55 protein-coding genes and 1 tRNA gene (2 of these 56 running past the window's edge) are annotated in these 55993 nt (G+C 52.9%); 29 read left to right on the forward strand and 27 right to left on the reverse strand.

From position 1 onward, the window contains the following. Both AC3B6F_RS09430 and AC3B6F_RS09435 read left to right on the forward strand, forming a co-directional pair. Nucleotides 1–169, forward strand: partial view of a cupin domain-containing protein gene (locus tag AC3B6F_RS09430; protein WP_426066521.1) — the final stretch only. It extends 275 nt beyond the left edge of the window; 169 of the gene's 444 nt are visible here — the last part of the coding sequence; its start codon lies off the left edge, out of view; it ends in the stop codon at nucleotides 167–169. Nucleotides 170–251: 82 nt separating this feature from the next. Then, complete coding sequence (locus AC3B6F_RS09435) at nucleotides 252–1427, forward strand: pyridoxal phosphate-dependent aminotransferase (protein WP_489824151.1); 1176 nt, start codon at nucleotides 252–254, stop codon at nucleotides 1425–1427. 41 nt (nucleotides 1428–1468) lie between these two features. On the opposite strand, the gene hpnC is transcribed toward AC3B6F_RS09435, so the two are convergent. From hpnC to hpnA, 3 genes are read right to left on the reverse strand one after another with little or no spacing between them, the layout of a single operon-like run. Further along, nucleotides 1469–2329, reverse strand: a complete 861-nt coding sequence (hpnC, locus tag AC3B6F_RS09440; protein ID WP_489824152.1) for a squalene synthase HpnC — start codon at nucleotides 2327–2329, stop codon at nucleotides 1469–1471. Further along, nucleotides 2326–3468, reverse strand: coding sequence for a glycosyltransferase (locus AC3B6F_RS09445; protein ID WP_489824503.1), 1143 nt, complete (start codon nucleotides 3466–3468; stop codon nucleotides 2326–2328). The genes hpnC and AC3B6F_RS09445 overlap by 4 nt, the downstream gene beginning before the upstream one ends. Continuing rightward, a complete protein-coding gene (gene hpnA / locus AC3B6F_RS09450; protein WP_489824153.1) occupies nucleotides 3468–4463 on the reverse strand; it encodes a hopanoid-associated sugar epimerase in 996 nt (331 codons plus the stop codon). Before hpnA ends, AC3B6F_RS09445 begins: the two co-directional genes overlap by 1 nt. 138 nt (nucleotides 4464–4601) lie before the next feature. Here hpnA and AC3B6F_RS09455 point away from each other — a divergent pair, with 138 nt between their 5' ends. Together AC3B6F_RS09455 and AC3B6F_RS09460 are read left to right on the forward strand one after the other, a co-directional pair. Beyond that, entirely contained in the window at nucleotides 4602–5768 is a 1167-nt protein-coding gene (locus AC3B6F_RS09455) for a lysylphosphatidylglycerol synthase domain-containing protein (protein ID WP_489824154.1), read from the forward strand. Next, a complete protein-coding gene (locus tag AC3B6F_RS09460) occupies nucleotides 5768–6646 on the forward strand; it encodes a prephenate dehydrogenase/arogenate dehydrogenase family protein (protein ID WP_489824155.1) in 879 nt (292 codons plus the stop codon). The genes AC3B6F_RS09455 and AC3B6F_RS09460 overlap by 1 nt, the downstream gene beginning before the upstream one ends. A gap of 53 nt (nucleotides 6647–6699) precedes the next feature. Here AC3B6F_RS09460 and pyk read toward each other — a convergent pair whose 3' ends face one another. The 4 genes from pyk to AC3B6F_RS09480 all read right to left on the reverse strand — a co-directional run bounded on the left by pyk (nucleotide 6700) and on the right by AC3B6F_RS09480 (nucleotide 10320). Then, on the reverse strand, nucleotides 6700–8130 hold the full coding sequence (gene pyk, locus AC3B6F_RS09465; RefSeq protein WP_489824156.1) for a pyruvate kinase: 1431 nt from the start codon (nucleotides 8128–8130) through the stop codon (nucleotides 6700–6702). 24 nt (nucleotides 8131–8154) lie between these two features. Then, the gene (locus AC3B6F_RS09470) at nucleotides 8155–9090 is read right to left on the reverse strand and encodes an SH3 domain-containing protein (RefSeq protein ID WP_489824157.1); all 936 of its coding nucleotides are present in this window, start codon (nucleotides 9088–9090) and stop codon (nucleotides 8155–8157) included. A 79-nt stretch (nucleotides 9091–9169) separates the two neighbouring features. After that, entirely contained in the window at nucleotides 9170–9547 is a 378-nt protein-coding gene (locus AC3B6F_RS09475; RefSeq protein ID WP_489824158.1) for a DsrE family protein, read from the reverse strand. Then, nucleotides 9544–10320 (reverse strand): HesA/MoeB/ThiF family protein, encoded by a 777-nt coding sequence (locus tag AC3B6F_RS09480; RefSeq protein WP_489824159.1) that lies wholly within the window; start codon nucleotides 10318–10320, stop codon nucleotides 9544–9546. The genes AC3B6F_RS09475 and AC3B6F_RS09480 overlap by 4 nt, the downstream gene beginning before the upstream one ends. 97 nt (nucleotides 10321–10417) lie before the next feature. Between AC3B6F_RS09480 and AC3B6F_RS09485 the strand changes: the two genes are divergently transcribed. After that, nucleotides 10418–10948: a DUF2939 domain-containing protein gene (locus tag AC3B6F_RS09485; RefSeq protein WP_061931007.1), complete on the forward strand. Its 531-nt coding sequence runs from the start codon at nucleotides 10418–10420 to the stop codon at nucleotides 10946–10948. A gap of 13 nt (nucleotides 10949–10961) precedes the next feature. Here AC3B6F_RS09485 and AC3B6F_RS09490 read toward each other — a convergent pair whose 3' ends face one another. Beyond that, on the reverse strand, nucleotides 10962–11186 hold the full coding sequence (locus AC3B6F_RS09490; protein ID WP_010501823.1) for a DUF3126 family protein: 225 nt from the start codon (nucleotides 11184–11186) through the stop codon (nucleotides 10962–10964). A gap of 190 nt (nucleotides 11187–11376) precedes the next feature. Between AC3B6F_RS09490 and AC3B6F_RS09495 the strand changes: the two genes are divergently transcribed. Continuing rightward, the gene (locus AC3B6F_RS09495; protein WP_023942295.1) at nucleotides 11377–11976 is read left to right on the forward strand and encodes a hypothetical protein; all 600 of its coding nucleotides are present in this window, start codon (nucleotides 11377–11379) and stop codon (nucleotides 11974–11976) included. A gap of 37 nt (nucleotides 11977–12013) precedes the next feature. Here AC3B6F_RS09495 and AC3B6F_RS09500 read toward each other — a convergent pair whose 3' ends face one another. Genes AC3B6F_RS09500 through AC3B6F_RS09525 form a run of 6 tightly spaced genes read right to left on the reverse strand, consistent with a single transcriptional unit; the run spans nucleotide 12014 to nucleotide 18903 of the window. Further along, entirely contained in the window at nucleotides 12014–12715 is a 702-nt protein-coding gene (locus tag AC3B6F_RS09500; protein WP_415574291.1) for a pyridoxine 5'-phosphate synthase, read from the reverse strand. After that, complete coding sequence (gene pdxA / locus AC3B6F_RS09505) at nucleotides 12712–13707, reverse strand: 4-hydroxythreonine-4-phosphate dehydrogenase PdxA (protein WP_489824160.1); 996 nt, start codon at nucleotides 13705–13707, stop codon at nucleotides 12712–12714. The genes AC3B6F_RS09500 and pdxA overlap by 4 nt, the downstream gene beginning before the upstream one ends. Before the next feature lies 1 nt (nucleotide 13708). After that, nucleotides 13709–15127, reverse strand: a complete 1419-nt coding sequence (locus AC3B6F_RS09510; protein ID WP_489824161.1) for a M20/M25/M40 family metallo-hydrolase — start codon at nucleotides 15125–15127, stop codon at nucleotides 13709–13711. Nucleotides 15128–15131: 4 nt separating this feature from the next. Continuing rightward, nucleotides 15132–16298 carry a glycosyltransferase gene (locus tag AC3B6F_RS09515; RefSeq protein WP_489824162.1) on the reverse strand — a complete coding sequence of 389 codons (1167 nt, stop codon included), beginning with the start codon at nucleotides 16296–16298 and terminating at the stop codon, nucleotides 15132–15134. A gap of 35 nt (nucleotides 16299–16333) precedes the next feature. Further along, complete coding sequence (locus tag AC3B6F_RS09520; RefSeq protein WP_489824163.1) at nucleotides 16334–18337, reverse strand: glycosyltransferase family 2 protein; 2004 nt, start codon at nucleotides 18335–18337, stop codon at nucleotides 16334–16336. A gap of 47 nt (nucleotides 18338–18384) precedes the next feature. Further along, nucleotides 18385–18903 (reverse strand): protein-export chaperone SecB, encoded by a 519-nt coding sequence (locus AC3B6F_RS09525; protein ID WP_023942290.1) that lies wholly within the window; start codon nucleotides 18901–18903, stop codon nucleotides 18385–18387. 585 nt (nucleotides 18904–19488) lie between these two features. On the opposite strand from AC3B6F_RS09525, the gene AC3B6F_RS09530 reads away from it, so the two are divergent. The 4 genes from AC3B6F_RS09530 (at nucleotide 19489) to AC3B6F_RS09545 (ending at nucleotide 21303) form a co-directional block, all read left to right on the forward strand. Next, nucleotides 19489–19821 (forward strand): lipopolysaccharide assembly protein LapA domain-containing protein, encoded by a 333-nt coding sequence (locus tag AC3B6F_RS09530; RefSeq protein WP_415515269.1) that lies wholly within the window; start codon nucleotides 19489–19491, stop codon nucleotides 19819–19821. Between the two features lie 8 nt (nucleotides 19822–19829). After that, nucleotides 19830–20540 (forward strand): orotidine-5'-phosphate decarboxylase, encoded by a 711-nt coding sequence (gene pyrF / locus AC3B6F_RS09535; protein ID WP_415515270.1) that lies wholly within the window; start codon nucleotides 19830–19832, stop codon nucleotides 20538–20540. Continuing rightward, on the forward strand, nucleotides 20537–21172 hold the full coding sequence (locus tag AC3B6F_RS09540; protein ID WP_489824164.1) for a phosphoribosylanthranilate isomerase: 636 nt from the start codon (nucleotides 20537–20539) through the stop codon (nucleotides 21170–21172). Before pyrF ends, AC3B6F_RS09540 begins: the two co-directional genes overlap by 4 nt. Before the next feature lie 40 nt (nucleotides 21173–21212). Continuing rightward, nucleotides 21213–21303 (forward strand) — tRNA-Ser (locus AC3B6F_RS09545). A gap of 161 nt (nucleotides 21304–21464) precedes the next feature. Here AC3B6F_RS09545 and AC3B6F_RS09550 read toward each other — a convergent pair. Further along, nucleotides 21465–21788 (reverse strand): hypothetical protein, encoded by a 324-nt coding sequence (locus AC3B6F_RS09550; RefSeq protein ID WP_489824165.1) that lies wholly within the window; start codon nucleotides 21786–21788, stop codon nucleotides 21465–21467. After that, nucleotides 21737–22006 carry a Y-family DNA polymerase gene (locus tag AC3B6F_RS09555; protein ID WP_489824166.1) on the reverse strand — a complete coding sequence of 90 codons (270 nt, stop codon included), beginning with the start codon at nucleotides 22004–22006 and terminating at the stop codon, nucleotides 21737–21739. The genes AC3B6F_RS09550 and AC3B6F_RS09555 overlap by 52 nt, the downstream gene beginning before the upstream one ends. Nucleotides 22007–22242: 236 nt before the next feature. On the opposite strand from AC3B6F_RS09555, the gene AC3B6F_RS09560 reads away from it, so the two are divergent. Together AC3B6F_RS09560 and AC3B6F_RS09565 are read left to right on the forward strand one after the other, a co-directional pair. Beyond that, on the forward strand, nucleotides 22243–23109 hold the full coding sequence (locus AC3B6F_RS09560) for a TSUP family transporter (protein WP_489824167.1): 867 nt from the start codon (nucleotides 22243–22245) through the stop codon (nucleotides 23107–23109). A gap of 411 nt (nucleotides 23110–23520) precedes the next feature. Then, nucleotides 23521–24603, forward strand: coding sequence for an IS5 family transposase (locus AC3B6F_RS09565; RefSeq protein ID WP_489824504.1), 1083 nt, complete (start codon nucleotides 23521–23523; stop codon nucleotides 24601–24603). 204 nt (nucleotides 24604–24807) lie between these two features. Here the strand turns inward: AC3B6F_RS09565 and AC3B6F_RS09570 are convergent, their stop codons facing one another. From AC3B6F_RS09570 to AC3B6F_RS09580, 3 genes are read right to left on the reverse strand one after another with little or no spacing between them, the layout of a single operon-like run. Beyond that, nucleotides 24808–25467, reverse strand: coding sequence for a methionine ABC transporter permease (locus AC3B6F_RS09570; protein WP_211568912.1), 660 nt, complete (start codon nucleotides 25465–25467; stop codon nucleotides 24808–24810). Beyond that, complete coding sequence (locus AC3B6F_RS09575) at nucleotides 25448–26491, reverse strand: methionine ABC transporter ATP-binding protein (protein ID WP_489824168.1); 1044 nt, start codon at nucleotides 26489–26491, stop codon at nucleotides 25448–25450. The genes AC3B6F_RS09570 and AC3B6F_RS09575 overlap by 20 nt, the downstream gene beginning before the upstream one ends. A gap of 25 nt (nucleotides 26492–26516) precedes the next feature. Continuing rightward, a complete protein-coding gene (locus AC3B6F_RS09580) occupies nucleotides 26517–28973 on the reverse strand; it encodes a TonB-dependent receptor plug domain-containing protein (RefSeq protein WP_211568910.1) in 2457 nt (818 codons plus the stop codon). 190 nt (nucleotides 28974–29163) lie between these two features. On the opposite strand from AC3B6F_RS09580, the gene AC3B6F_RS09585 reads away from it, so the two are divergent. From AC3B6F_RS09585 to mgrA, 3 genes are read left to right on the forward strand one after another with little or no spacing between them, the layout of a single operon-like run. Continuing rightward, nucleotides 29164–30207: an isopenicillin N synthase family dioxygenase gene (locus AC3B6F_RS09585; protein ID WP_034880119.1), complete on the forward strand. Its 1044-nt coding sequence runs from the start codon at nucleotides 29164–29166 to the stop codon at nucleotides 30205–30207. Further along, nucleotides 30200–31042 (forward strand): MetQ/NlpA family ABC transporter substrate-binding protein, encoded by an 843-nt coding sequence (locus AC3B6F_RS09590; RefSeq protein WP_489824169.1) that lies wholly within the window; start codon nucleotides 30200–30202, stop codon nucleotides 31040–31042. Before AC3B6F_RS09585 ends, AC3B6F_RS09590 begins: the two co-directional genes overlap by 8 nt. 42 nt (nucleotides 31043–31084) lie before the next feature. Further along, entirely contained in the window at nucleotides 31085–32107 is a 1023-nt protein-coding gene (gene mgrA, locus AC3B6F_RS09595) for an L-glyceraldehyde 3-phosphate reductase (protein WP_489824170.1), read from the forward strand. Between the two features lie 251 nt (nucleotides 32108–32358). Here mgrA and AC3B6F_RS09600 read toward each other — a convergent pair whose 3' ends face one another. Continuing rightward, nucleotides 32359–33321, reverse strand: a complete 963-nt coding sequence (locus tag AC3B6F_RS09600; protein ID WP_489824171.1) for a GlxA family transcriptional regulator — start codon at nucleotides 33319–33321, stop codon at nucleotides 32359–32361. 158 nt (nucleotides 33322–33479) lie between these two features. Between AC3B6F_RS09600 and AC3B6F_RS09605 the strand changes: the two genes are divergently transcribed. Then, on the forward strand, nucleotides 33480–34139 hold the full coding sequence (locus tag AC3B6F_RS09605; RefSeq protein WP_489824172.1) for an HD domain-containing protein: 660 nt from the start codon (nucleotides 33480–33482) through the stop codon (nucleotides 34137–34139). A 42-nt stretch (nucleotides 34140–34181) separates the two neighbouring features. Here AC3B6F_RS09605 and AC3B6F_RS09610 read toward each other — a convergent pair whose 3' ends face one another. Further along, complete coding sequence (locus tag AC3B6F_RS09610) at nucleotides 34182–35261, reverse strand: LLM class flavin-dependent oxidoreductase (protein ID WP_489824173.1); 1080 nt, start codon at nucleotides 35259–35261, stop codon at nucleotides 34182–34184. Between the two features lie 24 nt (nucleotides 35262–35285). After that, complete coding sequence (locus AC3B6F_RS09615; RefSeq protein ID WP_489824174.1) at nucleotides 35286–35669, reverse strand: DoxX family protein; 384 nt, start codon at nucleotides 35667–35669, stop codon at nucleotides 35286–35288. A gap of 94 nt (nucleotides 35670–35763) precedes the next feature. Between AC3B6F_RS09615 and AC3B6F_RS09620 the strand changes: the two genes are divergently transcribed. Continuing rightward, nucleotides 35764–36654: a LysR family transcriptional regulator gene (locus tag AC3B6F_RS09620; RefSeq protein WP_489824175.1), complete on the forward strand. Its 891-nt coding sequence runs from the start codon at nucleotides 35764–35766 to the stop codon at nucleotides 36652–36654. A gap of 114 nt (nucleotides 36655–36768) precedes the next feature. On the opposite strand, the gene AC3B6F_RS09625 is transcribed toward AC3B6F_RS09620, so the two are convergent. The 3 genes from AC3B6F_RS09625 to AC3B6F_RS09635 all read right to left on the reverse strand — a co-directional run bounded on the left by AC3B6F_RS09625 (nucleotide 36769) and on the right by AC3B6F_RS09635 (nucleotide 40325). Then, the gene (locus tag AC3B6F_RS09625; RefSeq protein WP_489824176.1) at nucleotides 36769–37941 is read right to left on the reverse strand and encodes a serine hydrolase domain-containing protein; all 1173 of its coding nucleotides are present in this window, start codon (nucleotides 37939–37941) and stop codon (nucleotides 36769–36771) included. 110 nt (nucleotides 37942–38051) lie between these two features. Next, on the reverse strand, nucleotides 38052–39428 hold the full coding sequence (locus AC3B6F_RS09630; RefSeq protein ID WP_211568900.1) for a methyl-accepting chemotaxis protein: 1377 nt from the start codon (nucleotides 39426–39428) through the stop codon (nucleotides 38052–38054). A gap of 132 nt (nucleotides 39429–39560) precedes the next feature. Then, entirely contained in the window at nucleotides 39561–40325 is a 765-nt protein-coding gene (locus AC3B6F_RS09635) for a GntR family transcriptional regulator (protein WP_489824177.1), read from the reverse strand. Between the two features lie 84 nt (nucleotides 40326–40409). Here AC3B6F_RS09635 and AC3B6F_RS09640 point away from each other — a divergent pair, with 84 nt between their 5' ends. The 8 genes from AC3B6F_RS09640 to AC3B6F_RS09675 are packed head-to-tail and all read left to right on the forward strand — an operon-like array spanning nucleotide 40410 to nucleotide 48983. After that, nucleotides 40410–42143 (forward strand): TonB-dependent receptor plug domain-containing protein, encoded by a 1734-nt coding sequence (locus AC3B6F_RS09640; RefSeq protein ID WP_489824178.1) that lies wholly within the window; start codon nucleotides 40410–40412, stop codon nucleotides 42141–42143. Next, complete coding sequence (locus AC3B6F_RS09645) at nucleotides 42028–42591, forward strand: TonB-dependent receptor domain-containing protein (RefSeq protein WP_489824505.1); 564 nt, start codon at nucleotides 42028–42030, stop codon at nucleotides 42589–42591. Before AC3B6F_RS09640 ends, AC3B6F_RS09645 begins: the two co-directional genes overlap by 116 nt. Further along, nucleotides 42588–42854: a hypothetical protein gene (locus AC3B6F_RS09650; protein ID WP_489824179.1), complete on the forward strand. Its 267-nt coding sequence runs from the start codon at nucleotides 42588–42590 to the stop codon at nucleotides 42852–42854. Before AC3B6F_RS09645 ends, AC3B6F_RS09650 begins: the two co-directional genes overlap by 4 nt. A 5-nt stretch (nucleotides 42855–42859) precedes the next feature. After that, nucleotides 42860–44212, forward strand: coding sequence for an NCS2 family permease (locus tag AC3B6F_RS09655; protein WP_489824180.1), 1353 nt, complete (start codon nucleotides 42860–42862; stop codon nucleotides 44210–44212). An 11-nt stretch (nucleotides 44213–44223) separates the two neighbouring features. Next, complete coding sequence (locus AC3B6F_RS09660; RefSeq protein ID WP_489824181.1) at nucleotides 44224–45300, forward strand: nucleoside hydrolase; 1077 nt, start codon at nucleotides 44224–44226, stop codon at nucleotides 45298–45300. Beyond that, entirely contained in the window at nucleotides 45293–47071 is a 1779-nt protein-coding gene (locus AC3B6F_RS09665) for an adenine deaminase (RefSeq protein WP_489824182.1), read from the forward strand. The genes AC3B6F_RS09660 and AC3B6F_RS09665 overlap by 8 nt, the downstream gene beginning before the upstream one ends. Continuing rightward, nucleotides 47071–48333, forward strand: a complete 1263-nt coding sequence (locus tag AC3B6F_RS09670; RefSeq protein ID WP_489824183.1) for an amidohydrolase — start codon at nucleotides 47071–47073, stop codon at nucleotides 48331–48333. The genes AC3B6F_RS09665 and AC3B6F_RS09670 overlap by 1 nt, the downstream gene beginning before the upstream one ends. Continuing rightward, the gene (locus AC3B6F_RS09675; RefSeq protein WP_489824184.1) at nucleotides 48330–48983 is read left to right on the forward strand and encodes a phosphoribosyltransferase; all 654 of its coding nucleotides are present in this window, start codon (nucleotides 48330–48332) and stop codon (nucleotides 48981–48983) included. The genes AC3B6F_RS09670 and AC3B6F_RS09675 overlap by 4 nt, the downstream gene beginning before the upstream one ends. A gap of 20 nt (nucleotides 48984–49003) precedes the next feature. Here the strand turns inward: AC3B6F_RS09675 and AC3B6F_RS09680 are convergent, their stop codons facing one another. Further along, on the reverse strand, nucleotides 49004–49882 hold the full coding sequence (locus AC3B6F_RS09680) for a DNA/RNA non-specific endonuclease (protein ID WP_489824185.1): 879 nt from the start codon (nucleotides 49880–49882) through the stop codon (nucleotides 49004–49006). Nucleotides 49883–49999: 117 nt separating this feature from the next. Then, entirely contained in the window at nucleotides 50000–51277 is a 1278-nt protein-coding gene (locus tag AC3B6F_RS09685; RefSeq protein ID WP_489824186.1) for an MFS transporter, read from the reverse strand. 445 nt (nucleotides 51278–51722) lie between these two features. Between AC3B6F_RS09685 and AC3B6F_RS09690 the strand changes: the two genes are divergently transcribed. From AC3B6F_RS09690 to purU, 4 genes are all read left to right on the forward strand, one after another. Then, nucleotides 51723–53015, forward strand: a complete 1293-nt coding sequence (locus AC3B6F_RS09690) for an NAD(P)/FAD-dependent oxidoreductase (protein ID WP_489824187.1) — start codon at nucleotides 51723–51725, stop codon at nucleotides 53013–53015. Between the two features lie 171 nt (nucleotides 53016–53186). After that, nucleotides 53187–54023, forward strand: coding sequence for an SDR family NAD(P)-dependent oxidoreductase (locus AC3B6F_RS09695; protein WP_489824188.1), 837 nt, complete (start codon nucleotides 53187–53189; stop codon nucleotides 54021–54023). A 432-nt stretch (nucleotides 54024–54455) separates the two neighbouring features. Next, the gene (locus AC3B6F_RS09700) at nucleotides 54456–55850 is read left to right on the forward strand and encodes a DUF2252 domain-containing protein (protein WP_489824189.1); all 1395 of its coding nucleotides are present in this window, start codon (nucleotides 54456–54458) and stop codon (nucleotides 55848–55850) included. A 104-nt stretch (nucleotides 55851–55954) separates the two neighbouring features. Next, nucleotides 55955–55993 carry the 5' portion of a formyltetrahydrofolate deformylase gene (gene purU / locus AC3B6F_RS09705; protein ID WP_489824190.1) on the forward strand. It continues 840 nt past the right edge of the window, so only the first 39 of its 879 coding nucleotides appear in the window; it begins with the start codon at nucleotides 55955–55957; the stop codon falls past the right edge of the window.

A 55993-nucleotide genomic window follows, 5' to 3' on the forward strand; every position in this document is an offset into this window, starting at 1 on the left:
AAGTGGCAAGAGCCAGACTTTTCATCAGGGAGAAGCTTTTGCTGAATCTGTGAATGACGTTCATCGTGGTGTGTCAGGAAACGAGCCGACCATCCTTTTGCTGACTTACGCTGGCGCAGAAGGGCAACCCACGTCGATCCCCGTGGATAAACAGAATCCTGAATATTGAATCAAAGCTCAATTGGACCTTTGACAGCTAGATCGTTTCGTTTCTATTATGTTTTCAGACATTCTAGGAGCGTGAACCGAGCATGACCGACCGCCTGTCCTCTGAAGCAAAAGATGATCTCCTTTCACGCGGTTACTCCCGTCGTAGTCTGGGCCGCGTAGCTGCACTTCTGAGTGCAGGCATGGCGGTACGGTCTATCGTAGGGCGCGCTGAAGCCTCCCCTCTCACGGCTCTCCCGCCTGGCGATGTGACCAAGATGGTCCGTATTGGCAGCAATGAGTGTTGGACCGGCCCATTTCCGGCTGCGGCCAAGGCTGGTGCCTCTGCGGTTTTCGAAGGAAACCGCTACGACCCTACGGGTCATACGCGCGAAGATCTGATCAGCACCGCTGCCAAAGTCGAAAATATCCCAGAGAATTGCATTATACCTTGGGGCGGTTCGTCCGATCCACTTTGTCGTACAATCGTGACATTCTGCTCTCCGACCCGTGGACTCGTGACGGCTGATCCGAGCTATGAAGCGGGATGGGTTGCGTCTGAATGGCTTAAAATTCCGCTAAAAAAAGTGCCGCTGGACGCGTCAAATGGTTACAAAACCGACGTGAAAGCGATGTTGAAGGCGGATCCAAACGCAGGTGTCTATTATATTTGTTCGCCCAATAATCCGACCGGCACACTGACGCCGCTGGAAGATATTCGTTGGCTGGTCGCAAACAAGCCAAAAGATTCCATCGTTCTGGTTGATGAGGCTTACATTCACTTCTCTAATGCTCCGAGTGCTGTTGCGCTTGTTGCTGAAGGTCGAGATGTCGTTGTTCTGCGCACATTCTCCAAAATGTTTGGAATGGCGGGGCTACGTCTTGGGTTTAGCATAGCTGCCCCTGCCCTTCAGGAAAAAATGATGCGCTATGATGGCGTGAACCAGACGCATATGCTGCCGATTCCGGCGGTTGTCTGTGGCACGAAGAGCCTCACCATGAAGGCCGATATTGATGCCCGTCGTCGTGAGATGATTGCGGCCCGCGCCATGACCTACGACCATCTTCAGAAGAAGGGAATCAGCTTTATCCCGTCTGATGCAAATATGTTCGTTATTGATTGGAAGCGGCCTGCTGGGCCGATCAAGGATGCATTCCTGAAGGAAAACATCATTATCGGGCGCTCCTGGCCGATCTGGCCGAACGCATCCCGCATCACGGTTGGCTCGATGAGTGAAATGAAGAAGTTCTGTGCGGCACTGGACCGCATCATCGGCTGATAGTTCAAAACGGGAGGCTCTCTGGCCTCCCGTTTTTTTATTTAGTGGGTTGGCCAGTAGCGCATTGCCAGAAGCAAAGCTTTCGCCCCGTCAGCTTTTGTAAGAGCAACCCGTTCGGCCACTGGGTCCTGACGACGCAGTCGCTTTGCCAGAATATGCGACAGTTCCACAATGACAGCGGCCTCCAGCCGCATCCGCCGATCCCGGATTAGCATCGGAAGACCGCGTGCTTCGCGATTCAGTGCATCCACGCCATCTAGCATTCTGTCGAAAACCCGTCTCAGGCCGGGCTTGCTGCGTACCAGCCTCAGGTCATCAATAGTAACGCCCTCTTCCTCAAGCCAGGGTAGTGGAATGTAGCAGCGGTCCAGAACCTGAAGATCTTTTGCTGCATCCTGCAGGTGATTAATCACCTGAAGCGCTGAACACAGAGCATCTGAAGGTGCAAGCGTTTCGTGTCCTTCTGCATGGAGCAGCAATAAGAACCGACCGACGGGATTGGCGGAATACCGGCAGTAATGCAGGAGTTCCTGCCAGCTTTCGTATCTTGTTTTCTCTGCATCCATGCAGAATGCTTCAAGAAGATCTGTCGCTGTCTCCAGCGGTACGCCCGTTTTGAGAAGAACGTCTCTCAGTTTCACCGCTGTCTGGGCATCGGCTCGTTGCGGAGCCTGTAGTTCTCCTCTGATGACGGCGGCCATCCCACGCAGTCGGACAATTTTCTGCTGCGGGGTTAGTTCGGATGTATCCACCATGTCATCCGCCACGCGGGCGAAATTGTAATAGGTATGAACATACGGGCGGAGATGGCGGGAAATCAGCAAAGAACCAACGGGGAAATTCTCGTCGGTTTTGCCTTTGTCAGAGGTGACGTCTTTCGTCCCCCAGATGTCTTCTGTCACGATGCCTCATCCGTATAGGAGCGATTTTTCCAGCGCACGCCAACGCCCCTGTGATGGTCGATCGCCGAGCCGATGGTTGCGGCCATATAGAAGGCGGCAATCAGCGGCAGCGGCAGTGCGCGCCATAAGGGAAGTCCGAACCGTCGCAGGGTTGGAAGAAATGTAGCGCAGGACAGGAGATAGGTCAGTAGTCCAACCTTCCTTGTACGTCCTTTCCCAAAAATGGTCAGTCCGATCGGAAGGAGCCAGATCAGCGTCATTCCGAAAATGGTCATAAGAAGCAGGAGCGGCGACTGCCGAAGTTGGACATAAGCCGTCCGGGCAATCATTTCCCAGATGTCTTTCGCGCCACGATATGGTCGAACCGACCATGCGAGCGCGCTGTGGCCCAGATAGAGGCGGCCGCCGGAGCGTTTGACATGCGCTGCAAGGGTGCAATCGTCGATGAGTGATCCCCGGATAGCCTCAATGCCACCAATCCGCTCCAGTGCGCGCCGACGAAGCAGAATGGTCCCTCCTGCTGCGCCTGCGATTTTGGATCGCTCGTTTGCCGTCCATGCAAAGGGGTACAGCATGGCGAAAAAATAGACGAAGGCCGGAACCAGCAAGCGCTCTGCAGAACTCTCACAATTCAGAGCCACCATTTCGGAAACAAGATCCAGATCGTCTGCACGGGCCTTGGCGAGAAGCGTCGAAAGATGCTTCGGCGCATGCATGATGTCTGCGTCGGTTAGCAGGATGTATCCGTAAGGCCCAATGTGGCTCAGTGCTTCCTGCGCGCCCTGATTGACAGCCCAGAGCTTGCCACTCCACCCGGCAGGACGCGAAGCACCGGTCAGGACGGTGAGACGTTTGTGTGGGTCAGGCAGGGCGCGGGCCAGATCGCCTGTTCCATCTGTGCTGTTATCGTCTACCAGGATGACCGACAGTTTCCCGTCATAATCCTGTTCAAGCAGCGACGTCAGACACGCTTCAATCGACTCGGCTTCGTCCCGCGCCGGAACGACGATTGCGACGTCCGGGGCGCAGGGCGGAGCAGCGGAAGGTTTGAGAACGGGTCCACCCTGCCAGAATTTTCCATGGAAGAGCGTCAGGTAGATCCAGGCGCCAAGGCTGGTGAGTGCACTTCCATAGAGCATTATTTCATCCGTCCATGCAGACGGAACCACGAAATGGCATCCGCTATGGCGTCCCTTGCAGGCCGGGGGGTATAGCCAAGTTCCCTCTGCGCCTTCATCGAAGAGAAAAACATCAGCTTCCGAGACATGGCGAGTGTTTCACGGGTGACACGCGGCTCAATGCCAAATCCACGGGCCAACCATTCGGACACGACAGCCACCGGATAAAGCCACGACTGCCTGAGCTTGATGCGGGGCGGTTTGACGCAGGCAATCTCGCTCGTGAGACGAAAAAGATCCCCCAGCATCATGTTCTCCCCGCCGAGAATATATTTCTCGCCGATCTTGCCGCGTTCAAGCGCCAGAACATGCCCTTCGGCAACATCGTCAACATGCACGATGTTGAGGCCTGTCTCCACATAGGCTGGCATCCGACCTGATGCACAATCGAGGATCATCTGACCTGTAGGCGTTGGTTTGATGTCGCGCGGGCCAATCGGCGTCGAGGGGTTGACGATGATTGCAGGAAGTCCCTTTTCACGCACCAGTTTCAGAACTTCCTGTTCTGCCCGGTACTTTGAAAGCTTGTAGGTCCCGATAACGGTGCTTTCCGTGACGTAGGTTTCTTCATCTGCCGGCGTACCGTCCTTGTTGAGCCCAAGGGCCGCAACGGAAGAGCAGTACACGATCTTCTCTACGCCGGCCTCCAGGGCAGCCAGCATGAGGTTCCGTGTCCCTTCCACATTGGCTTTCATCATCACTGCCGGGTCCGGAACCCAGAGTCGGTAATCAGCCGCGACGTGGAAAAGAATTTTTACGCCTTTAAGCGCTGCCGGAAGAGTCGAGGGATCGGAAAGATCTCCGATGGCAAGTTCCGCGTCGAGCTCTGTAATGTTGGATCGGTCCGAGTTTTCCCGAATAAACAAACGCAGGCGGTGCCCACGTTCCCGGAGCACGCGGGCAACAGCAGAACCGACGAACCCGGTAGCCCCTGTAACGAGTGTGACATCGTTCATGGTGGCAATCTTCTCCTTGGTTCATCAGCAACAGGTTGAAATTTTTCGCGTACCTTACTGCTGCTGGCTTTCGGGGGAAAGCGTCTGCAAGACTGGAATATTGGAGAACTGTGGGTTAGAGCGTGTTGCAAACGGCATGTGACGAAGACGTTGAAAAAAACTCTCCCCATTATCCTCTCCCTTCTGGGCGTGGTTCTCTTCACATTCATTGCAGCCAAAGCAGGCGTTCATCCTGTTATGGAAGCTCTTGGAAAAGTCGGTATCGGAGGGTTCTTCCTTCTGGTCATGGCTCAACTCGTGGTGGACATTGGACTCGGTATCGCCTGGAAGGCTTCCGTTCCCCAGATCGGTCTCCTGAGACTGATTGGCGCGCGTCTGGTGCGAGATGCAGCCGGGGCCTGCCTGCCCTTTTCCCAGCTTGGTGGAATGGTGCTCGGCGTTCGGGCCACTCTGGCAGGGCGCCGTGCTCAGGCGGTGGATGGGGAAGATCTGCACTGGCCTGAAGGCGTGGCGTCCAATCTGGTAGATATCACCACCGAGGTTCTTGGGCAGATTGCGTTCATTCTGGTTTCAATCCTCTGCCTTGTCGGTCATCAGGGAGCTGCGCGGTTTATCTGGCCGCTGATGGGTGGCATGGTTCTTCTGTCGCTCGGGATCGCAGGGTTTATCTGGACCCAGCATCGTGGCGGGTCGATGGTTCGTAAGGCTGCGATGTTCTTTGGACGTCATATTGCGGCTGACTGGCGTGAAAGCCTGATCGGAAACACCGATATTTTTCAGGCCCGTCTGGAAGCTCTGTGGAGCCGCCCGGACCGGATCATGCTGGGAGCATTGTCACATTTCCTCTGCTGGATCGCAGGGGCTTTGCTGACATGGATCGCGCTTATTCTTCTGGGAGCGCATGTCGGATTCCTGTCAGCGCTCGCTATTGAAGGTGTCGTGTGCGGGATCATGTCAGCAGGGTTTCTTGTCCCAGCGGCTCTGGGAGTGCAGGAAGCAGCCTATGTCGCTCTTGGTCTGATTTTCGGAATTGATTCACAGATTTCTCTGAGTCTATCCCTACTGCGCCGTGGAAGGGATATTCTGATCGGTATTCCTGTCCTTCTCGGCTGGCAGTTTGTTGAAATGAGCCGTCTTCGCAAGGAAAGCGGCACTTCTATCTCGTCTTCAGAGAAGACTGTGACATCCGTTTTGAAGACAACAACATCCGTCATGGCCGCAAGTAGCAAGAAAGACGGCTCGTCTCCTCGTGAAACCGAAGATAAGGACGGCGCCGCATTTGCAACGTCGCCGCGTATTCTTTGATGGCCCTTTTCAGATCTCTTGCCGTTGTTGGTCCCGGACTGATTGGATCTTCTGTCCTGCGTCGTGCGCGCGAAACGGGTCTCCTGGCAGACACGTTGATTGCAGCGGACATTAACCCAGCAGTGCTGGGGCGTGTCCGAGACCTGAAGATAGCGGATGTTGTAACAGACAGCATGGCTGTTGCGGCTCAGGCCGAATGCGTCATGATCTGCGTGCCGGTTGGCGCGGTTGAAGCGACAGCGCGTGCTATCCTTCCCTACATGAAGCCGGGTTCTGTTTTAACCGATGTAGCCTCGGTTCGGGGGCAGCTTGGTCCTACGATTCAGGCCCTCCTGCCAGAAGGCGTTGCGTATGTGCCCGGTCATCCAATGGCGGGTACCGAGCACTCTGGACCGGATGCAGGTTTCTCGACTCTGTTTGAAAACCGCTGGTCTCTACTCGTTCCGCCCGAGGGTGCAGACGAAAAAGCTGTTCAGAAGATCCAGAAGCTTTGGGAGTTGTGCGGCGCCAGAACGAAAATCCTGTCTGATGACAAGCATGATCGTATTTGCGCTATGGTGAGCCACCTGCCTCATCTTCTGGCGTTTACCATTTGCGACACGGCCGATAATCTTTCCGAAGAAATTCGTGCTGCCGTTCTCGATTATGCTGCTTCAGGATTTCGGGACTTCACACGTATTGCTGCCTCGGACCCGGTGATGTGGCGGGACATTTTCATCGCCAACAAGGATGTTCTTTTGGAGACCCTTGATCGCTTTGTGGCAGATGCTCAAGGCATGGCGCAGGCAATCCGGGAAGGCGATGAAGCCGCTATTACAACCCGTATTGAACGGGGACGCAGGATCAGACGAACACTGATCGAAAACCGACAGGCATAATCATTTGGGTTTCTTCCACCCAGAGTAGTCTGGATGGAAGAAATATTTTAAAATCAGGCCGTTATGATACGAAGCGTATTTGTGCTTCCAGCAACGCCGTAAGGCAGGCCAGCCAGAACAATAACATGATCGCCAGGTCGGCAAAGCTGCATAGAACATGCCATGGCCGCAGTAGGCTCTGCCAGTTCTTCTATGCTCTGGGCGATATGCTCTTTCTCCACAACTCGTGGAAACACACCCCAAACAATGCAAAGCCGCCGTGCGACTTCCTGATGAGGTGTGACAGCCAGAATGGGGCAATGGGGCCGCTCGCGGGCCATGCGGAGTGCGCCACCGCCACCCTGTGTCCGGACACCGATGGTCTTTGCGCTCAGAGCCGTACTGACCTGCCAGGCCGCCTGAACAATGGCGTTCTGAACGGTCCCCTCGGGCTTTGGACGGGCACGGTCCATACGGAGGCGCCACTCGACGTCCTGCTCCACGCGAGACGCGATGCGAGCCATGATGGAAACGGCTTCAATCGGGTATTTACCCGCTGCGCTTTCAGCCGAAAGCATGACAGCATCAGCCCCATCATAAACCGCGTTGGAAACGTCTGAAACCTCAGCGCGTGTTGGTGTCGGGCTTTCGATCATGCTTTCAAGCATCTGCGTTGCCACGATCACAGGACGGCACTGACGGCGTGCTTCGGTAATGGCACGCTTCTGGGCAACGGGAACTTCCTCTGGCGGGAGTTCTACACCGAGATCACCACGTGCCACCATGATGGCGTCAGACAGGCGCACGATGCGCTCTAGATCTTCCATCGCCTGAGGTTTTTCAAGTTTCGTGACGATCGCTGCACGACCCTTGGCGATTTCGCGAGCTTCTTCGACGTCTTCAGGACGCTGCACGAAGGAAAGCGCGATGAAATCCACACCCAGCGAGAGCGCAAAGTCGAAGTCCTTGCGATCCTTTTCGGTCAGCGCAGGAATTGGCAGCGTGACGTCAGGAACATTGACGCCTTTGCGCTCGGAGAGCTTGCCACCAATAACAACTTCCGTTTCAAGCGCACCATTGAGAACATTAACGACACGCAGCTTGAGTTTGCCGTCGTCGAGGAGAAGATGGCTTCCGGGCTTTGCTGCCGAAATAATTTCCGGATGTGGGAGGCAGACACGATCGACATTGCCCGGGGTTTTATCCAGATCAAGCCGGAAAGGCTTTCCTTCTTCAAGGATGACCGGGCCGTTCTCGAATACGCCAACACGCAGTTTCGGTCCCTGAAGATCAGCCAGAATAGCGAGAGGGCGTCCCACTTTCGTTTCTGCCGCACGGATCGCTGCATGACGTTCGCCATGATCTTCATGAGCACCATGAGAGAAGTTCAAGCGGAAAACGTTTACCCCGGCCTCAGCCAGAGACAGGATCATCTCGGGCGAGGATGAGGCCGGACCAAGAGTTGCGACGATCCGCGTACGACGATGATGGGAGCTGGATGTCATGGAGTGGCGTCCTCGCTAGGAAAATCAGTTGGATTGAATCGTCTCGCCAGGGAGCAGTCCCCAGAACAGACGACGTGGCAGCCATCCCTCGTAGCCTTTGACGACCACGTGGCACCATTGAGAACTTTGTGGGCAGGCTTTGATGTTCCCTACAGTTCCCGGCTGAAGGACAGCAACCACGCTGCTGTCTTCCTCCGGATGGCTCATGAGGAGAACATCACTTTTATGCGCGCGGGCTTCTTCCTGAGTCGCAACATGTCCCAGAACGCGCGCATCTGCGCGACCGATATGGTCTCCGTCCTTTTCGGAGGCCTCACCAGTTTGTGCTTTCACACCTTCCGGTGGAAGTCCCGGAATAACAAAGGTACGGCTGCCATAAAGGGTGGCTTGATGTACCCAGCCTTTCTGCCCATCAGAATCTTCAACCAGGCGCCAGACATCGAACTCGCGTTCGATTTCGACGGGAAGACCGCGGCGGTGATAGACCCAGTCAATCGGATACCGATCCCCGGGCCCACGGCGCATGTAAACTTTGTCGGCTCTTAATGCCGCGTAGCGCGGCAGAGGCAGACCCGTGTTGCTTCCCTTGTCGGTCGGTGCGTCAGCTGGTGGAGCATCGGGGGATGGCGCTGGCGCCTGGGTTACGCTGGCAGCCGCAGCCCCGGCGGCACCCGCTGCTACTCCGGCAGCAAGAGGCGCGGCATGACGCGTGACAGTCGTATGTCGTGCGGCGTGATGGGTTTTTTTGGAAGAACTGGCAGTATCACCCGTATTCTTCGAAGGCTTTTTCTTCGCATGCGGGGCTTTGGCAGCTTTCGCATCGGCCTTGATCGCATGGTCATGCTTATGATGGGCCGCTTCTGCGGGAGAAATGACCATCAGGGCCGTTGCCGCTGCGAAAGACAGCAGAAGCTGACGGCAGCGCAGGGTTCGGGACAGAGGAGTGACAAGCGTTCTCATGAGCGCATCCCTGCCAAGGGTGGAGAGTTTCGGCAAGCCACCAAATGACGAAAATCGCGATTTGGATACGGGAAACAGGTCACAGTGCAAGGATCGGTCGGTCTCCGGCCTGCTCCAGAAAAGTGACAATACCGCGAACGGAAACTGTTTCACACAGAGTGTCTGGTGTCAGCCCTGTGAGCGCAAGCCCCGTTTCGCAGACCATAAGATGTGCTCCGAGTTCAATGACAGCTTCACGCAAATCCCGGAAGCTGGCGACGCCTCTGTTGTCCAGCTCGGCATCGGAGGTGATGTCTTTCAGGCCTGACCAGTCTTTTGCGAGAGCATGAACGCTTCTGCCACCAGCAAAAATCGTTACCGTGCGCCCCAGAGACAATGCGCCAGCCGCGACGATCAGCGCATAATGTGCGCGTTGCCAGGAATCATCTGCAAGCGTGATGAACATGGGTGCTGTCATGCGTGATGACCCGATTGCGTAGAAGGATGAACCGGACACGCCGGATCTCTGGCCAGAGGAAAGCTTCTCAGAGTACCGGCAAGAGCATCCCACATCATGAGGCGCGTGTCCTCCCGGCCCTCAAGCTCCATGATTTCCCTCATGACTTCCACAGCCATCAGGCTTCCCATGACGCCTGTCGCAGCGCCCAGAACGCCGGATTGGCCGCAGGTGGCAGCTTCGGTTTCAGCCGCCTCGGGGAAAAGGCATCGATAACACGGTCCACCATGTTGAGGGCGAAAAACAGCCAGTTGTCCTGCAAACCCCTGAACCGCGCCGGAGACGAGCGTTTTGCCATGCCGGACACAGGCGTCCGAAACGGCCAGGCGTGTTTCGAAATTATCAGTTCCGTCACAAACCAGATCATATTCTGGAACGACGTCATTCAACGTATCAGCAGTAGCCCTGACAGCATGCGTGTTCACCGTGATCAGAGGGTTGATGTCGCTGAGGTGATCAGCGGCAGCCTCTACTTTCAGGCGACCTATATCTTTCGTGCCGTACAGAACCTGTCTCTGAAGATTGCTGAGTTCCAGAATATCATGATCCATCAGTCCAATCCGGCCAATCCCCGAGGCTGCAAGCTGTTGGGATAAAGGCGCCCCCAACCCTCCTGCCCCAATAACCAGAACGGAGGCATTTTTCAGCCGTGCCTGCCCGATGGCCCCGACTTGGGGAAGCAGGATGTGGCGGGAATATCGCTCAAGCTCGTCGTCGGAAAAATCAAGAGTCATGGTCTCAAGATAATTGCTGACTTTTGAGACGGAAAGACGTTAGATTCATCATTGTCCACATCTCCCCGGATTTTGGGGTTTGTGCGGAGGCGCGACCATGCAGAATTCTTTCTGGAAAAAAACTTCCCGGACACGGCAGGGCCTCGGCGTTGGCCTTGGCGCGACACTCGCTGCCTATGCCATCTCCCCCTATCTGGCGCTGTGGGATATTGATCGTGCCATGAAGGGAAATAACCCGGCGCGTCTTGTCCCGCATGTGGACTGGACGTCGCTTACCCATTCCCTCAAGGAGCAGTTTAAACCCCCCGCACCTGCGTCAGAGGATGAATTGCCGGATTTTGGAAGTTCTTTTGCGGGCAATGCCATATCAAACGCGATTGATACGGAACTGTCCCCTAACACTCTGATGACAACCGCACATCAGTTGATGCCCGCAGATGCGTCCATGTCATCTGGAGGGGGCTGGCCTGTGTGGGGTGGCCTGCACGCCCATTTCGTGAGCCTCAACAAGTTCGAGGCGCAGGTGGACCAACCGGGGCAGACACCGTTCGTCCTGCATATGAAATTCGAGCACTGGGGCTGGAAAATCACGCGGTTCGATCTGCCGCAGTCTGCCCCGCGGCCCTGAGTCAAAGGGCCGTTCAGGCCGGAGGAAGGTCTTCCTCAAGGACAGTGATGTGAATGGCGTAGGACACCTCGCCCTCGTCCTCGTCACGGTGCACCGTGCCGATAACTTCGCCTGCGACCGCGAGTTCAACACTCATTCCCTTACGGGCTGGCTTGGTAACTGTCAGTTTCTGTGAGCCGAGAAGACGCTGCAATGTCGTCTGAAGGCGTGTCACTTCGGAAGGGGTCATATCGGCCATCGGGTGGCACTCCTGAGTTTTGGCAAGGTCTTGCCCTGTAGCTCATCGTTACCCTGAAAGGAACCCATCTCCCCTACCCTGAATGGTATTCCTGTTGTAGAAACCGGGCTCTTCCAATCTTTCGCCCTGTTCCCCGGCTGTGCCCGGAGGTTTAGGGCGGGTCATCCTGACCTTGCGCAAAGGAGACAGAATGCGCCCCTCCGTCCTCCGTGTTTTTGGAGCACTTGCAGCCACCGTTACCCTTTCCGGATGCGGATATTTCGATTCCCGTAATGCTCACAAGGCCCAGTTCGAGATGGTCGGCATGACCAGCTACGATGTTCAGGCTTGTGCTGGTCTTCCGGGCAGTACGAAGAAGCTGAACGATACAACGGAAATCTGGCAGTACGATGGAACCCAGAGCACGCCGACGATTTCGTCGGATTCCGGCCTTATTCCTGCACAGTCAATCATCAGCATCTATCAATCCGCTTTTGGCGGCGGCGGTACGACGTGCCGTATGGTGCTTCGTCTTGACCATGATCGCGTTTCCGAGGTGCATTACACCGGGAACGACGACGAATATATCGGAACAGACGGTATTTGCTCCATCATTACCCGTGGTTGTGCACGTCAGCGTGAATCGACCATGCATCGTGTAAACGCTGGACCATTTGGCCCTGTTTCTGCTTTCCACCCGCCCGCGACACCTCCGCAGAGCAGTTCGGCAACATATTCAGATCAGTCTGGGAAATATGTACCGCAGTTCAGCAAAGACAAGACACAGCCAGTGATCCAGCCTGTTAAGTAAGACGGTAGGCCGGGGGGAGACCCCCGGCTTTCTCATTTTATGGGCAGTTAATCAGATATTTCATTTTTCGAACGGCTGGTCCAAGCCCGGAAAAAACTGCCTCACTGATCAGAAAGTGTCCAATGTTCAGTTCCGCCAGCCCTGGCAGCTTGGCGATAGGCGGCACATTGTCATAAGTCAGGCCATGACCGGCATGGAGTTCAAGGCCACAATCGGCAACGGTTCCCGCTGCCTGATGCAGACGTTCCAATTCTCCACCTTTGCCATGAGCATAGGCGCCGGTATGCAACTCGACCACAGGCGCACCGAGTTCTGCTGCTGTTTCGATCTGTCTTGTATCAGGATCGATAAACAGTGAGACCCGAATCCCGGCATCTCTCAGTCGAGCAATTTTGGGTGCCAGAATTTCTTTGTGCCCGGCGACATCAAGCCCCCCTTCAGTTGTGACTTCAGCACGCTTTTCCGGGACAAGGCAGCACGCATGCGGTCGAAGAAGGCAGGCGATACGGATCATCTCTGCAGTCGCTGCCATTTCGAAGTTCAGCGGTGCTGCCAGAACCTTGAGGCGTGGCATATCGGCGTCCCGGATATGTCGACGATCTTCTCTGAGATGAGCTGTAATTCCATCTGCACCCCATTGGATCGCCAGTTTTGCAGCGTCCACGGGATCGGGGTAAGCATCGCCACGGGCGTTTCGCAATGTGGCAACGTGGTCAATATTAACGCCAAGCCGGATCATTGGCTGTTTCCCCTTCTGTGCTGGGACATGAAATCTGCCAGTCTGAGTGCTGCCAGAAGGCTGGAAGGATCTGCCCGGTTGGAACCACCAATCGGGGCGGCAATGTCAAAGGCTGTCCCATGATCCGGGGACGTTCGAATAATGGGTAAGCCCAGAGTGACATTGACGCCCTCGGCCATATCGAGCGTTTTGAGCGGAATTAGGGCCTGATCGTGGTACATGCAGATTGCCACGTCATATTTCGGGCGAGCCGTGGCACTGAACATTGTATCTGGCGGATAAGGCCCGGAAACGCACAGCCCTTCGTTTTTCAGTTGAGCAATAGCCGGACCGATAATCGTCTGTTCTTCGGTCCCCATCAGCCCCTCTTCCCCTGCGTGAGGGTTCAGACCGGCAATAGCCAGCCGAGGGGATACAAGCCCAAAATCGTTTTGCAAGGCACTATGCGTCGCCCGGGCCACGGCGATAATACGTTCTGTCGTGAGAGTTTCCAGGGCACGTCGCAGTGAGACATGAATGGTGACGGGAACGACTTTAAGCTGAGGGGATGCGAGCATCATGACCTCTTGCCCTGTCGTCTGACAGAGGGCCGCCAGAAATTCCGTGTGCCCCGGATAAGCGAAGCCTGATGCTGCCAGAATGTGCTTGGCAATAGGGTTGGTCGTGACGCCGCCTGCCCTACCCTCCAGAACAAATCCCACAGCACGTTCGATGCTTTCGATAACGGCGGGCGCATTGTCTGATGTTGGCTGTCCGGACGTCACAAGAGTTGGGCATGTTATCGGGAGAACGGGTAGCGCGTCAGGAAAAGTCTGCTCTGCATCCTCCGGCTTTTCAATTAGCCGGAATGGAATGGCGTTGTTTAAGAGAACAGGATCGCCCAGCCAGAAAAAGACTGGTCCGGTGTTTCGCAAAGCCTGCCATGCGGCAACAGCAAGCTCCGGCCCAATTCCGGCCGGATCACCGAGAGTCAGGGCGATCGGGGCCTTCATGTCAGCCTGCATCAGCCAGAGAGGCGAGGATCCGGACCCAGGAGCGAATACCTTTGTGAAAGGATTCGAGACCATATTGCTCATTGGGGGAATGAATGCGGTCATCTGCCTGTGCAAAACCGACCATTAGAGCATCCAGCCCTAGCGCATCCCGCACTTCACCAGCGACAGGAATGGAGCCGCCACTTCCAATCGTGGCTGCCGGCACGCTCCACTCATCCGTCAGAGCCTTGAGTGTCGGCGCGAGGAACCGGCTGTTCCGGGAGACTTCAAAGCCCGGTGAACCACCATGTGGTGTAAATGTAACTTTCGCGTCGGCCGGGAGAGCCGCGTTAACATGAGCGCGGAATGTGTCCCGGATTTTCTCAGGATCCTGCCCCGGAACCAGTCGGAAGGAAACTTTAGCCATGGCTTTTGCTGGCAGAACGGTCTTGAACCCTTCCCCTTCATAGCCGCCGGAAATTCCGTTGATTTCACAGCTCGGACGACACCAGGTCTGCTCAATGGCGGTATAGCCCTTTTCGCCCGCTGGGATGGCGAGACCAGCTTCTTCGAGAAGGGCCGCATCATTCGGGAACAGAGTTTTCCATTGTGCCCGCGTTTCTGGCGACGGGTCTTGAATACCATCATAAAAGCCGGGAAGCGTTACCCGTCCGTCAGCATCGCGCAATGTTGCAAGAATCTGGCAGAGCAGTGCGATCGGGTTTGCTGCTGCGTTGCCATAAATGCCCGAGTGCAGATCATGTGATGCGCATTCAATGACGATTTCTTCTGCCATCATTCCGCGTAGAGAAGTCGTGATGCCTGGCGTCGTTCGATCTGCCATGGACGTATCACACACAAGCGCGACGTCGGCTTTCAGCTCTTCTGCATTTTCCTTGAGAAAGGGAAGCAGATTGGCGCCCCCGCATTCCTCTTCCCCCTCGAGAAGGACGCTGACCTGAATAGGAATGGATCCATGAACTGTTTTCCATGCACGGCACGCTTCAAGGAAGGTCATGACCTGTCCTTTGTCATCACTGGCACCACGCGCAACAATGACCTTTCGACCTGCACCATCCTCTACAAGGCGCGGTTCGAAAGGCGGCGCTTTCCAGAGATTTTCAGGGTCGGTCGGCTGGACGTCATAATGCCCATAAAACAGGACATGAGGCTTGTCTGCCTGAGGTGTATCGTGTGCCACGATCATCGGATGTCCAGGCGCAGCCCATTGAACATCCCTGACATCAACTGACAGTCCCATTTCTACCAGATCCTGTCGAAGCCATTCAGCGGCCTTGCGACAGTCCGCGGCGTGGGAGGGTTGGGTGGAAATGCTGGGAATGCGCAGCAGGCTGAACAGTCTTTCAACGGCACTGTCCAGAGACCTGTCAACGTGAGACAGAACAGCATCAAGAGGAAGGGATGTTGAAGTCGTCATGGAGTCAAAGTTCCGAAAGAGGTAGTGAGATGCCAACGCGAGGTGTCAGGGTTCCGAGGGCCGGTGCTTCTTCCGACGTCTCAAAAGGATGGGAGACCTCGGCCTCCCGGGTAGGATCGTCAGCTTTGCGATGCTGCAGACGAATGGGGGCTGGCGCGATGGGGCCATTGGGCCTGTCCTGCCTGATCAGGCGTGGTGCATGGTCAGGTAGCGCAATAGGGGCCTGCCCGGACGAGAGGTTCAGAATATTCGTTACCTGCTGATCAAAAATTCTCGCTTCAGACAGGGACGAAACGAAGTGTCTGGCGTTCTGGCTGATGCGGTTCCAGAGTTCTTCGTCTTCATACAGTCGTATCACCGCATCTGCGAAAAGAGCGGGGTTACAGAAACCACCTGCAATGCACTTGCCGGCCTCTTCTGACCACCCAAGTTGCTGCATAGTTGTTTCTGTCAGAACAGCGGGAAGGCCGGCAGCCGCAGCATCCAAGATTTCCTGTGCAGGTGCACTCATGACGCGGGAAGGATCAATCATGATCCTGCGTGTGCGGTAAAGTGCAGACATGTCCACGCTATCAGGGAGTGGTTCAATTCCTAAAGCTCTTGTGTAAGGTGTCAGGTCGATGTCGTTGCCTCTATACCCTGCAAACAGAACTGTCGCATCCGCCGGAAGGCGGTCGGACAATTCATGCAAAACCTGATGTACAAACCAGTCCAGACCATCATGTGCTGCGCTGCCTGAAGTTTCACAGGGTAGTGCGAAAAGAATTCCAGAACGATCATGAAAGCCCGGAACCGTCGTTGGAATGGTACGCGGAACATAGTTGAGTTCAAGTACGTTACCGTACCCGAGAGCGCGCAGGTTTTCAGCTTCTTCGGCGTGAGAGCAGACAAGAGCCTGACACATCCAGGCGTCTGTCAGTTCGCGGTCAAGATCATCAAGCATTTGCTCGCGATCATTATGAAGGCCAACGCGCTTCCGAAGATAACTTTCTCCAGATGTTGTGCCATCAAGATCCAGGATCATATTCAGCTTGGGAAGAATGGCAGAATGTGATCGCAATATGCTGCCTGTTCGATGCAGTGTGTTGCCTCCCGTGATCCAAAGGTAATCGAAGGACGCAGCACGATCCCTGAGAAATTCCGGAAGCTCGGAAATGTCACTCTCGTTCATGATTTCTACGTTCGACGGAAAATCAAGGGCAACCGTCACGGGGTCGGTAACACCGCCTTCCAAGGGGAAAACCGTAACATGGTACCCCTTGCGACTAGGGCCAGAATCAATTCCTGGGTCCGAAGATGGGGGGAGCCAAGCGAGCGGTGAGGCAATGTAGAGCAGAGCACAAGCACTGTTGGTACGCCTGACGCAAAACGTGCTCTGAAAAGAGACGTACCGGTCATGGGATAGCGGGAAAGTATGGCCGAAAACCGTCGTTTCAGCCATGTCTGATTCCGGCGCAGGAAGTCTTCGGGTAACACAGTTGGTGGTCGGGTCCGATCCAGAATGGAAGGGTCATAGACGATTTTACCACCTACCTGACGCAGAGCCAGACACAGGGACAGGAGCCTGGCTTCGGACCCAATGCAGACCTCGTCAATGCCACCGCATGCAGCCAGTTTGTCCCGTCGACAGAACAGCATGCCAACAGAGATTGCATCTACCTGACGGCAGAACCCGATTTCCGGTTCATTTGCGCGTCGGTCAATGCCAAATCTGAGAGTCGAAGCATCTCGCCAGACAATCGTACCTGCCTCAAGGACGCGGCCATCAAGACCCAAAGACTGGCCACCTACAGCCCAGACATCAGGGGAATCAAAGGCCTGCAAAGCTGCATGCAATGTATTGGGGAACGGCTGCGTGCCCGGCTCCATCAGGAGAACAATATCGGCACGCGCACGGTCTACAGCGTGATTAACCTGTTCCGTGGCATTTGTCCGGGATGTTGGGCGAAGAACGCGTATTCCTCTTACAATACGCTCGATCTGTGCCGTCTCGTCACTCGAACCGTTATCAACAATGATGATATCAATTGCGCCCGCCCCATTTGCATGCAGGGCAGCCAGTGTAGAGAGTGTTTCCAGAAACTGGTTGGTTACTGGAATGACGACACTGATTTCCGGAGGCCGGATCAGGCGAAAATCCAGAGGAGAGCGGACGATGGACGGAATAAGCGTGCCGGCCCGCTGCAAATCCAGATTTCTATACTGTTCCGGCGAGGCATCCGGAATCTCTTGTGTAACGGCGATATTTCCCTGAGACTGGACCCAGAGCGCAAATAGGTCCTCGAATTGACCTTCTCTGAGCTTGCGCTGTATCCCCGGTTGTTCGGAAAAGCCTCTCAGATTTACCTCGGTTTGAGGTGCGCGCATCTCACGGGCACCGTAACGCACAAAATGATCATACCCGTTGCGAAACCCGCCATTGGCCACGATCTGTGCAACGTCCGGGTACATATGAGCGTAATAGTCTTCACTGAACCATTGGTTCGGGTTGTATGCACCTGGTGTGGCATTTGTCAGATAATGATGCAGTGCGTTGAGGAAAATACCGTCTTTGAGGGCATTTTCGACCTCTGGGTAGGTAGCCAGATACCACTCTGGATCAAAATACCAAGAACTCCGACATAATCCCGCCCCTGCTGACATCAGGAACTGTCGAAAATCACCTTTACCGATGTCGTAGGAAATGCCTCGGGTCAGGCTGGCCATCCGGAAAACGGATGTCTTGAAAAAGGTGTGTGCCTGCCTCTGTTCCTGCTCGCCATCTGTCAGATAATGGTCATACCCGTTGCTAAACCCCTGAGAAATCAGAACCGGCAGACTGAGATCCGTATTGCGGGTGAAATATTCGGTCTCGGAGAAAAGCCAATGTGGCGAGCGGCTCCGAAAACCGCTCTCACAATAATGCAGAAAGCCACAACTGAAGACGCCGTAGCTGATGCCATCCCGAACGTCAGGGTTTTGTCTCAGATACCATTCTTCGTCGAAGAAACGATTGGGTGACAAACCTTGGCTGGCCCCCTGTTCCAGCCAGTGCTGTTCCATGGCCTCATTGCTGAGATCCAGAGCTGAACCATCGCTTTTGAGAAGCTGTTCCTCCCGAAGAATACGCGCATACCGGGTCCGGTACCATTCAGCATCAAAGCGACCCCAGACCGGAGGCCTGGGACCAGAAAAGGCTGGAGAAGCAAGGATATAGTCTTTCAGGCTCATGACGACCTTTTCCTGCACGCGTCTTGGTCTTTGAGGATTAAATATTATCAGCCCTGTTGAAGCCGACGGCTCTGCCAGAGGTCATGGAAATTGATGGGTTGGATATTTCCTACAGGGAAACCAGCTTCCCGAATCACATTCAACATCGCTGCACGAGCCGAAGGGAAAAGATATTTTGGAGCTTCGACCAGAAGAAGTGGCTCTGCCGTAGCCTGTGTAACTGTTCCTGTCAGACCAAAAAGACCTGCATAGGCAATATTGGTTTCATAGAGCACGCGGGGAGCAGGTGCATTGGGGACGGGAGCCGCGTCCAGACCCTGCGCACGAATGACCAGGGTAACTTCAAAACTCGGCTGTCCGCCTGGGAGCTGCCGGGCGGTCACATCCACTGTCATGCCGACGTGAGGCTGGGCCGGGATGTCACGGTAGATGTCAGGGGTATTCTGAACGTCAATGGACAGGGTACGGAGATACTGCGAGCCCACAACTAGCGCAGGGCTGGATTCAGACGTCGCAGAACTTCCGGATGCACCCTGAAGTGTGTCTGCATGATTGTGATCGTTCATCCTGACCTTACCTGTAATCTGCACAAAACAACCTGCATTGTCGTTTGAAAACGCAGGATAAAGACATAAGGTTATCTTGTGTCATGAGGGGGAAATTTTGGCTACCCGAAGGCTTCCTGAATCTGATTATATGAAGCGCCCACGTAGCATTCCAAGCGCCGGAAGCGGCGCCCATCGCCTGGGAAGTTCTGCGCGGGCAATCCGGCGAATATGATAACTGGGCGGTGGCTGTTGTTCAGACATCAGGAAGTGAGCGTAGGCCCGGACCTGAGAAGTCCGCCACTGGCAGTCAGCTTCCGCGGCTTCGCGTGATATATAAACATCTGCGATGATCGTACGCTTCTCCTGAGATGCGATCACGGCCCATAAGGTGTCGGTTTTTGGCAATGACGGACGCAGTGGTATGACTTCGGGCACGGCGGTCCCTTTCAGTAAAATACTGGGAATGTTATCGCCTTAACGGAACGTCAGCATCGGTGTCTGGTTATGTCCCGCGACAAGAGCACACCACCATGAGTGCTGACAGGAAATCAATCCTCCTCAGGGTGTCTTGTCGCCCTGCAGGCAGCACGATAGGACTTCCTCATGCTGAGACTTCTTTTTATCGTTATTTTTTTGGCTGCCCTGATCGTTTTTGCTCTGAGCAACACTGATCTTGAACCAATCTGGCTCATCTCCTTTGGCTGGCATCTCTCTGTGGGTACGCTGGCGCTTGGTATTGGTGTTGTCGGCCTGATCTTTGGCTTTCTGACTGGTTGGGTTGGCGAACTGCGGCAACGTTCGCGCGCTCGCCGGTCTGAAGCGCATGTTCGCACGCTGGAAAGTCAGTTGGTGGAACTGCACCAACGGCTTGACCGTCTTCAGACCCCTCCCGTTGCCGCAACAACGACAGTCCCCTCACCTGAAAACCGGATCTGATTATCACCATGTCCAAGAGAACCAAGCTGATTGCTGCTTTTGATACGAATAGCCGGTCACAGGCAGAAGAGTGGTCCGTGACCCTCGGCAAGACGGTCGATGCCATCAAGCTTGGGCTTGAGTTTACTTATGCCTGCGGTCTGGATGCGGTTCGGGCTGTCTCGACAGGTCACCAACTCTTCCTGGATCTCAAACTGCACGATATTCCCAATACCGTTGCTTCCGGTCTTTCCGCGCTTGCCCCTTTACGACCTGCCCTGACGACCATTCATGCCTGTGGTGGAGCGGAGATGATTGCCCGCTCTCGTGAAGCGCTGGAAAAGGCATGTCCAGATGAAGCGCATCGTCCTCGTCTGCTGGCCGTTACTGTTCTGACGAGCATGGACGAAGCTGGCCTACACGAAACCGGCGTAAGTGCTACGCCGCAGGAACAGGTATTGCGGCTCGGCAAGTTGGCAATCTCGGCGGGAGCGGATGGACTTGTCTGCTCGGCCCACGAAATCGCGCTTCTGCGTGATGCTCTGGGCGACAAACCTGTTCTGGTTGTGCCTGGTATCCGTCCTGCTGGCAGTGCCTCCAACGATCAGAAGCGGATCATGACGCCGACACAGGCGGCTCAGGCTGGCGCGGACTGGATTGTTGTCGGACGCCCTATCACACGTGCTCCTGACCCTGCTCTCGCAGCCCAGGAGATCATGGCTGAGCTTGCCAGCGCATGATCGGCGTCAAGATCTGCGGTGTACGGGATGTTTCAACCATGCAGTTCTGTGCGGATTTGCGGGTCGACTGGGTTGGTTTCGTCTTTTACCAGGCCTCTCCACGTTATGTGACACCCGAGCAGGCTAAGGTTCTGAATGATAGCGCGCCTTCCCGTTCCATGGGCGGGCCTGTGCGCGTCGGCTTGTTCGTCAAGGCGGATGACGAAGCAATCGAACAAACTCTTCAGTCTGTGAAGCTTGATGTTCTGCAGATCTACGACACTGAAGAAAGAGCGAAAGCCATAAGGGAACGTTTTGGCCTCCCCACATGGCTTGCAAGAGGCGTGACTTCGTCGTCTGATCTCCCGTCTCGTGCTGAACTTGATGGGTATGTGATTGAGGCCCCGCATCAGGCGGGAGACGGCCGCCCTGGTGGTCTGGGACGCACATTCGACTGGACGTTGACCAAAAGCTGGTCTGCCCCAGCGTTCTGGATGCTGGCAGGAGGCCTGAACCCTTCCAATGTTGGTGATGCATTGCAGGCCAGTGGAGCGCCTGCAGTAGATGTGTCTTCGGGTGTGGAAGACAGCCCTGGTCATAAGTCTCACGATTTAATCAAAAAATTTGTCGAAAAAGCGCGTTTGGGGGGTTGATCTCCGAAAGGGCTTTTCGTAAATACCACCTCGCTCGACAGGAGAGATGGCCGAGCGGCTTAAGGCGCACGCTTGGAAAGCGTGTGTACGTTAATAGCGTACCGAGGGTTCGAATCCCTCTCTCTCCGCCAATGATGCACCACCATTAGTGGCCGTTATTGACCAAAAGCAGTCATTTCTGCCCTTTTCGTTCATCTGGTTTGTGTCCATTAATGACGAGAACAAACCATGAACCTCCATCATAATGGGGGTACCGATGGGGGTGTCGTTTGAGGTGTGGGGGTATCGGTGCTTACAGACATAGCAACCCGCGAAAATCTGCCAGAAATGGACGTCTAGCCAAACTGCGTCGATACTTCGGCGCACAGCCTACTTCCGGCAATCGACTGGAACGCGGCTTGTGCGAGACTGCGGGCGCGTCAGGTTCAGGATATCGTCTAGGTTGAGCGCCGAGTGCGGTACGGATCATCTGACGGTAGGTGTGGGATGGAACGCGAGACTGAAGAACTTCGTACATGCGCCGCGACATGTCAGCATACAGGGCGTAATTGCTAGAATACCAGACTACGGACTTTGCTTCGGGGCGCTTTCGGGCGAAATGCCAAGGGTCGCCCATCTTGATGCCAAGCGCCTTTGCCTCCCGCGTGCGGGCAATCGCGCAAGCCTGTCATTGTTCGAGAGAACCACGACAGGCTTGCGCTTCAGGCCAGGTTCAAACGCACGCTGGCATGAACAATAGAATGAGTTCCCGTCGATCAGGCCGTAGATGGGCATCAGACGTCCGTGCGAACCAGGCCGGTCGCCACGCCCAGATCGAAACGTCCGCATCGTCATCCACTTGCACAGGCTGCATTGCGCCTGACGGGCGTAGTCACCAACCGTTAGGACGTTGTGTCAATTCACAGACGCGCAGTTCATCCCCGACGCTGCCTTCGTTGATAGAAGGCGGTTATGGATATGGGCTAACCCGAAGATGTTGACACAGTGGCTCAGGAGCCAGACAGTCGAGGATTGGAAGGCTGGCCCTAAAGAGTTCCTGCTCAATAATCGTGACGGAAACCGAGGAAGCCATGGCGGCCGCTTTTCGTCGGAATACGTTCCATCTCCCTTGCCCGACGACACTTCAGATCAGGCTTTTGTTCGTTATGCATTTTACACTGGAAACTCTTTTCTTCCTGATCTCAACCGCCTTTGTCGCAGGCTGCATTGATGCTCTGGCAGGCGGCGGAGGTCTTCTCACCATCCCCGCCCTGATGGCAGCCGGTATCCCTCCTGTCTCGGCACTGGCTACCAACAAGCTTCAGAGTAGTATCGGGACCTTCTCGGCGTTCCTGGCCTTTCTCAAAGCCGGACATGTCGATATCTCTCAGTTTGCTCTGCCGGCGGTGGGCGCTTTTCTTGGGTCTCTGGCGGGCGCCACGGCCGTTCAGTTCATCAATCCGGTGTTTCTGTCTGCCATTGTGCCGCTGCTGCTCGTAGGCATGGCTATCTATTTTCTGTTGGCACCACCCATGAGTGCCATGGACCGGCAGGCTCGCCTGAACCGTTGGGGCATTACCGCCTGCATCACAGCCGTAGGTTTTTATGATGGTTTTTTCGGTCCTGGCGCCGGGTCGTTCCTGACAACCGTTCTGGTTGCCTTTGCCGGTCTTGGACTGGTCCGTGCCATTGCCAATACCAAGTTCCTCAACCTTCTGACCAATCTTGCGGGCCTGACCGCCATGATTGCCGGAGGAAAGGTCTTATGGCTTCTTGGCTTTGGTATGGCGGGAGCTAACATTCTGGGTAATCAGGTGGGTGCGTGGCTTGCCATGCGTTTTGGTGGCAAAGGGCTCCGGCCCTTACTGGTCGTCATGTCGCTAGCTTTGACCATCAAATTGCTGGCCAATCCCGATAATCCATTGTGGCAAATCATCCCGCGATATTTGAGCTACTGAAGGTCTCCTAAGTGCTTGGCCCCGGAATTTGATGGGGTGGTGCTTCCACGTGAGTGGACGGAAGTGGACGTGTCGCACGCGCACGCTCTATGATGCGCAATTGGTAGTCATCAGAACAGGGATTCAACAAATGTCTAATACTATAACCTTATATAAGGCATTGGGATGGGGATATTAAAATTATATCAAAATATAAATAAACTTTAAACAATAATATTCTTTAGGTTTATTAATAAAAGTATATTTTATATAATATTTTCTGGCCAATCTATGGAAGGCCGCATAAATGACATTTATCAGTCACTGCGTTGTTAATTCATTGGATTGCGATTTACGTGGAGGGATCGAAAAACCCCTTGGCTCTGACCTGTTCTCTATGATTCCATTTCTCTTGCGTTGATTGGAGTATGGATCATGAAGCAGCCGGGTTTCTTTGATGTTGAAGAGCGGTTTGCTCGGCTGAGCGGACTGGGTGACCAGCTTGAAGCGTTTTCCCGGACTGTGGATTTCGAGGCGTTCCGCCCTGATCTGGAGAAGGCACTGGCTTATTCAGACGGAAGCAAAGGCGGCCGTCCCCCGTTTGATCCTGTGCTGATGTTCAAAATTCTGGTGATCCAGACGCTGAACAATCTGTCCGACGAGCGGACGGAATACCTGATCAATGATCGCCTGTCCTTCATGCGTTTCCTTGGTCTGGGACTGTCGAACCGTGTGCCGGACGCCAAAACAATCTGGCTGTTCCGCGAGCGCCTGACGCAGGCTGCTGCGATTGAAAGGCTGTTTGATCGTTTTGATACCACCCTGCGCAACGCCGGATATCTGCCCATGTCAGGCCAGATCTTGGACGCGACATTGGTGGCAGCTCCAAAGCAGCGCAATACAAACGCTGAGAAGGCAGATCTCCGGGCAGGACGGATCCCCGAAGGCTGGGAAGACAAGTCGGCAAAACTGTCCCACAAGGACAGGCATGCGCGCTGGACGCTGAAGTTCACGAAAGCAAAACGGCAGGAAGATGGAACCATGCCGTCCATGGACCTCGCCATCCCGTTCTTTGGCTACAAATCGCACATCTCCATCGATCGGAAATTTCGACTGATCCGGAAATGGAAGACGACGGATGCCGCTGCCAGTGATGGTGCCAGGCTGCGAGAGGGCCTGCTGGATAAAGCCAATACCGCCTCAGGCGTCTGGGCCGATACCGCGTATCGCTCGAAAGCCAACGAAGACTTCATGGAACAGCAGGGCTTTGTCTCAAAGGGCCACAGGATAAAGCCGCATCTCAAGCCCATGCCCCGCCACATCCAGCGGTCCAACGCAGGGAAATCGGTGATCCGGTCGCGTGTCGAGCATGTCTTTGCTGATCAGAAATCGCAGACGGGTCTGTTCGTCCGAACCGTGGGTATCACCCGGGCCACCATGAGGATCGGCCTGGCCAATATCGTCTACAACATGCGGCGCTTTCTGTTCCTGGAGAGGTTGAACGCGAGCGCGTAGCTATTCAGCGGGTGCCAACCCTCAATCTGCTCAAAACGCAGATCAAAAGCTACCCCAAAAACCGTCAATCAAATCGCCAAAAGCCTGAAATCAGAACCAAGGCACATCAACCAACGGTTCTTCGATCCCTCCACGTGCTTTCGCCCAATGGCCAGTCAGTGAGTCACATCACGCGACTCACTTAGTGAGTAACAGGACCTGCGACTAGGAGGTAGACGTTCTCAAGCGTGCAGAAACGGTATTTCCGGCGATTTGGACGACAATTGTCAGTATGACAAGAATACTCACGACCCATAGCATCATGACAGTATTGAATCTTTGATATCCATACCTGATGGCAAGGTCTCCCAATCCTCCCGCTCCAACGACCCCTGCCATGGCTGAAGCGCTGATCAGGGTAACCAGTGTTACTGTCAATCCAGAAACCAAGCCCGGCAAAGCTTCCGGGATGAGGACGGAACGTACAATTTTAGTCCGTGTTGCTCCCATTGCGCGAATGGCATCAATCAATTCTGGATCAACGTCCTTTAGTGACACTTCTGCAATACGCGCGAAATAAGGAATGGCCGTAATCGAAAGAGGCACAATGGCGGCGGCGGTACCCAGCGCAGTGCCTACAAGAAAGCGCGTAAACGGGATAAGGATTACTAGTAGAATAATAAATGGAACTGCTCGTGTCAGATCTATCACAAAGCCCAGGGCCCGACCGATAGGTCGAATGGGCCATAAGCCGCCTGGGCGTGTGATGGTTAGAAGAATGGCGAGAGGCAGGCCAAAAAGAACAGCTATCCCCGCAGACGCAAAAACCATTTCAAGCGTTGCCAGCGTTGCTCTGAAAAACAACTCAAAGATCTGATGACGCATATCCAATGACCTCCACTTCTTCCACATTTTGCGATAGCCATTGGATCGCTTGTTCATGATTGCAAGATAAACTCAGCACAAGCGTGTCGCGCCGTTCGGGGGACTTTCCGTGAATGTCTGCTTGTAAAATGACGGCCGTAACGCCAAAAATTCGATAGAGATCTGCCAGCAGCGCTGATGATAAATCACCCCGGCTGCTGCCGAGACGCAAAACTGCCACAGCCCCGGGAGTGTCCCCGTCTGTCATGAGTGAAAGTACATGATCAGGAAGAAATACCGGATCATCATTGATGAACGATTTAGTTAAAGCGTGACGGGCCTGCCCTCTGGCAAGAGCCTTCGTTGAAATATCTTCAGCAATAGTTCCCTGATCAAGAACGAGTACTCGATGAGCAAGGCGGCGTATAACATCCATCTCGTGCGTAATAAGAATAATCGTGACGCCTACCTCTCTGTTAATTTTTTCCAGGAGGGCAAGAATTGAAGCCGTGGCTTCTGGGTCTAGTGCAGATGTTGCTTCATCACACAGGAGAATAGCCGGACTTCCTGCAAGGGCTCTCGCTATTCCAACTCTCTGCTTCTGGCCTCCAGAAAGCTGTGCAGGATACTTGAGTTCATGACCTTCAAGGCCAACCAGCTTTATAAGCTTCTGTATGCGATGAGGGCGTTCCTTTTTGTGAACGCCCAGAATTTCAAGGGCAAGAGAAATATTTCCAGTGACTGTTCTGGATTGCAGAAGATTGAAGCCCTGAAAGACAAGGCCAATACGCTGTCGAAGGGCAAGAAGGTCTTTCTCTTTAAGTTCATTCAGATCCTGACCTTCGATAAGGACTCTGCCTGAATCTGGAACTTCCGCGCCATTCAGGCAGCGAAGAAGTGTCGTTTTCCCTGCCCCGGAGCGTCCAATAATTCCGACAATTTCGCCTTCCCGAACAGAGAAACTCACGTTCTCAAGCGCAGTATGCCCTTCAAAACCTTTGGAAAGATTTTCAACTTTTAATATTTCACTCGTTTTGTCAGGCATACAGGCTTTCTGAATATTCTGAATTTTAAAGCGTCAGGTCGGCGCGCAGGTAGTAGAAGCCTCCCTCTTCAGAGAGTTGCTGGCTGAGTGTATCATAAAGATTGTTGTTATAGTCTGCTGTAAAGGAAGGCACCCGACTTGGATGGGCGTTCCCTACGTTATTACCTCCAAGAGCGAGATGAAGCTGAGGAAGAACCTGATAGCCGACTTCAAGATTGGTTACGAAACGTGGGCGATTGATCTGATGATAGAAATCCGTTGTCGAGAAGGCGTTGCTGCCGGAGACAAACGTCAGGTTGGATGTCGTGTGACCATAGCGGATTTCATGCACAGCCACATTCCACTTACCACGATGCCAGATCCCGCCAAAAATCAGCTTATTGGCAGGATTTTCCGTTGACATCAAGCTGATCTGCTGTGCGTTCAGAACGGGCGTCCCTTCCCCGGTCCGGGCAATGTCTTTTACATTTGTATGATTGAAGTTAACCGCAGCATCCCAGTCCACTTTTCCATATTGGCCAAAATCTGAAGAATAACGCGCCGTGATATCAAGACCCGTTGTTCGTGTATTGGCGCCATTTGTGAAATAATTTGTGCTGACAGCGGATTCATCTCCGGCAAAGCCTGAGGTATTCACGCCTGCTGCGGCATATGCTTCAACTGCACGCGCGCCCGAAGCATACCCTCCGTCAACAATACGATGTTTGATGTAGATCGTATAACCATCAATATTGATATGGAGTCGAGGAATTGGGTTCAGGATCATCCCCACACTAAAATTTGTGGATGTTTCCGGTTTGAGGCCAGGAGAGCCTAGCGCACGTGCGGCAGCCGAATTGGCTGCAATCTGTCCCGTCGCATAATTGGGGCTGGAGATGAACGCTGCGAAATTCTGCTCTGCAAGAGTGGGGGCGCGAAATCCGGTACTCGCTGTTCCTCGGAAACCAATATAGCGATTAATATCATAGCGTGTGGAAATCTTGCCCGTCCGAGCATTTCCGACGTCGTTATAATGTTCAAAGCGACCTGCAAGGTCTACTCGCCACTGTTTGACAATCTGTGTTGAAAAATCGACGTATGCTGCCGCCACATGCCTGGCTGCATTCACTGCGTCCTCAGGTGTTTCGCCCTGATACCCCTGTGCGCCACTCAAATAATACGACAAAGGTTCCCCTGCTCCAATTGAGTATGTATCCCGGCGATACTCTCCACCAAATGCAATATTCAGGGGGCTGTAGAGGAAAGGAATGTCGACACCACGCCGAATGTCGAGATTATTTGTCCATTGTTGATTGGAGTAATTGCCAAGATAAAAACGGGATGGAGAATATCCTGTTTCCTTATAAGCATCAGCATTGGCCGAATTGTAATCAGCCAGTGTGTCATGATCTCCGCCGATTGTGGAACTTAGATCCCAGTCAAATCCATAAAGTCTTTTACCACGAAATCCTAGCGTGAAACCATAATCATTTTCAGGCATTGTCTCAACAGGCTCAAAACCATTTGGATACATTCCCGAGAGCCCGTCAGCGGCTGTTGTACTTGGAGCGCGGAGAAAGGCCCAACGTTCTGCATCCCGATGCGTAAACGTTCCAAAGCCATAAAGCTCTATGTTGTCTGTCAGATGATAACCAAAATTCGCTTCGATTGACTCTCGTGTGACCTGAGGCTGACCTGTTGCCAGATCATTGTTTTTACCGGTCCGGGGATCAATGCCGGTTCTCTGTGTTCGATCCTGATGTTTGAATTCTGCGCTGATATTCAGATACCCGCGCCGCCCTAGTTTGAAGCCTGCATTCAAGTTTTCTCCTGTCGTGAAACCATCTCCCGCGGCATAGCCACCGTTTGTGGCTTGCATATGAATGCCGTGATTATTGGATTTCAGAATGACATTGATAACACCCGCGATAGCGTCCGATCCGTACTGAGCGGCGGCTCCATCCTGTAGGATTTCAATGTGATCAATGGCAGAAATGGGCAGCATATCCAAGTCAACAGGTGTTGTTCCCTGTTGCGACGAAGCGTCTACTGCAATTGCTGCTGTCGTGTGCCGTCTTTTGCCATTTACAAGAACCAGAGTCTGGTCGGCGTTCAGTCCTCGCAAACTGAGTGCATCGATCACTGATCCTTGATCCGAACCATTTACTTCCCGGCTGATCGAAGGCGATAGCTGAACAAGCGCTTCGCGAATGTCTGTCATTCCAGTCGCGCGAAGCTGATTGCCGCCAATGATCGTAATCGGGCTTACACTTCTCGCTGCTGTCTGGGACGGATCACGCGTTCCTGTCACAATCACCTGTTCAGGCTCTTCAGAACGCACACTGCTCGTACTGGTTACAGACGCAGGCTTTTTGACGAAATCCTCCTTTTTAAGCGGCTTTTCTGCCTCCGGGTTATCTTGATCCAGCTTATTTCCAGCCGCGACCGCCGTAGAGAACGAAAGGCTGACCAAAAGTGGCGCCAAGATATAACCACTACGCATAATAGTTCTTTCTAGGAAAAATATCCATATCCGATTATGTCATAGTGTTTTTGGAGTCAAACAATGTGTTGCGTGTGGATTTAATATATAATGCGATTTATGATGGCGATATGTACGGTTGGCCTGCTTGTGTGGGCCGCCTCAAACCGGCTTTGCTTTTAGATAGTCGTAGTTGAAAGTGATCAAACGCATGACGCAGAAGCACCTTTCCCTGCCCACCATCGACCTGTCACTTTGGAAAGATCAGCAAGCGCCAGATAATGTCTTCCTAAGTTCTCTCAGAAACGCGGCACACGAATACGGATTTTTCTATCTGAAAGGTCATGGGATTCCATTGGATCTGAATGCTGCTCTCATGACGCAGGCAAAGAATTTTTTCTCTTTGCCGCTTGCTCAGAAAGAGCAGATTGCGATGATCAATTCCCCTCATTTCAGGGGGTATAATCATGCAGGTCGTGAAATCACGCGCGGCAAAGCAGATTGGCGTGAACAACTGGATATAGGTCCAGAGAGATCAGCCCTTCAGGATCTTGAGAACAAACCTGCTTATCTCCGCCTTCAAGGCCCTAACCAATGGCCGGCCACACTTCCGTCTTTCAAAGAGACTGTTCTTCTGTGGCAGGAAAAGGTTTTGAATGTTCTGAGGCGCCTATTGGAAGCTCTCGCTTTATCCCTGGGGCAGGATGCAACAGCTTTTCATCCTGTCGTCAGGGATACACCTTATCAACTTTTGAAACTTATCCATTATCCCAGTCAGCCTGACGATGGAGGGAGACAGGGAGTTGGTGCCCATAAAGATAGTGACCTGTTGTCTCTGATTCTTCAGGACAATCAAGGAGGCCTTGAGGTGGAACTGGAGAACGGGGAATGGATTCAGGCTTCTCCGCAATCAGGCACATTCATTGTCAATATCGGAGAACTTCTGGAAGTCGCGTCAAGTGGGTATTTCAAAGCCGCAATTCACCGCGTTATCAGCCCCTCTTCTGGACGAGACAGGCTGTCCGCTGCGTTTTTCCTTGGTGCACAACTTGATGCTACGATGCCGACGCTTCCTTTGTCGGAGAGCCTAACAAGGGCTAATAGCGGTATTACTCAGGATCCCGAAAATCCCCTGTTTTCCCAGATCGGGCAAAACACCCTCAAAGGGCGCCTGCGTTCTCATCCAGACGTCGCAGCCCGCCATTATAATGACCTTGTTTCTGCTGTTCCGTCGAAAGATCTGCATCATGCGTAAGCGACTAACCAATCTTTCTGCCGCCGCAAATAACAATTCCCTTGGACGGCGTAAACTTCTGATGCTGCTGGCTGCCACACCAGTAATTGTGTCGTCAGCAAAAGCGCAATCAAAGCCTGTTCGTGTTGGCATTCTGTCAGGGGAAGACGAAGATATCTGGCGCATTGTCCAGGATAATGCACGTTCAGAAGGGCTGACGATCGAGGTCGTGACTTTTTCTGAAGGCAATCCGATCAATGCAGCCTTGGCGGCCGGAGATCTGGATGCCAATGCATTTCAGCACGGACCGTATCTTCGGGCTCAGAACGCTGCCCTTGGATCTCATATCGTTCCGGTCGGGAATACTTACTTTGCTCCGATCGGGTTTTATTCAAAAAAATGGAAAACGCTGTCGGCGATTCCGGACGGCGCGACCATTGGCGTTCCTGCCGACCCCACAAACGAGGGACGTGCTTTGAAGCTGCTTCAGTCTCTGGGGTTGCTTAAAATTTCTTCTGATGCAGGCGACATGCCAACAGTCCTTGATATCGCCGAAAACCCAAAAAATCTGTCGATCAAAGAGTTGGACGACCCTGTTCTGGCACGCTCTCTGGCTGATCTGGATGCTGGCGTGGTGATTACAGAATGGGCTTATAAAGCGGGGATCAACCTCACGTCAGAGCGGTTGGCACGTGAAAGTATGGACAATAATCCGTATATCAATTTTATCGCCGTTAACGAGCCGGATGCCCATGCGGCATGGGTCCAGCCTTTAGTGCATGCATTTCAGAAACCGAACGTCCGCGCGAAGCTGCTTGAAGCCTATCATGGAGCCATCATACCATTCTGGACGTGATTTTCGCGTCTTCTGCAATCAAGAAAACAAGGATTTTACAGCATGACATGGTCTCCCTCCCCTTCCCGCTACGAGCACGCTCTTTTTCGCCGTTCAGGTCAGTCGGGTTTGAAGCTTCCTCTCATTTCTTTGGGTTTGTGGCATAATTTCGGAGGGGTAGACGTTTTCGAGACTGGCCGCTCGGTTATTCGTAGAGCATTTGATCGGGGTGTTACACATTTCGATCTCGCGAATAATTATGGACCACCTTACGGATCAGCCGAAGAAAATTTTGGCGAAATCCTTCGTCGGGATTTCAGAGCCTATCGTGATGAAATGATCATCTCGTCCAAAGCCGGATGGGATATGTGGCCAGGGCCCTACGGAAATGGGGGCTCGCGCAAATATCTACTGGCTTCTCTTGATCAGAGTCTCAAGCGCATGGGGCTCGAATACGTTGATATCTTCTATTCCCACCGTCCAACACTTGATGTTCCTTTGGAAGAAACCATTGGAGCGCTGGTTCAGATGCATCGCCAAGGCAAGGCACTCTATGTTGGGATATCGTCGTACGGTCCTGAGCGAACCCAGCAGGCGGCTGAAATTCTTAAACGCGAAGGTGTTCCTCTCCTTATCCATCAGCCGTCGTATTCCCTCTTGAATCGCTGGGTAGAGGTTAAACTTCTGGATACGCTGGAAGCTCTTGGTGTCGGCTGTATTGCCTTTTCTCCTTTGGCTCAGGGTCTTTTGACTAACAAATACCTGAACGGTGTTCCTGAGGGCTCCAGAGCTTCGACGGGGTCTTCCTTCTCTCAGGAAATGTTGACAGAGGAGAACTTGTCTCACGTTCGTGCATTGAATGAAATTGCTCAAAAAAGAGGTCAAAGTCTGGCGCAAATGGCAATTGCCTGGGTTCTGCGTGACGAACGCATAACATCAGCGCTGATTGGTGCAAAAAACGTTCAGCAACTGGATGACTCTCTGGATTCTCTAAAAAACCTAACTTTTAGTTCTGAAGAACTGACAACAATTGATCACTATGCCAAAGAAGGAAAAATTGATTTGTGGCGTGATTTGTCAAAATAGAAAATTTCATTCCGATTAATGGAAAGATTGTCGGAGTATATAGGTCTTATGTGCTTCAAGCTCTGGCCGCGAGTGCCGGAGCAAAGTGATACGAGATACTGCTTGGCGCGTTTCTGTTGAACGGGAGAGTTTTCGACTGGATAACTTGCTGGCGGTAACCTGTGTGCGGATCAACGTCGCGTTGATGCGGCATCGGCTTGGGTACTAATCTCGGGGATGGAAATACTCGCTTCCAACTCTCCCAAAGAGTGTTAGGTCCGTTCACGGTGCGTCCTGCGCAAAGTCTGAGGGGGTTGAGCATACACGCGGAGGAATGCGCGACGCATGAGCTCAAGATCACGAAAGCCCACGCGTAAAGCGATCTGATCAAGAGGTTCATTCGTATTTTGAATACGTGGTAGAGCGGCGTCGCACCGGATCCGCTCAACAGCGCGGGCAGGTGTTTCTCCTGTTTCCGTAACGAACTGTCGTGCAAACTGCCGCGGGCTAATTCCTGCAAATTCTGCCAGCCGTTCTACCTGTAATTGTTCCTGTAGATGCAAACGAATGTACGCAATGACGTTGCGAATACGTCCGGGAGGAGGTTCCAGGTCAAGAAGTGTGGAAAACTGAGATTGGCCACCAGTACGGCGATGATAGACCACAAGCTCTCTTGCGACAGCTTTAGAAATCTCAATCCCAAAATCCTCTTCAATCAGAGCCAGAGCAAGATCGATGCCAGCCGTAATACCAGCAGAAGTCCAGATCGCACCATCACGGATGAAAATACGATCTGCTTCGACTTTTAATGAGGGATAATGACGCTGGAGAACTGCCGTATGCCGCCAATGCGTTGTTGCGCGGCGTCCGTTAAGAAGGCCAGCTGCTGCCAACACAAATGTCCCGGTGCAAACACTCGCACTTCGCCCCGCTTGACTTGCCAGCCTGCGCACGAGAGCAATCACATCGCTGCAGTCTGTAAAAATCTCAATATTGGGAGCCCCTACGACCACAATCGTATCGGAATGCCTGGGAGCAGAAGGTTGGGTGGTTTCAATTTTTACACCTGAGGAACTCTGGATCAGTCCACCAGAAACGGAGATGATCCGGATATCATAGCCCGTTTCATGGAAACCATGCACCAGATTGAAGGCGCAAAGAGGGCCGCTCAGGTCGAGTAACTCAAACCCTGGAAACACAATGAACCATATGGTGGGAGAGAGGTGAGAAGCCAAAATTTATAACTCCATGGCAGAATAAGAGGACTCTATGTCATTTCTGCCATCAGGATCCGGGAATATGATCATAACGTTACGGTGGGTCTGCTGAAAAACTCTGTGGCGCCTCACAATGGTTTTTTCGGCCTATTCCTTCAATGAGAGGAGATAATATCATGACAGATACGTTTCGCTCCGGAGCGAGCATCAATGGGATCAAGGTCCCGGACTCTGTTCTTGGACGTGCGATTACCGAGTTTATTCGCGATACTGAGAGCGAGCTACTCTTTAATCACTCCAGCCGGGTCTATTTCTTTGGTGCTCTGGCTGGGCAGCAGCGCGAACTGACCTTTAGTCCAGAACTCCTGTACGCTGCAGCAATGTTTCATGATATAGGCCTTATGCCTTCTCACAGCAGTAAAAATCTGCGATTTGAAGTCGATGGTGCAAACGCTGCAAGAGATTTTCTGCAAAGTTATAAAGTCGATCCTTCGGATATCGAAAAAGTCTGGACTGGCATTGCTCTTCATACAACACCAGGTGTGCCTGAATTCATGCACCCTGTTATTGCGCTCACCACTGCTGGTGTCGAAATGGATGTTCTGGGTCTGACATACGACCAGTATTCCGATGCGGTTCGTGAAGCTGTCGTAGCGGCGTTTCCTCGGACGCCTCACTTTAAGGAAGACATCATTCAGGCCTTTTATGAAGGTATCCGATATAAGCCAGAAACAACCTTTGGGAATGTCAAGGCAGACGTCATATCTGATAAAGAACCACATTTTCATAAAGGTAATTTCTGTTCTATTATACGAGGATCGTGCTGTAAATCTTGATTATTTCCTGTGGGCATTGCTCCCACAAGAAATTATTTCTATTTATTTTAATATAAATTCATAAATTAAGTTATTGATACACCAATATTGCCGTAATAACGGTGCGACTTTTTGCCCTAACAGATTAATACCACGCAATTGCGCATCGTGATCGTTGGCAATCATGCTAAGTTGGAAGGTCAATCGATCAATGCCTCCCAATGCCTGAGCTGCGACTTTAGCCTTCTCCGCTACCCGGGACGGACTACCTATCAATAATACGCCGTTTGGACCCACTTCTTGCATGTAGCGCTCACGCGTTGCTGGTGGACCTCCGCGTTCCAGCGCCATCTTGCTGGCCATATGATGCCAGCCTGGCCACAGGGTTTCGATGGCCTCTTCATCAGTATCGGCAACATATCCAAAAGTATGGATGCCGACTTTCAGTGCTTCAGGCGGATGGCCTGCTCTTCGACCTGCTTTCCGGTAGAGATCGACAAGCGGGCGGAAACGGCGATGTGCTCCTCCGATTATCGCTATCATCAGAGGCAATCCAAGAAGGCCAGCCCGTATGAAAGACTGCGGCGTACCGCCGACACCCAGCCATATCGGTAAGGTTTTTTGAAGGGGTCGAGGGAAAATGCCTCCGCCAGTCAACGGTGCACGAAACCGCCCTTTCCAGTGAGGATGGGTTTGAGATCGTACTTGCAGTAACAAGTCCAGCTTTTCTGCGAAAACGTCATCATAATCATTCGGTGCAACGCCGAATAGACCATGAGCTTCTTTGAACGACCCTCGTCCGACAATGACTTCTGCACGTCCTTGCGAAATAAGATCGAGCGTTGCAAAATCCTGAAATAAGCGCACAGGATCAGCCGCGCTGAGCACAGAGACGGCACTGGTCAGACGGATGCTCTTGGTGCGCGCTGCGGCTGCGGCTGCGGCTGCGGCGAGGATGACGGCTGGCGACGCATCGATGAATTCTGCTCGGTGGTGTTCGCCAATTCCAAAAATATCCAGACCTGCCTGATCGGCAACATCAATTTCTTCCAGAAGCCGTTCCATGCGTTGTGTTGGTGACGGCGCAACACCGGTCGTCAGATTCGGAATGATAATAGCAAAGCTGTCAATTCCTATTTCCATTGTGCGTCTCCTCGTCGCGCTAGATCAGCGGAAGCGTGTGATTTGTCCGCGCTCCAGCCAGGCCAAAACCAGCGAGATTATCAGTAACATCACCGCTCCGGCTGGATTGGAGTGCAGGATGAACAGGTGGGTCAACAACGCAAAGAACATAGTGGCAGCCAACCACAGCGCTCCCCAAACCGTCACGCCGGAAATGAATAAGGCCACTACTCCTGCGATTTCGACGAACGCCGTGACGTAGCGAAACCATTGGCCAAAACCGATCTGGTCAAAGACCTGTACCATCATCGAAACACCGGTAAGCTTGGAACTGGCTGCCGCCAAAAATGCAGCAGCCAATAGGATACGTAAAATCCATGAAGCGATCGTTGTCTTCTTTTCAGGTGTTACAGGCGAACTGGTTGTCATGAAGGATCTCCAAGTTGATTGGCGTCCGTCATAATTCTTGTAGAATCATCTAAAAACCCTATATTTATGTATATAATCTATCGGATAAACAGATATGTTAGATGGTATTACGCTTGATCAGATCAGAACTTTTCTCGCAGCGACCGATGAAGGAAGCTTTTCCGCTGCGGGTCGCAGACTTGGCCGTGCCCAGTCAGTTGTGAGCCAGACATTAGCAAATCTCGAAGGCCAATTAGGGTTGTTGTTGTTCGACCGGACCAATCATAAGCCGGTTCTGACCGACCATGGAAAAGCCCTTCTGGAAAAAGCACGGGCCGTGGTGAATTCTATGGATGGCTTCAAGGCACGTGCAAAAAGTATGACTGAAGGCGTAGAATCGGAATTGGCTATCGTGGTGGATGTCATGTTTCCGATCGAGCGTCTGGCGACGGCTGTTGTTGCATTTCGTGACGCATTTACGGATGTTCCTCTGCGTGTCCATGTCGAAGCTCTCGGCGCTGTCCTGCAGCCAGTAATCGATGGGCATTGTGCGTTTGGTATTATGGGGTCGCTACCCATGGCCCCCAATGACATGACGACCGAAGCGCTGTCTTCGGAGGAAATGATCATGGTGGCTGCGCCCGGGCATCCGCTCAGCGCGATTCAGGGACCAATCCCTACGAGCGCGCTGGTAAACCATACCCAACTCATCCTTACCGACCGTAGCCCTCTTTCAGAAGGCCGACACTTCGGGATCATGTCTCCCAAGCGTTGGCATCTGGCTGATCTCGGGGCCAAACTTGCATTTCTGCGTGCAGGACTTGGCTGGGGCAGTATGCCGCACTCGATGGTCGAGGCAGACTTGAAAATAGGTACCTTGACCCGGCTTCAGCTTGCCGGGGGGCAAGCAGCATTTATGATGCCAATGTTGGCCGTGTATTGTACTGATAGTTTGCCCGGACCGGCCGGACGATGGCTTATCGAAAAGCTCAAGCAGGCAGAATAATTGCCGTTAGACTGGCATTAATCCATTGGATGGAAGTCATTCAATGGATCGTCTATCTTATAATTAGAATAATGAGGATAAATTCTCCAAATTTGAACATTTTTAGGTTCTTACTCAAGCGTGAGGCATCAGTCCTAGATCGCGGGCTGCTTCTGTTGCAATGTCATGGCGTAGCTTGACAACGCTGTGTCCACCAGACGGATGCACACGGTTTGTGAGGATCAGCACGTAACTGTCGCTGTCCGGATCAATCCAAAGCGATGTTCCTGTGAAACCTGTATGGCCAAAAGAATGATGTGAAAAAATATTGCCTCTGGGCGTCGAGTAATGTGTTGAGATGTCCCAGCCCAGTCCACGCAAATCAGCCTTTTCTGCGGGTTGCTGAGGCGTGACCATGAGTAGAAGAGACTCACGCGTCAGTGGGAATGTGCTTGGGCGTCCTGCTAGTCGATCAAGCAACGCCTGTGCATAGATACACATGTCATGAGCGTCTGAGAAAAGTCCTGCATGACCTGCCACCCCTCCCATTCTTCTTGCTGTTGGGTCGTGAACAACACCTTGCAAAAGAATATTTTTCTCATCGTATTGCGTAGGAGCAATCATCGACTTTAACGACGTATCTGGAAGATAGCCGGACTGCATCATTCCAAGCGGCAACAAAATATTTTTACTAACGTAGTCATTAAGAGCAAGGCCGCTTGTTTTTTCGACGATCAGACCAAGGGTAATGAAATTAATATCACTATAAACAAATTTTTCACCTGGAGGATTGTTCAGAGGAGAAACCATGACCCGGCGGATTGCCTCTGATTTTCCACTCCATGGATCTTCCAGTGGGAGGTCTGCTGGCAGACCGGAATAATGTGTCAGGAGCAGGCGAAGAGTAATGCTGCTTTTGCCATTGGCCTCAAATGCAGGAAGATAACGGACAACAGGATCATCAAGATGTAAATCTCCCCGTTCCACCAGTTGCATGACAGCCAGAGCCGTCACGGTTGGCTTGGTCAGGGATGCCATGTCAAAATGCGTTTCCCATGTCATCGGTTCCTGCCGAGGGACTAATGCTCGCTTGCCATAGACATATCTATGAACAACTTGTTCATCATGACCGATGGCGACAACCGCTCCTGGAACTTCACCATTCTTTACGGCTGCTCGGACCAGACGATCAACGTCAGAGAACTGAGAATATGATGGGCGGGCACATGCTGCAACTACCGAGCAGGTCAGTGTCATGCTGCCCGTCAGGAAAGCTCTCCTTCCTGAACCTTTTCGATGCAACACCATAGGGCTTAGTCTCTCCAGCTTTTACTTTTTACGGTTCCGGAAGAAACAATGACACTAACGGGGTTACGTTGAAGTGCAAGCGTTGATGACAGAGAAAAAACCAGGAATTTTCAGGAATGATGGGAGCGGTATTTGAAGTGTCCCACCACCTGATGAAGCTGTTGTGCTTCTTGCTTGAGGTTGTGACTGGCTGTTGTGGTTTCTTCAACCATAGCAGCATTATGCTGTGTTGCCTGATCCATCGCACCGATCCGGGTATTGATACCGGAAAGGCTTGCAGCCTGATCGGCTGCTGCCGAGGAAATACCCTCAACTAGAGACGTAATACGGCCCACATTGGTCGTGATGGTGCTGATGGCCTGATTAGCCTGAGCCACTAACCCTACCCCTTCAGCGACCTTTGTGCCAGAAACAGAAATAAGAGCACGAATTTCTTTTGCAGACGTGGCGGAACGGTGAGCAAGATTGCGAATTTCGGTAGCCACAACTGAAAATCCCGCCCCTGCCTCTCCTGCACGCGCTGCCTCAATTCCGGCATTGAGAGCAAGAAGGTTTGTCTGAAACGCCATTTCTTCCATCAGGCCAATTGTTGCCCCCACCTTTCCAGACGATGCTTTGATGCCCTCCATAGCATTATTCGCCAGGCGCATGACTTCTGCCACCGCGACAGCTTCGTCTCGTGCGCCTGATGCAGCCAGTCTGACATCTTGTACAGCCTGGGCGGTTTCCTGAACGGTGGCTGTGACTGAACTGACGGCCGTTGCTGCTTCAGCAAGATTGGCAGCCTGTTGCTCTGTCCGGGCTGCCAGATCATCCGCTGCCGACGATATTTCCGCCGTTCCACTCGCGATGACAGAAGCACCATCCGCAATTTGCTCTACAGATATGCGGTAATTGGTGATCAAAGCATTGAAGTTGATCCGAAAATCCTCGAATTTTTCCTGAAACGGTTCCGGAAACGAGAATGTCAGATCGCCGGTTTTGACAATCTCCATACCTGCACAGATCTGCTCAATTGTGTCGCTCTGAATCTGACGGATGCGGTTACTGTCTTCTGAAAGGCGTATCTGCGTCTGAGCGGCTTCACGGGCTTCTCTTGTAGCGTTTTCCTGCGCTTTGATACGATGCTGACTGCTGTCTATGAATTTAAGAAGGGATTTTGCGAGCCGACCTGCGTCGTCAAACCGGTCTCCGTAAGGAACGCGGGATTCGAAATCGCCATCTGCAACCTTTTCGGTTGCGTCGGTGATTCGTTCAAACGGAACAGCAATGATGCGAATTGCAAAACTGCCGATCACCAATGTCAGGATGATCTGAAGCAGGACGCCGCAAAGCTGCGCGATAATCTGTGCCCCTTCGTAGTGAACAAGAAATCTCTTGCACACTTCATCCACAACGAATTGCACGGCAGAAACGACGAGAAGGGCCGTGATGATGACCCGAAGTTTCTGTCGGATCGGAGCTTTCGTTTCAATCCAACGGAGCAAGGGAAGATCTCCCGAAAATATAATGGCAGCCGTATATGGGTCAGCACGGCTTCCAGAACCCGGAAGAAATCTAGAGACAGTTTCTTAATTTATCCTGAATGGATCAGGTAGATTTTTTATCATGCAGAGGGATTAAAGGGCTCCTTCGCTGAGCATTTTTCCTTCTGCAGTGATGCGGAAATCTGCCGTGCCTTCAGTGACCAGGAGGCGGCTGTATTCGCATGCGCCCTGTCCCACGCAGGTGGTTACCCGCTTTATACGCATCAATGCTGTACCAGTATCCACTTTGAGCCATTCGGCAACATCCTGAGAAGCTCGGGAGAGGCCAATGGAAACATCGGCATGGCTGATTCGAAATTTGAATATGTCCTGCAGGATCGAGGTAGATGTTGTGCGTCCCGCCAGTTCCGGTGTGACCATTCTGGCAAGTGACCCTGGATAGAAAACTTCCGTCACACCCAGAGGTCCCTGCTCGGAACGATAACCTCGCCGGATAAAAAGAGCGTCATCCTTCAGGGACAATGCCTTTGCAACTTCTTCGGGTGGTTGTCTCATCCTGTAATCCAGAAGGGTCATTTCAGGGCTTAAACCCTTGCCGGCCAGGATTTCAAAAAAGGAATGAATGGTCTGCTGTCGGCCTGGTCGGTGCAGTGCTCCGACAAATGTGCCTCGCCCGTGCTGGCGAACAACCACATCCCGTTCCGCAAGATAGGAAAGTGCCTGCCGAACGGTAATGCGGCTCACCCCATACATCTGGCACAGCTCTGCCTCTGAAGGTAGGCGATCCATGAAGCGACTGTCCTTTCCGATCAGCCCGGAAATATGGTGCCCCACCTGAAGATAGAGAGGGGTTGGACCATTCGGATCCAGATCTGACGAAAAGACAGCATGAGGCATAAAGAAAAAATCCGGGGAACGTTTCACTTTTGGATTGAACGAAGATCGCTGAGGCGGTAGTAGGACGTCTTATAACAACTTAATATGTCTTTGCCGATTCATGTGTCGTCTCCCTGCCTGACCCATGAGGCATCTGTGTCACTTCGGGCGTCTCCGTATCGTTTGAGAGCTTCTTCCATGCGCGCTTCGACCTTCCTGAGTACAGCCGTTATCGGCAATCTGTTCTGTGTGGTAGCCTACGCCGCCCCTGTTGCAGATACAAAACACGCTGCGGAGAAACGGCATTCTCCCTCCCCTCGCAAGAGTATAAAAGCTGCACAGTCACGACCGGAGGTTATCCGTGTCGCGGCGGAATCAGTAGCCGGCGGCCGTATGGTTCCGCAGAATGGCACCAAATCCCGTAGCGAAATTACTCAGGCGTATATCGCTAAACAGGCCCCTACCCCGAACGTCTTCAAGCTTCTTGGTAATCTTCCGGGAGCCAATGTTGCGAGCGCCGATCCATTCGGGATGGTGAGCGGTAATATGACGATCCGGGGCATGAACAGCGATCAGATCGGCTTCACGGTTGAAGGCGCTCCCCTGAACGACATTGGTTCGTACATGGCCTTCCCAACGGAATGGGTAGATTCTGAAAACCTCAACGAAGTGACGATGCAGCAGGGTTCCGCCAATCTTGATTCGCCAGTGATTGGTGCATCAGGGGGCATCGTGACAATGAACCTGATCGATCCCTCCCATAAAATGGGTGCGACCATCGCCGGATCATTCGGCTCATACAACACCCATCGTGAATATGTGCGCCTTCAGAGTGGTGACATTGGTAATACGGGGATGCGCGCCTTTGTAGCCTGGTCCCATCTGGAAGAGCCGCATTTCCGTGGTGCAGGCGATGACCACAAGCAGCATGTCGATGCCAAGCTTGTGAAGGACTGGACGAACGGCAGTCGTAGCACTGTCGCTGTAACATTTGATGATTCCATGAAGGTCGCCTATCTCAATCCAAGCCTCTCAGCCTGGCAGAAATATGGACGTGGAGCCAATTACACAGAGGCTTTCTCCCCGACGGACACTAAATACTGGAAGCTTCATCAAAGTCCGTATCGCGTTCTTATCCTGAGTGCGCCTCAGAATATTGTTGTGAATGAAAAGTTAGGGTTTGATTTCACACCATATTTCTATTGGAACTCGGGTACGATCGCTTCCGCATCTCTGCTTTCTGAAAATTCCATTTATTCAGGAACGCAGAAATACAGCATCGATCTGAATGGAAATGGCACCACGACCGATAAGGTCATGATGTACACGCCATTTGGAACGCCGTACGTGTATCGCCCAGGACTTGTCTCCAAGGTTCATTATACCGTGGGGCGTCACACGCTTGTTTTTGGTTACTGGTTCGATTGGTCCCGTCAACGGATGGTCAATCCTTACAGCGCTGTGGGAGAAAATGGTGGCCCTGCGAATGTGTGGGGCTATCTGGGGAATGTTAAGCTGTCAGACGGAACGCGGCTGGCCAGCTATGACAATCTGACGATCACGCGTGTTAATACCCTGTTCTTCGGCGATACATTTAATGCGCTGCATAACCGTCTGCGTGTGGAAGCCGGAATCAAGATCCATGGTGACGCGTATCGGCTACAACTATCTGCCGGGCGCACAGTATCGCACGAGCATGAATGCAGCCGTTGCGACCCCCAATCTGGGGGCACGTTATCGGATCGACAGCCACAATCAGGTCTTCGCGGATGTCGCAACCAATTTCCGCACCCCGACCCTGAATGCGCTTTACAACACATACAGTGCTTCCACGGGTAAAGTGGCAACGCTGGCCAATCCGTCCCAGAAGACGGAGTATTCCATTTCCGAAGAGTTGGGTTATCGTTATCAGGACGATGTGCTGAACGGTTCCATCACGTTCTTCAATTACAACTTCACGAACCGTCAGGTTTCCACGCAGGTCACGATCAACAACGCGCAGATTACCCAGAACATCAATGCAGGTGGTCAGACGTCTCGGGGTGTTGATGTAGAGCTGGGTCTTCGCCCCTGGCATCATTTGCGTCCTTACGTCTCCGCTGAATACCTGCATGCGACGATCAATAACAACTCTGTTCGGTCGGCTCAGATTACCTGCGAACTGCCGGCAAGACTGCTGTTCGTAGCCCGAATGTTCAGGCCTCCGTTGGCCTGGATTATGACGACGGAACCTACTTCGCGGGTTTTGCCGTCAAGTATGTCGGCCGCCAGTTCTCAACGTTCATGAACGATCAGGCCATGCCGGGGTATGTGAACGCCGACATGAATTTCGGGTATCGTGCGCCAAAGATCTTCCATACGCATCCGGAAATCAGGCTGAACCTCATGAATGTTGGCAATAACAAGTATCTTTCCGGTGTGGCCGGTGTTGCTGCGTCTTCAAGGGCATCGCAGGGTGTTTATGGCAGCACGATCGCAGCTCAGGGCTCCCCGACTTATTATGTTGCTGGCAGCTTTGCGGCGCTTGTAACCGCTAAGATTGATCTCTGAGCACCATGTTGCGACAGAATCTGGACCGGTTTTTCGGGCTCACGGCCAGCGGGACAACTGCTGGCCGTGAGGTTGTTGCGGGCCTGACGACCTTTGCTGCAATGGTTTATTGCGTGGCGGTCAATCCGATGATCATGGCAGAAGCCGGGATGGATCGTGCCAGTGTTCTGAGTGCGACATGCCTGATCGCGATTTTCAGCACGACCCTAATGGGGCTGCTTGCCAATCTCCCCCTCGGTGTTGCGCCCGCCATGGGCTCGAATGTCGTTTTTGCGATCATTCTCGTCAAACAGATGGGCGTTCCCTGGCAATCTGCACTGGCGCTGGTGTGTCTGACGGGTGTGATCTTCATGGTCATGAGCCTGACGCGCCTTCGCGAGAGGATTGCTCACGATATCCCCGATACACTGCGGATCGGGATTCAGGTCGCGGTCGGACTGGTCATCATGTTCATTGGAATGCGAAATTCCGGTTTTGTCGTTCCGAGCCCTTCGACCTTTGTAACCATGGGACCGATCACCAGTCCAAAAGTCCTGATGACGCTGGCCGGGTTCATTCTGACACCTGTTCTGGTTGCACGGCGTGTGCCTGGCGCTCTGATCCTGTCCATTATCGTCCTGACGATCGTGGGTCTTTTCCTGCCGGATGGAAAAGGCGGCACTGTCACGCGCTGGCCGGAACATGTTTTCGCCCTGCCCCAGTGGCCGCACGCTACCGCTTTCCAGTTGCAGCCGCTCTATCTTGTACAGCACATTCTTTATGTGCTCCCGATGCTGTTTTTCTTCCTGTGCACGGAACTTTTCGGCACTCTGGCCAATCTTCTGGGCGTTGTAACCGCGACGGGTATGGTCTCGAAAAGCGGTCGTATTCCCCGTGCCCGGGAGGCGTTCATTACTGATGCGGCAGGCAGTATTCTGGCCCCGCTGCTGGGGACATCCATCGTGACGGTCTATTCTGAGTCCATCACCGGGGTGCATGCCGGGGGACGAACCGGCCTGACTGCTCTGGTGATCGCGGGTGGGTTTCTGGCAGCCCTGTTTCTATGGCCGTTGTTCATGATTATTCCGCCGCAGGCCACTGCACCCTCCCTCCTCATGGTTGGAATGATGATGTTTCAGGGCGTTCGGCATCTGGATTTGTCAGATCTTCGGGAGAGCGCACCTGCCGCGTTGACATTCATTATCGCCCTTCTGACGGGTAATCTTATCAACGGCATGGCGATTGGAACCTTTTCCTATACGGCCATGGCTCTCGCCACAGGACGCGGGCGTGCCATCCCACCCGTCGTGTGGGGGCTGTGTGTCATTTTCATTCTGTTCTTCGTTGTTTCCGCCCGAATGCACGGCCACCACGCCTGAGAGGACCCATAATGTTTTTAAAATCCGGCCTGCCGGCCCTTCTGTTCGGGCTCGCCTCTCTGCTTCCCTTTCGTGCGCAAGCGGCCTCCGATCCCAATTACATTATCATTGACAATGATTTCGCAGGGCCCGGCGGTACCAATATTCAGTCTGTCATTCCGCTCCTTGGGCAGTCTGACAAGGCAACACTTCTTGGGTTTACCGTTGTAGTTGGTGATGGCTGGGAAAATGAGGCCGTGGCTCATCTGTCCCGTTTTCTGGATATCGCCGGGACGCCTTCAGTCATTCCTGTCGTTCCGGGGGCAACGCAGCCGCTGGTCAATTCGCGGGCACGGCTTCTGGCATGGGAAAAATCAAACGGAAAAATGCCATGGAAAGGAGCGTGGCGAGGAGATGCGCCTGATTTCCAGCCGCCTGTAAAGGCTCTGAAGGAAGGTTCGACAGAACGGAAGACGCTCCCTGAAACGGCAGCTCTTTTCCTGATCAGAGAGGTCCATGCACATCCACATCAGGTAACGGTCCTCGCTGCGGGTCCACTGACGAACATCGCTCTGGCGATCAAGCTGGATCCAGATTTCGCATCGCTTTGCCGCCGTCTGGTATTCATGGGTGCAATCGTGGATGGAAATCTCGCACAGGTGACGGAAAGTGCGGATTACTACACAGACTTCAATCTGATGTTTGATCCGGAAGCCGCCAGCATTGCGCTTGAAGCACCATTTCCAGAAGTGATCTCCATCGGAGCGGTCGCAAATCCGATCCGCATGACTCCCGACATTCGGGACAGAGCCACACAGACACCTGGCCCGGTTTCAGACTATCTGCGTCAGTATTTCCACCCTCAGCCTATGTGGGATGAACTTGCCGCCGCGATTGCCGTAGATCCGACGCTTATTACACGCACTGTTACCGCTTATATGGACGTCGATCTCACGCACGGTCCGAATTATGGCTATGCGCATGTCTGGCCGGAAAGCACACGTCCCCATATTGGCGAACGTCCTGTGAAAATCGTGACTGCAGTTGATACGTCACGCTTCATCCAGACTTTCGTGGATGCGGCTAACCGGATGAATACGCATGGTTGATGTAAACTGCTCACTGGCAGACTCTCACCTACGGAGGCGCGCGGTTGATGCGGCTATGGGGCGTACGGAGTTTGATGTTCTGCTCTGTAATGGCCTTGTCGCGGATGTTGCGACCGGGGAGCTTCGGGAAGCTGATGTAGGTCTGGTCGGATCCCTGATCGCCAGTACGCATCCTCGGGGTCAGCGTCAGGATGCCCTGAAAGTTTTTGATCTCAAGGGAGCTATTGTTGCTCCTGGCCTCATCGATGCTCACATGCATATCGAAAGCTCGATGATTACTCCGCGTGTCTACGCGCAGACTGTTGTTCCTCAGGGCACAACGACCGTCTGCTGGGATCCGCATGAGATCGGAAATGTCAGTGGTCTTGCGGGTGTTCGCTGGGCGATCGAGGCGACCAAGGGTCTTCCTCTGCGCATTCTGGTCGAAGCCCCTTCCTGTGTTCCGTCCGCTCCTGGTCTGGAGCGTTCCGGTGCGGTGTTCGATATTTCTGCCATGGAAGATATGCTCTCCTGGCCTGAAGTGATTGGCGTCGCTGAAGTGATGGATATGCGCGGGGTTGTAAATGGCTCTCCGCGTATGAGCGGGATCGTCAACGCAGGCTGTGCAAGTGGAAAGCTGGTCTGCGGTCATGCGCGCAATCTTGGAGGCAGGGATCTTCAGGCTTTCATGGCAGCGGGCATTGAATCAGACCATGAATTGACCAGCAAAGCTGATATTCTCGAAAAACTTCGTTCAGGTATGACGCTTGAACTTCGCGTCTCGCATGAGAATATCCTGCCTGAAGCTGTCGCTGCTTTTGAAGATCTCGGCTGCGTTCCCCAGACCGTTACCCTTTGCACGGATGATGTTTTCCCAGACGATCTGTTCCGTCGTGGCGGCATGGTTCACCATCTGAAATGTCTGGTTGGTCTGGGTATGAAACCGTTGGACGTCCTGCGGTGTGCGACCTTGAATGCAGCAATGCGTCTGGAACGGCGAGATCTCGGATTGGTCGCAGCGGGTCGACGGGCCGATCTGGTTGTTTTCGACAATCTGAACGATTTTACCCCTCTGGAAGTTTTTACGTCCGGTGTGCATTCAGCTTCTCGCGGCGTGCTTCTGGCAGACATCCCTTCCGAGTTGCCTGGCCTTCCTTTGAACACCGTCCGACGTTCGCCAGTAACAGCGGCCGATTTCAAAGTTCCTGCTCCGCACGTGCAGAAAGTCCCCGTTCGTACGGTCCATACGCCTCGTACAACCCGATGGGGGCAGAGGGAGATGGAGGTTGAGAACGGGTATCTCGTGCTTCCTGCCGATACTGCGCTGATGGCGGTCTTTAACCGTTATGGAGGAGATAGTCCGCCCGGCCTTGGGGTGCTTGAAGGGTGGGGGGACTGGTCTGCCACGATCGGTACCACCATTCTTCACGACAGTCATAATCTTGCGGTTTTCGGCCGTGACCCGGAAGATATGGCTCTTGTGGCGAACACGCTCATCGCTGGTGGTGGTGGTATGGCGGTTGCTCGCAATGGCCAGATCGTGGCGCACGTTCCTTTGCCTGTCTGCGGGCTTCTGTCTCCTGAAAGCCCGGATGTGGTGGGCGAACAGTTTGCCGCCGTGCGAGAGGCTGCTGCGGCTGCTACGACATGGGATGGTCCAACGTCCATGATCAAGCTCGTAACCGGCGCCTCCCTTGCCTGTAACCCCGGTCCTCATGTCACGGATCTTGGTATTGCAGATGGCGGTACGGGAGAGATCTTTACCAACATGATTATTGAGACGGCCTTCTGATGCATTTCCCTCATGACGTCGTTGCCATGCGACGCGCGTTGCACCGTTTTCCGGAGACAGCCTTTCTGGAGTATCGGACAGCTTCAATCGTCGCCGAGCGTCTTGCCGAGCTGGGTTACGCCGTGAAAATGGGCGCGGACATCATGTGTATGGAGAATGTTCGCGGCATTCCCTCAGTTCAGGATGTGGATGCAGCGAAATCTGCGGCCCTCCAGGCCGGAGCCAGTCTGGAATGGCTGAATAAGATGCCAGCAGGACAGACAGCAGTCTGTGGTGAGCTTCAACGTGGAGAGGGGCCGGTTCTGGTGCTCCGCTTTGATATGGATGCCCTGCCCGTTCATGAATCGGATGCCGGAGAGCATCGTCCAGCCGTTGCGGGATTTGCCTCTGAATGTGAAGGGCGGATGCATGCCTGCGGGCATGATGGCCATACCGCCATTGGTCTGGCTGTTGCAGAGCGCCTTGCCCATGTAAAATCCCAATGGACCGGCACGTTACGCTTTATTTTTCAGCCCGCGGAAGAAGGTGGCCGTGGGGCGCAGCCCATTGTTGCCAGCGGCCTGCTGGATGATGTTGATGTGTTTCTGGCAGCGCATCTTGGATGTCAGCTTCCGAGTGGACAGATCGCCCTTGCTGCGGATGGCTTTCTGTGGGCTGAAAAATGGAATGTCACCTTTAACGGGACGGCAGCTCACGCAGCCATGTGCCCCGAGGAAGGGCGTAACGCTCTTCTCGCGGCGTCTCTTGCCGTGCCCGGCCTCTATGCCCTCCCGCGGGATGGCCAGTCTGATACCCGGATCAATGTCGGCCTTTTTCAGGCAGGGCGAACCCGCAACGTCATCGCGGATCATGCCTATCTTGAACTGGAACTGCGTGCTTCCGCTCAACAGGGGCTTCAGCGCCTGACGGAAGGAGCAAGACGAATGCTTGAAGGCACTGCACTCAGTCAGGGCGTCCATGTTGATATTGACGTTTACGGAACAGCCATCAGTGCCCAGTCGGACGATGCAATCATGAGGCGTCTTGAAGCTGCGGTTCACGAAACACGGGCTGGAACAGTGGTTCGGAACTGGCCTATTGGCGGTGGTGACGACGCCACTTTCATGATGCAACGGGTGCAGGAGCGTGGCGGCCACGCAGGATATTGCCTGATCGGGGCTGATATTGCTGCACCGCATCATGCAAGCTTGTTTGATTTCGACGAAAACGTCCTTGAAAAGGCTGTAAACCTTCTGGTTGCCTTCGTCGAGAGGTCCACATGAGTACCTTGCCCTTCTGGCAGCACTTTGCGCCTGAGGAAGATCTCTCCGCGCCTTATACGGATCGCTTCAGAGTAAGGATTGGACCTCACCGACTGGACCTTCCTTTGCGGATTCTCCCAGATGGACAGCAGGCTGTTTCATCTTTGTTGGTGAATCAGGCTTCCTTTACCGTGATGGATGCGCTGTCCGACAATCTGTCTGAAATCGCCCGTTCCCTGATGCCTGATCTGATCGTCGGTATGCCAACGCTCGGTTTGGGTCTGGCTGCAACGGTTGCAAAGGCCTGTGGGCTTGAACGCTACGTCCCGCTAAGCACATCCCGCAAATTTTGGTATGATGACAGCCTCTCAGCGCCGCTGTCATCCATCACCAGCCCGGATAAGACCAAACGACTTTATCTGGATCCGAACCTGCTTCCCTTGCTTCGGTGTGCAAAGCGGATTGTCATGGTGGATGATGTTGTCAGCACGGGATTTTCTCTGGAGGCGGCCGTCAAGGTTCTGGGTAAGGCTGGTGCCTCGCCGTATGCGGCTCTCTGCGTCATGACGCAGAGTCAGCGTTGGCAGGGTAAATTTTCATTTCCTGTCATGAGCTGTTTTTCATCGCCACTCTTCGAACCATGCGATGGCGGCTGGGTTGAACAGGACTAGGTGCCCGCTCGATTGAACCGTTATGGTCTGAGGGCTCGCACAAGGGCTCTCAGCGCCTTCTGAGCTGCCTTGGTGCCCCACTCTTTCAGAAGTTTCTTCCCTGTAGAACGGTGAGCAAGGGCATAAGGACTTTGCCGCACAGGCGGCATCGCTGAGACGTGATCTTTGAGGGATTCCGGTAAGGACGGGAACGGATCAATATTCACAAGCTGGGTCAGCATGGCCACAGAAGTGATCTTGCAAGTCGGATGGGACGTATTGAGACAGACATAGGCACCTGTTCCATTTCCGGCCGGATCGTAGACTGCTTTCCATGTCACGGCTGGAACAGGAATACGGTTGGTCCCAATAGTTTTCTGGAAATGGTCTGGATCATATCCAGGACCTGTCACCACGAAGATTTCGCCTTCCTGTTCAGCCCATCCTCTTACGGCACTTTCGACGCCTTCCCATGCCCCACGATTTAATTCGGCTGTCTGGGGAACGATATTTGACAGCAGAAAAGACTGGTTCTGGGAGGTTGTGTCCGGTTCGTCTCCGCTCGGGGTCATGTGTCCTCGATCATATCCAGAGGAGCGATAATCCGAGAGCAGCGCCTGCATGGTCCGGGGAAGCCGATCATCTGGCTGAAAACTGTCATTACGCTGTATTTTTCGGGCTAGAGCGACGTTTTCTTCAGTCAGGTTTTCTGCAGACCAGAGTGGACTTTTGGTCTGTTCCGACACGAGGACAGCATAGCCATCATTGCACAGCAGGACTGTCCCAATTTTCTGGGTTTCTGACAGAAGAACTGGCGGGGTATTGCCTGCGAAAAACTGGGGGCAACTTGCAGCCTGCGCCCCACGAAGAGTTGCCAATTCAAGCAGCGCTCCGAGAATGATACGCTGCCCAATTACCATGGTTTGATAACCCCTTCAGCTTTTTGTAGTGCTGAAAAGGAATAATGATATTATCCTTTTAGAACAATAGTATAACGCAAAAATTACCCTGCGCTCAAGCAGAGGTTGGCCTAGACCTCATGCGTTTTCCGGGGAACGCCACAAGGCAATACTTCCAATCAGAGCTGTAAACGCGACATAGATTGCGGGTGCCAAAGGTGTATGCGGCGTTAGGGACGAAATAATTGCCGGAGTTAGCCCTCCAAACACTGCGTAAGAAATATTATAAGAGAGTGAGAGCCCTGAAAAGCGAACCATAGCGGGAAACGCGCGAAGCATCCCAATTGGAACCAGTCCTACAAATCCGCAGCATAGACCGCTGAATGCTGCCCATAGTGTCAGCATATGAGGGAAGTATGGGGCGACACCATACAGACCCAAGGCGCCGGCAGAGAGAGCAACGCCGCTGATGACCCCGAGACCTTTCAGTGGGAAAATGTCTGTCAGGCTGCTCATCACCACGACGGAGACTGTCAGGCAAAGAGTGGCAGCCAGACTGGCAACCATCGTCTCGGACAGGGAGACATGGTGAAGTGTCTGCATAAGCGGAGGCATCATCAAAACGAGAACAACAATGGCTGCCGTCAGTGTCCACGTGGTCATCATGGAGCAGAGAATACCCCGTCGATGATCACGGAGGAGGATTTTCGCAGGAAGGGTCCCTGCAGTTTCCGCACGCTCATGCATTTCCCGAAAAACAGGGGTTTCTTCCAGCCACCGGCGCAGAAACATGGCTCCAAAACCGAAAATCCCTCCAATCACGAACGGAATACGCCATCCCCATGAGGATACGACGTCGGGCGCAAGAACGGCATGGAGAAGGAGGATAATGATGGAGCCGAGCAAAATACCGCCGGTCAGTCCTCCCGTCAGAAGGCCGGTCGCCAGACCTGTTCGGCCTGCAGAAGCGTGTTCAGACACAAAAACCCAGCCGCCCGGGGCTTCACCACCAATTGCAGCCCCTTGCATGATCCGGAGTACCAAAAGGGTCAAAGGGGCTACGACGCCCAGTGTTTCATATCCCGGCAGCAGACCCATCAATAAGGTTGGAACCGCCATCAGAAGGACGCTGAGCGTGAAAACTTTCTTTCGCCCCGAAACATCTCCAAAATGCGCCATAACAAGGCCGCCTAACGGTCGGGCAAGATACCCTGCCCCAAAGAGACCGAATGCCTCTGCCTGCCGAAGCCATTCTGCTTGGCTTGCAGGAAAGAAATGAGCTGCAATCAGCTTGGCCAGAAAAGCAAAAATAACAAAATCGTAGAACTCCAGTGCTCCTCCAAGAGATGCAAGCGCAAGGATACGAAGCTGGGAGAGGCTGAGCGCGGAAGGCACAGCGTCCGGGCGAGGCAACATAGAAAAATGATCCCTGCTCTTTGGGGAAAGAAAGACGGATAGCTCATTTTGAGCCGACAATTGGGGTGATTATGTTATTTGTTTCCATAAGTCTATAATTAATGGAAGATAATATCTCAATACGACTAAAATTTAGTCAAAAAATTTCTGTAAATTGAATGGGCCAAATTCTAAAAGACCTTATTTCGAAATTGTACTTCGCTCTATCAGAGAGAGACTCTCGGAATGTGGAAATATTTTTCTAATTCCAAAATATAAAAAATATTATTTATTAAATTTATTTGGAAAATTATAAATAAAACAAAGTAAAAAAATATAATCAAATTTCCGATACCTAACGATGCTCATGAAAATATTATTATTATTTCCTGAAGAATTCTGTATTTTTTATCGAAGTTCTTTAGCAGCTCAGGCTTCAGATGCTTGGGCGGAGGCTTTGAAATTCATGAAACCACAATCAGAAATTCTGATCGTCGGAGGCGGTGTCGCAGGTCTTTCGCTTGCGGCGAGTCTGGGCAAAACCTTGGGAAAGCGCCGTAAGGCACGCATCACGTTAATTGACAAAAGCTTTTCCCATGTCTGGAAACCAATGTTGCACTGCTTTGCCGCAGGAACGGTTGCCAATGAGAACGACCGGATCAGCTTTATCACCCAGGCCAGTGAGCATCACTTCGAATTCTGGCCGGGTGAAGTTGTCTCGATTGACCGTGAGAACCGTCAGGTGGTTCTCAGTCCTTTTCATGCTTCGGATGGTTCTCTGGTCCTTGAAAGCCGGACTATCCGTTATGATACGATCATTCTCGCGATTGGAAGTTGTGCCAATGATTTCGGGACCCCGGGGGTCAAGGAGCATTGTCTCTGTATCGACAATCTCGTGGAAGCCAATGTTTTCAATGAAAAGTTCCGTATGGAATTGATGCGGGCTTTCGCGCATGGTTCGGAACTGGACATTGCTATTGTCGGCGGGGGCGCCACGGGAACCCAACTGGCTGCGGAACTTCACAAGGCTCTTGATATCGTTGACCCATACAGCCTGCATGCTTTTGGAAAAACACCACCCAAACTGAGAGTGACGCTTCTTCAGTCAGGGCCGCGTATTCTGCCTGCCTTTCCAGAAGCTGTATCACTTGCTGCCCAGCAGGAGCTTGAGCGGATCGGTGTCACGGTGAGAACATCGGCTCGTGTGGCGGCGGCAGATTCAACTGGCTTTATTCTCAAAGACGGTACGCATATTCCTGCCAAGCTTCGTGTCTGGGCTGCGGGTGTAAAAGCCCCGGAAGTGACGCAGACCTACGGGAATCTTTCTTTAAATCCCACAGGCCAGATCCTGACACATTCAAATCTCTGCTCCATTGATGATGACCGGATTTTTGCTGTAGGCGACTGCTCATTCATCAAGGATGACCCCCTGCCCGCTACGGCTCAGGTCGCCCGGCAGCAGGCTCTTCATCTTGCACGCCATCTGCCTGCGTTTATTGAGCGTGGAGTGAAGGTCCCTGGGTGCGTTTTCAAAAACAAAGGCGCCATTGTCGCTTTGGGGAAATACAACGGGTGGGCAACGCTTCCCGGAGGAACAGTCTGGGGAGGTGGCTTTTTTCATGGGTTTTCAGCTCGGATGGCACATCTTTTCCTCTATCGTAGACACCAGATCGAACTATTCGGTTTCTATAGAGGGCTGATTTCTCTTTACTCAGACTGGATTGAAACTTTTGTGCGACCATCGGTAAGGCTTGATTGAAGTTTTACAGCGTCATCATTTTAATATGCGATGCCCTTTATTTTCTATTACATGGAAATAAAGGGTTTTTTCTAAAAATAGATTAATTTATTTCAGATAAACGAATGTGGCATTTTATTTCTTCCTGCATGAGGATATAACGCGGGTATGTCCTCACAGATTGTTTCATAAATGTTTCACTCTCCGCGAAATGCGCCGAAAACTGCTCTAAAAGATACCAGAACCGCTATTGTAACGGGGGTATCTGGTGGAATTGGCACTATTGTGGCCAAAGCTCTTCTGGATGAGGGCTACCATGTGGTCGGTTTGTCGCGCACTCATCCGACGATTACACATGAGTCGTTCACGTTTATATCGTTCGATGCGTCGCGGGCAGTCGAGTTGGAACAGTCCTGTGAAAATATTGCCAGTTACTTTGCTTCTGTGTCTGTTCTTGTTCATTGCGCGGCCATCATAGCGCCTGCTAATGTTGAAACGATGAGTGCAGATGACGTTCTGCGTCAGATTTCGATCAATCTGACGATGCCGGCGGTTCTGACGTCCAAGCTTCTGTCTTCTATGGGAAAGGGCAGCCGGATTGTCTTTGTCAATTCCATGGCTGCAGCAATGCCTCTTGCCGGAAGCAGTATTTATAGCGCTACGAAGGCTGGTCTTCGTAATTTTGCTCTCTCTCTTTCCCAAGAGGTGCACCATCGTGGAATTTCAGTGTCGTCCATTTTTCCCGGGGCTGTTCTGACTGAAATGTTGCGTCAGGAAATGGCGTCTGGCGGTTCGGTTTTGAACTTTGTGAGCTGCCCGGCGACCCCTCATGCTGTAGCGCGAGAAATCGTTTCGTTGATCAATAAACCTAAACAGGAACGCTTCTTCCCTGCGCTTGATGGTATTTTCGGCGGCTTATGTATGTTAATGCCCGCATTGTTGCGAATTTCGATGCCTGTGCTGACATATTTTGGAAAACGTGGTTATGCACGCGCTATCCGTAAAAATATTTTTCAAAATAAAGTCTGATTTTCTATTCAGGAACAGGCTCCCAAGTGTTTTATTTGGACATGCATGTGCAATAAACATGAACGGCTGAGAATATTATGAAACCCGACATCCAGAACCAGTTGGCATGAACATGCCCTCCGGTATCCAGGGTTGTAGTCATGCAGGCGATGAGAAAGAAGCTGGTCATCAATGCCCCGGACAACACGATCCATATAAGCCGCTTCTTGTTCATCTGTGGTGTTACTTTCGTTATCGCCCCAAGTTAGAAAGGGGAACTGAACCCAAAAACTTGCCTACGCGAGCGACGAGACGAAAAAAGTGAGCAAAAAATCCATACAAGACTATAAGGTGTATGAAACTGTAAAATTTTACAGAGCATTCCAGCTTTTTTTAAATACTCCCTGTTGTGACCGTGATCAAGCCATCTGCATCTCGGAAGTCATGAGAAATATGCCTGAAAAAGACTTTTCCACGACTGCAAATCATCGCCTCTTATCTCGACAGGATAGCCGTTGTCTGGGAGCAAAATTGCGGAAATCCATGCCGCGCGCTGCACAGTCCGAATGGATTCTTCCCGCCAATCGTACAGACCCGGTTGAGATTCTAAGACTGCAAGGCCTGACGCGTATCGCTTCCCTCCTCCCTGTTCGTTATGATCGTATGAAGGTTTCTCCCTTCACTTTTTTACGCGGCGCTGCAGCCGTGATGGCACAGGATCTCGCCAAGGCGCCTGTTTCTGGCATTCATGTCCAGTCCTGTGGAGACTGTCATCTTGCCAATTTTGGGAGTTATGCCTCTCCCGAAGGTGTGCCTGTTTTCGACATTAATGACTTTGACGAGACACTTGATGCTCCGTTCGAATGGGACATCAAACGCCTCGGAACGTCTCTTGTACTTTCCGGACACGAAAACGGCCTCTCCCCAAAGGCCGCCAGACAACTCGTAAAAACCATGTCGTTATCTTACACGCAGCAAATGGCGCGGCTGGCTGGGATGACGCCCTTGCAGGTCTGGGTAGATCGCATTGACTTGGTAGCAGCGATTTCCGACTTTGAGGATCCTAAGGTCAAAGCGAAAGCAGAGAAACTTCTTTCGGATCGTCTAGATGCCGCCAAGGGATACTTTGGTCTCGTCAGCAGTGATAAAAGCGGTCCGTCTTTGAAGGAAAAACCTCCTTTGGTCATGCGCTTACCAGATCAGGAGGAGGCAATTCGGCTTGCTTTTGCACGCTATATCGCGACTCAACCTCCCGAACGCGCCATTCTCCTCAAGCGTTACAATCTGCGAGACGTCATCTTCAAGGTTGTGGGCATCGGCAGCGTCGGTACGTTTTGTGCGATTGGACTGTTTGCGACAGCCGATGGCGAGACAATGCTTCTTCAGATCAAGGAAGCCCAGACATCGGTACTTGAAGCTGGCGCCCTTCCCTCGCCGTTCAAAAATCAGGGCGAGCGTGTAGTCACAGGACAGCGGATCATGCAGGCCGTTTCGGATACTTTTCTGGGATGGACGCACAGTAATGCATCCATCGGCAGCGATACGCCGGATCTGGCCGGGGCTGGCCGTCAGTTCTATGTGCGACGCGTCAAGGACAGTCGCCTCGCCGCCATTGGTGCAGACGTTGCGCAGGAAGGGTTGGAAGACTATGCGCGGCTGTGTGGCCGCACTCTGGCGCGCGCCCATGCCCGCTCTGGAAATGCCAGCATGATTTCCGGTTATCTTGGAAAGGGTGCTGGCTTTGCGGACGCAATGGCTGAATTTTCACAAAACTACGCACAACAGACCGAGGTAGACTGGAAAAACTTTGTAACTGCTCTGGAACATGGGAAGCTGGCTGCTCATTAGAGGCCGTTCTTACCTCACGGGATTTTACCTGATACGGATCAACGACTATAGGAAAGTCAGACAAATCGACACGCCCGGCGGCTTCTTCAAGCGGACTTTCCTTCATGATACGTCAGTCACCCTTTCTCACGACCTACATTGTC

The sequence above is a fragment of the Gluconobacter sp. ESL1110 genome (assembly GCF_058107395.1).

What these genes read in the sequence shown, in the direction of transcription:
- AC3B6F_RS09435 (WP_489824151.1), top strand. Translation starts at nt 252, where the DNA reads ATGACCGACCGCCTGTCCTCTGAAGCAAAAGATGATCTCCTTTCACGC.
- AC3B6F_RS09445 (WP_489824503.1), bottom strand. Translation starts at nt 3,468, where the DNA reads ATGCTCTATGGAAGTGCACTCACCAGCCTTGGCGCCTGGATCTACCTG.
- hpnA (WP_489824153.1), bottom strand. Translation starts at nt 4,463, where the DNA reads ATGAACGATGTCACACTCGTTACAGGGGCTACCGGGTTCGTCGGTTCT.
- AC3B6F_RS09460 (WP_489824155.1), top strand. Translation starts at nt 5,768, where the DNA reads ATGGCCCTTTTCAGATCTCTTGCCGTTGTTGGTCCCGGACTGATTGGA.
- pyk (WP_489824156.1), bottom strand. Translation starts at nt 8,130, where the DNA reads ATGACATCCAGCTCCCATCATCGTCGTACGCGGATCGTCGCAACTCTT.
- AC3B6F_RS09470 (WP_489824157.1), bottom strand. Translation starts at nt 9,090, where the DNA reads ATGAGAACGCTTGTCACTCCTCTGTCCCGAACCCTGCGCTGCCGTCAG.
- AC3B6F_RS09475 (WP_489824158.1), bottom strand. Translation starts at nt 9,547, where the DNA reads ATGACAGCACCCATGTTCATCACGCTTGCAGATGATTCCTGGCAACGC.
- AC3B6F_RS09480 (WP_489824159.1), bottom strand. Translation starts at nt 10,320, where the DNA reads ATGACTCTTGATTTTTCCGACGACGAGCTTGAGCGATATTCCCGCCAC.
- AC3B6F_RS09485 (WP_061931007.1), top strand. Translation starts at nt 10,418, where the DNA reads ATGCAGAATTCTTTCTGGAAAAAAACTTCCCGGACACGGCAGGGCCTC.
- AC3B6F_RS09490 (WP_010501823.1), bottom strand. Translation starts at nt 11,186, where the DNA reads ATGGCCGATATGACCCCTTCCGAAGTGACACGCCTTCAGACGACATTG.
- AC3B6F_RS09495 (WP_023942295.1), top strand. Translation starts at nt 11,377, where the DNA reads ATGCGCCCCTCCGTCCTCCGTGTTTTTGGAGCACTTGCAGCCACCGTT.
- AC3B6F_RS09500 (WP_415574291.1), bottom strand. Translation starts at nt 12,715, where the DNA reads ATGATCCGGCTTGGCGTTAATATTGACCACGTTGCCACATTGCGAAAC.
- pdxA (WP_489824160.1), bottom strand. Translation starts at nt 13,707, where the DNA reads ATGAAGGCCCCGATCGCCCTGACTCTCGGTGATCCGGCCGGAATTGGG.
- AC3B6F_RS09510 (WP_489824161.1), bottom strand. Translation starts at nt 15,127, where the DNA reads ATGACGACTTCAACATCCCTTCCTCTTGATGCTGTTCTGTCTCACGTT.
- AC3B6F_RS09515 (WP_489824162.1), bottom strand. Translation starts at nt 16,298, where the DNA reads ATGAACGAGAGTGACATTTCCGAGCTTCCGGAATTTCTCAGGGATCGT.
- AC3B6F_RS09520 (WP_489824163.1), bottom strand. Translation starts at nt 18,337, where the DNA reads ATGAGCCTGAAAGACTATATCCTTGCTTCTCCAGCCTTTTCTGGTCCC.
- AC3B6F_RS09525 (WP_023942290.1), bottom strand. Translation starts at nt 18,903, where the DNA reads ATGAACGATCACAATCATGCAGACACACTTCAGGGTGCATCCGGAAGT.
- AC3B6F_RS09530 (WP_415515269.1), top strand. Translation starts at nt 19,489, where the DNA reads ATGCTGAGACTTCTTTTTATCGTTATTTTTTTGGCTGCCCTGATCGTT.
- pyrF (WP_415515270.1), top strand. Translation starts at nt 19,830, where the DNA reads ATGTCCAAGAGAACCAAGCTGATTGCTGCTTTTGATACGAATAGCCGG.
- AC3B6F_RS09540 (WP_489824164.1), top strand. Translation starts at nt 20,537, where the DNA reads ATGATCGGCGTCAAGATCTGCGGTGTACGGGATGTTTCAACCATGCAG.
- AC3B6F_RS09550 (WP_489824165.1), bottom strand. Translation starts at nt 21,788, where the DNA reads ATGGGCGACCCTTGGCATTTCGCCCGAAAGCGCCCCGAAGCAAAGTCC.
- AC3B6F_RS09555 (WP_489824166.1), bottom strand. Translation starts at nt 22,006, where the DNA reads ATGACGATGCGGACGTTTCGATCTGGGCGTGGCGACCGGCCTGGTTCG.
- AC3B6F_RS09560 (WP_489824167.1), top strand. Translation starts at nt 22,243, where the DNA reads ATGGCGGCCGCTTTTCGTCGGAATACGTTCCATCTCCCTTGCCCGACG.
- AC3B6F_RS09570 (WP_211568912.1), bottom strand. Translation starts at nt 25,467, where the DNA reads ATGCGTCATCAGATCTTTGAGTTGTTTTTCAGAGCAACGCTGGCAACG.
- AC3B6F_RS09575 (WP_489824168.1), bottom strand. Translation starts at nt 26,491, where the DNA reads ATGCCTGACAAAACGAGTGAAATATTAAAAGTTGAAAATCTTTCCAAA.
- AC3B6F_RS09580 (WP_211568910.1), bottom strand. Translation starts at nt 28,973, where the DNA reads ATGCGTAGTGGTTATATCTTGGCGCCACTTTTGGTCAGCCTTTCGTTC.
- AC3B6F_RS09585 (WP_034880119.1), top strand. Translation starts at nt 29,164, where the DNA reads ATGACGCAGAAGCACCTTTCCCTGCCCACCATCGACCTGTCACTTTGG.
- AC3B6F_RS09590 (WP_489824169.1), top strand. Translation starts at nt 30,200, where the DNA reads ATGCGTAAGCGACTAACCAATCTTTCTGCCGCCGCAAATAACAATTCC.
- mgrA (WP_489824170.1), top strand. Translation starts at nt 31,085, where the DNA reads ATGACATGGTCTCCCTCCCCTTCCCGCTACGAGCACGCTCTTTTTCGC.
- AC3B6F_RS09605 (WP_489824172.1), top strand. Translation starts at nt 33,480, where the DNA reads ATGACAGATACGTTTCGCTCCGGAGCGAGCATCAATGGGATCAAGGTC.
- AC3B6F_RS09610 (WP_489824173.1), bottom strand. Translation starts at nt 35,261, where the DNA reads ATGGAAATAGGAATTGACAGCTTTGCTATTATCATTCCGAATCTGACG.
- AC3B6F_RS09615 (WP_489824174.1), bottom strand. Translation starts at nt 35,669, where the DNA reads ATGACAACCAGTTCGCCTGTAACACCTGAAAAGAAGACAACGATCGCT.
- AC3B6F_RS09620 (WP_489824175.1), top strand. Translation starts at nt 35,764, where the DNA reads ATGTTAGATGGTATTACGCTTGATCAGATCAGAACTTTTCTCGCAGCG.
- AC3B6F_RS09625 (WP_489824176.1), bottom strand. Translation starts at nt 37,941, where the DNA reads ATGGTGTTGCATCGAAAAGGTTCAGGAAGGAGAGCTTTCCTGACGGGC.
- AC3B6F_RS09635 (WP_489824177.1), bottom strand. Translation starts at nt 40,325, where the DNA reads ATGCCTCATGCTGTCTTTTCGTCAGATCTGGATCCGAATGGTCCAACC.
- AC3B6F_RS09640 (WP_489824178.1), top strand. Translation starts at nt 40,410, where the DNA reads ATGTCTTTGCCGATTCATGTGTCGTCTCCCTGCCTGACCCATGAGGCA.
- AC3B6F_RS09650 (WP_489824179.1), top strand. Translation starts at nt 42,588, where the DNA reads ATGAACGATCAGGCCATGCCGGGGTATGTGAACGCCGACATGAATTTC.
- AC3B6F_RS09655 (WP_489824180.1), top strand. Translation starts at nt 42,860, where the DNA reads ATGTTGCGACAGAATCTGGACCGGTTTTTCGGGCTCACGGCCAGCGGG.
- AC3B6F_RS09660 (WP_489824181.1), top strand. Translation starts at nt 44,224, where the DNA reads ATGTTTTTAAAATCCGGCCTGCCGGCCCTTCTGTTCGGGCTCGCCTCT.
- AC3B6F_RS09665 (WP_489824182.1), top strand. Translation starts at nt 45,293, where the DNA reads ATGGTTGATGTAAACTGCTCACTGGCAGACTCTCACCTACGGAGGCGC.
- AC3B6F_RS09670 (WP_489824183.1), top strand. Translation starts at nt 47,071, where the DNA reads ATGCATTTCCCTCATGACGTCGTTGCCATGCGACGCGCGTTGCACCGT.
- AC3B6F_RS09675 (WP_489824184.1), top strand. Translation starts at nt 48,330, where the DNA reads ATGAGTACCTTGCCCTTCTGGCAGCACTTTGCGCCTGAGGAAGATCTC.
- AC3B6F_RS09680 (WP_489824185.1), bottom strand. Translation starts at nt 49,882, where the DNA reads ATGGTAATTGGGCAGCGTATCATTCTCGGAGCGCTGCTTGAATTGGCA.
- AC3B6F_RS09685 (WP_489824186.1), bottom strand. Translation starts at nt 51,277, where the DNA reads ATGTTGCCTCGCCCGGACGCTGTGCCTTCCGCGCTCAGCCTCTCCCAG.
- AC3B6F_RS09690 (WP_489824187.1), top strand. Translation starts at nt 51,723, where the DNA reads ATGAAACCACAATCAGAAATTCTGATCGTCGGAGGCGGTGTCGCAGGT.
- AC3B6F_RS09695 (WP_489824188.1), top strand. Translation starts at nt 53,187, where the DNA reads ATGTTTCACTCTCCGCGAAATGCGCCGAAAACTGCTCTAAAAGATACC.
- AC3B6F_RS09700 (WP_489824189.1), top strand. Translation starts at nt 54,456, where the DNA reads ATGCCTGAAAAAGACTTTTCCACGACTGCAAATCATCGCCTCTTATCT.